At 50.4% G+C, this 57671-nt stretch carries 55 protein-coding genes and 1 pseudogene (1 of these 56 running past the window's edge); 7 read left to right on the top strand and 49 right to left on the bottom strand.

The window, feature by feature from the left end:
• The 3 genes from smc to HMPREF9443_RS04145 form a co-directional block, all read right to left on the bottom strand.
• Positions 1 to 1568, bottom strand: partial view of a chromosome segregation protein SMC gene (smc, locus tag HMPREF9443_RS04155; protein WP_009145265.1) — the start only. 2002 nt of this gene lie to the left of the window's left edge; the window shows 1568 of its 3570 coding nt (coding positions 1–1568); it begins with the start codon at positions 1566 to 1568; its stop codon lies off the left edge, out of view.
• 88 nt (positions 1569 to 1656) lie between these two features.
• Complete coding sequence (locus tag HMPREF9443_RS04150; RefSeq protein WP_040565022.1) at positions 1657 to 2154, bottom strand: DNA-deoxyinosine glycosylase; 498 nt, start codon at positions 2152 to 2154, stop codon at positions 1657 to 1659.
• The gene (locus tag HMPREF9443_RS04145; RefSeq protein WP_009145263.1) at positions 2124 to 3134 is read right to left on the bottom strand and encodes an elongator complex protein 3; all 1011 of its coding nucleotides are present in this window, start codon (positions 3132 to 3134) and stop codon (positions 2124 to 2126) included. The genes HMPREF9443_RS04150 and HMPREF9443_RS04145 overlap by 31 nt, the downstream gene beginning before the upstream one ends.
• 148 nt (positions 3135 to 3282) lie before the next feature.
• On the opposite strand from HMPREF9443_RS04145, the gene HMPREF9443_RS04140 reads away from it, so the two are divergent.
• Entirely contained in the window at positions 3283 to 4593 is a 1311-nt protein-coding gene (locus HMPREF9443_RS04140; RefSeq protein WP_071585652.1) for an MATE family efflux transporter, read from the top strand.
• A 40-nt stretch (positions 4594 to 4633) separates the two neighbouring features.
• Here HMPREF9443_RS04140 and HMPREF9443_RS04135 read toward each other — a convergent pair whose 3' ends face one another.
• The 3 genes from HMPREF9443_RS04135 to HMPREF9443_RS04125 form a co-directional block, all read right to left on the bottom strand.
• On the bottom strand, positions 4634 to 5005 hold the full coding sequence (locus HMPREF9443_RS04135) for a metal-sensing transcriptional repressor (RefSeq protein ID WP_009145261.1): 372 nt from the start codon (positions 5003 to 5005) through the stop codon (positions 4634 to 4636).
• A gap of 62 nt (positions 5006 to 5067) precedes the next feature.
• The gene (locus HMPREF9443_RS04130; protein WP_009145260.1) at positions 5068 to 5877 is read right to left on the bottom strand and encodes a Cof-type HAD-IIB family hydrolase; all 810 of its coding nucleotides are present in this window, start codon (positions 5875 to 5877) and stop codon (positions 5068 to 5070) included.
• Positions 5867 to 6274 carry a hypothetical protein gene (locus HMPREF9443_RS04125; protein WP_009145259.1) on the bottom strand — a complete coding sequence of 136 codons (408 nt, stop codon included), beginning with the start codon at positions 6272 to 6274 and terminating at the stop codon, positions 5867 to 5869. The genes HMPREF9443_RS04130 and HMPREF9443_RS04125 overlap by 11 nt, the downstream gene beginning before the upstream one ends.
• 181 nt (positions 6275 to 6455) lie before the next feature.
• Here HMPREF9443_RS04125 and HMPREF9443_RS04120 point away from each other — a divergent pair, with 181 nt between their 5' ends.
• The 3 genes from HMPREF9443_RS04120 (at position 6456) to msrB (ending at position 9675) form a co-directional block, all read left to right on the top strand.
• Positions 6456 to 6719 carry a YhdT family protein gene (locus tag HMPREF9443_RS04120; protein ID WP_009145258.1) on the top strand — a complete coding sequence of 88 codons (264 nt, stop codon included), beginning with the start codon at positions 6456 to 6458 and terminating at the stop codon, positions 6717 to 6719.
• Positions 6712 to 8214: a sodium/pantothenate symporter gene (panF, locus tag HMPREF9443_RS04115; protein ID WP_009145257.1), complete on the top strand. Its 1503-nt coding sequence runs from the start codon at positions 6712 to 6714 to the stop codon at positions 8212 to 8214. Before HMPREF9443_RS04120 ends, panF begins: the two co-directional genes overlap by 8 nt.
• Positions 8215 to 8703: 489 nt before the next feature.
• On the top strand, positions 8704 to 9675 hold the full coding sequence (msrB, locus tag HMPREF9443_RS04110; RefSeq protein ID WP_230197143.1) for a peptide-methionine (R)-S-oxide reductase MsrB: 972 nt from the start codon (positions 8704 to 8706) through the stop codon (positions 9673 to 9675).
• Between the two features lie 26 nt (positions 9676 to 9701).
• Here msrB and HMPREF9443_RS10505 read toward each other — a convergent pair.
• From HMPREF9443_RS10505 to HMPREF9443_RS04060, 11 genes and pseudogenes are all read right to left on the bottom strand, one after another.
• Positions 9702 to 9866 (bottom strand): annotated as a pseudogene (locus HMPREF9443_RS10505) (transposase); the annotation flags it as partial.
• Between the two features lie 220 nt (positions 9867 to 10086).
• On the bottom strand, positions 10087 to 10353 hold the full coding sequence (rpsO, locus tag HMPREF9443_RS04105) for a 30S ribosomal protein S15 (RefSeq protein WP_009145254.1): 267 nt from the start codon (positions 10351 to 10353) through the stop codon (positions 10087 to 10089).
• Positions 10354 to 10508: 155 nt separating this feature from the next.
• A complete protein-coding gene (locus HMPREF9443_RS04100; protein ID WP_009145253.1) occupies positions 10509 to 11432 on the bottom strand; it encodes a bifunctional riboflavin kinase/FAD synthetase in 924 nt (307 codons plus the stop codon).
• 2 nt (positions 11433 to 11434) lie between these two features.
• The gene (truB, locus tag HMPREF9443_RS04095) at positions 11435 to 12310 is read right to left on the bottom strand and encodes a tRNA pseudouridine(55) synthase TruB (RefSeq protein WP_009145252.1); all 876 of its coding nucleotides are present in this window, start codon (positions 12308 to 12310) and stop codon (positions 11435 to 11437) included.
• A 1-nt stretch (position 12311) separates the two neighbouring features.
• Entirely contained in the window at positions 12312 to 13262 is a 951-nt protein-coding gene (locus HMPREF9443_RS04090; RefSeq protein WP_009145251.1) for a DHH family phosphoesterase, read from the bottom strand.
• The gene (rbfA, locus tag HMPREF9443_RS04085; protein ID WP_009145250.1) at positions 13255 to 13632 is read right to left on the bottom strand and encodes a 30S ribosome-binding factor RbfA; all 378 of its coding nucleotides are present in this window, start codon (positions 13630 to 13632) and stop codon (positions 13255 to 13257) included. The genes HMPREF9443_RS04090 and rbfA overlap by 8 nt, the downstream gene beginning before the upstream one ends.
• Positions 13633 to 13737: 105 nt before the next feature.
• On the bottom strand, positions 13738 to 16290 hold the full coding sequence (infB, locus tag HMPREF9443_RS04080) for a translation initiation factor IF-2 (protein WP_009145249.1): 2553 nt from the start codon (positions 16288 to 16290) through the stop codon (positions 13738 to 13740).
• A gap of 84 nt (positions 16291 to 16374) precedes the next feature.
• On the bottom strand, positions 16375 to 16671 hold the full coding sequence (locus HMPREF9443_RS04075) for a L7Ae/L30e/S12e/Gadd45 family ribosomal protein (protein ID WP_009145248.1): 297 nt from the start codon (positions 16669 to 16671) through the stop codon (positions 16375 to 16377).
• The gene (rnpM, locus tag HMPREF9443_RS04070) at positions 16658 to 16930 is read right to left on the bottom strand and encodes an RNase P modulator RnpM (RefSeq protein WP_040565027.1); all 273 of its coding nucleotides are present in this window, start codon (positions 16928 to 16930) and stop codon (positions 16658 to 16660) included. The genes HMPREF9443_RS04075 and rnpM overlap by 14 nt, the downstream gene beginning before the upstream one ends.
• A complete protein-coding gene (nusA, locus tag HMPREF9443_RS04065; RefSeq protein WP_009145246.1) occupies positions 16930 to 18003 on the bottom strand; it encodes a transcription termination factor NusA in 1074 nt (357 codons plus the stop codon). The genes rnpM and nusA overlap by 1 nt, the downstream gene beginning before the upstream one ends.
• Before the next feature lie 24 nt (positions 18004 to 18027).
• The gene (locus tag HMPREF9443_RS04060; protein WP_230197141.1) at positions 18028 to 18507 is read right to left on the bottom strand and encodes a ribosome maturation factor RimP; all 480 of its coding nucleotides are present in this window, start codon (positions 18505 to 18507) and stop codon (positions 18028 to 18030) included.
• Positions 18508 to 18896: 389 nt separating this feature from the next.
• Between HMPREF9443_RS04060 and HMPREF9443_RS04055 the strand changes: the two genes are divergently transcribed.
• Positions 18897 to 20090: a pyridoxal phosphate-dependent aminotransferase gene (locus tag HMPREF9443_RS04055; RefSeq protein ID WP_009145243.1), complete on the top strand. Its 1194-nt coding sequence runs from the start codon at positions 18897 to 18899 to the stop codon at positions 20088 to 20090.
• Positions 20091 to 20384: 294 nt separating this feature from the next.
• Here the strand turns inward: HMPREF9443_RS04055 and HMPREF9443_RS04050 are convergent, their stop codons facing one another.
• The 18 genes from HMPREF9443_RS04050 to gltX form a co-directional block, all read right to left on the bottom strand.
• Complete coding sequence (locus HMPREF9443_RS04050; protein WP_009145242.1) at positions 20385 to 21074, bottom strand: energy transducer TonB; 690 nt, start codon at positions 21072 to 21074, stop codon at positions 20385 to 20387.
• Positions 21071 to 21484: an ExbD/TolR family protein gene (locus tag HMPREF9443_RS04045; RefSeq protein WP_040565019.1), complete on the bottom strand. Its 414-nt coding sequence runs from the start codon at positions 21482 to 21484 to the stop codon at positions 21071 to 21073. The genes HMPREF9443_RS04050 and HMPREF9443_RS04045 overlap by 4 nt, the downstream gene beginning before the upstream one ends.
• A 16-nt stretch (positions 21485 to 21500) precedes the next feature.
• Positions 21501 to 22127, bottom strand: coding sequence for a MotA/TolQ/ExbB proton channel family protein (locus HMPREF9443_RS04040; RefSeq protein ID WP_009145240.1), 627 nt, complete (start codon positions 22125 to 22127; stop codon positions 21501 to 21503).
• 246 nt (positions 22128 to 22373) lie between these two features.
• Entirely contained in the window at positions 22374 to 22718 is a 345-nt protein-coding gene (locus tag HMPREF9443_RS04035) for a winged helix-turn-helix domain-containing protein (RefSeq protein ID WP_009145239.1), read from the bottom strand.
• A 1-nt stretch (position 22719) separates the two neighbouring features.
• Positions 22720 to 23751: a molybdopterin-binding protein gene (locus HMPREF9443_RS04030; RefSeq protein WP_009145238.1), complete on the bottom strand. Its 1032-nt coding sequence runs from the start codon at positions 23749 to 23751 to the stop codon at positions 22720 to 22722.
• Positions 23752 to 23764: 13 nt separating this feature from the next.
• Entirely contained in the window at positions 23765 to 24556 is a 792-nt protein-coding gene (gene modA / locus HMPREF9443_RS04025) for a molybdate ABC transporter substrate-binding protein (protein ID WP_009145237.1), read from the bottom strand.
• A gap of 1 nt (position 24557) precedes the next feature.
• Positions 24558 to 25232: a molybdate ABC transporter permease subunit gene (gene modB, locus HMPREF9443_RS04020; protein WP_040565026.1), complete on the bottom strand. Its 675-nt coding sequence runs from the start codon at positions 25230 to 25232 to the stop codon at positions 24558 to 24560.
• Positions 25233 to 25237: 5 nt separating this feature from the next.
• Complete coding sequence (locus HMPREF9443_RS04015) at positions 25238 to 26188, bottom strand: MOSC domain-containing protein (protein WP_009145235.1); 951 nt, start codon at positions 26186 to 26188, stop codon at positions 25238 to 25240.
• A complete protein-coding gene (gene moaC / locus HMPREF9443_RS04010; protein ID WP_009145234.1) occupies positions 26164 to 26661 on the bottom strand; it encodes a cyclic pyranopterin monophosphate synthase MoaC in 498 nt (165 codons plus the stop codon). The genes HMPREF9443_RS04015 and moaC overlap by 25 nt, the downstream gene beginning before the upstream one ends.
• Before the next feature lie 24 nt (positions 26662 to 26685).
• Positions 26686 to 27642, bottom strand: coding sequence for a GTP 3',8-cyclase MoaA (gene moaA / locus HMPREF9443_RS04005; protein ID WP_009145233.1), 957 nt, complete (start codon positions 27640 to 27642; stop codon positions 26686 to 26688).
• Between the two features lie 567 nt (positions 27643 to 28209).
• Positions 28210 to 30489, bottom strand: a complete 2280-nt coding sequence (locus HMPREF9443_RS04000; RefSeq protein WP_009145232.1) for a xanthine dehydrogenase family protein molybdopterin-binding subunit — start codon at positions 30487 to 30489, stop codon at positions 28210 to 28212.
• 15 nt (positions 30490 to 30504) lie between these two features.
• Positions 30505 to 30972: a (2Fe-2S)-binding protein gene (locus HMPREF9443_RS03995; RefSeq protein WP_009145231.1), complete on the bottom strand. Its 468-nt coding sequence runs from the start codon at positions 30970 to 30972 to the stop codon at positions 30505 to 30507.
• The gene (locus HMPREF9443_RS03990) at positions 30972 to 31763 is read right to left on the bottom strand and encodes an FAD binding domain-containing protein (RefSeq protein WP_009145230.1); all 792 of its coding nucleotides are present in this window, start codon (positions 31761 to 31763) and stop codon (positions 30972 to 30974) included. The genes HMPREF9443_RS03995 and HMPREF9443_RS03990 overlap by 1 nt, the downstream gene beginning before the upstream one ends.
• A gap of 192 nt (positions 31764 to 31955) precedes the next feature.
• Positions 31956 to 33212 carry a DEAD/DEAH box helicase gene (locus HMPREF9443_RS03985; protein WP_009145229.1) on the bottom strand — a complete coding sequence of 419 codons (1257 nt, stop codon included), beginning with the start codon at positions 33210 to 33212 and terminating at the stop codon, positions 31956 to 31958.
• A 286-nt stretch (positions 33213 to 33498) separates the two neighbouring features.
• Positions 33499 to 35964, bottom strand: coding sequence for a DUF3656 domain-containing U32 family peptidase (locus tag HMPREF9443_RS03980; protein WP_009145227.1), 2466 nt, complete (start codon positions 35962 to 35964; stop codon positions 33499 to 33501).
• A gap of 7 nt (positions 35965 to 35971) precedes the next feature.
• Complete coding sequence (locus HMPREF9443_RS03975; RefSeq protein WP_009145226.1) at positions 35972 to 36424, bottom strand: cell division protein ZapA; 453 nt, start codon at positions 36422 to 36424, stop codon at positions 35972 to 35974.
• 16 nt (positions 36425 to 36440) lie between these two features.
• Entirely contained in the window at positions 36441 to 37283 is an 843-nt protein-coding gene (locus HMPREF9443_RS03970; protein ID WP_148495321.1) for a protease inhibitor I42 family protein, read from the bottom strand.
• 131 nt (positions 37284 to 37414) lie between these two features.
• A complete protein-coding gene (gltX, locus tag HMPREF9443_RS03965) occupies positions 37415 to 38884 on the bottom strand; it encodes a glutamate--tRNA ligase (RefSeq protein WP_009145224.1) in 1470 nt (489 codons plus the stop codon).
• A gap of 259 nt (positions 38885 to 39143) precedes the next feature.
• On the opposite strand from gltX, the gene HMPREF9443_RS03960 reads away from it, so the two are divergent.
• Positions 39144 to 39770 (top strand): DNA-3-methyladenine glycosylase family protein, encoded by a 627-nt coding sequence (locus tag HMPREF9443_RS03960; RefSeq protein ID WP_040565018.1) that lies wholly within the window; start codon positions 39144 to 39146, stop codon positions 39768 to 39770.
• A 112-nt stretch (positions 39771 to 39882) separates the two neighbouring features.
• Here the strand turns inward: HMPREF9443_RS03960 and rpe are convergent, their stop codons facing one another.
• The 10 genes from rpe to HMPREF9443_RS03910 form a co-directional block, all read right to left on the bottom strand.
• A complete protein-coding gene (gene rpe, locus HMPREF9443_RS03955) occupies positions 39883 to 40524 on the bottom strand; it encodes a ribulose-phosphate 3-epimerase (protein ID WP_040565025.1) in 642 nt (213 codons plus the stop codon).
• The gene (gene rsgA, locus HMPREF9443_RS03950; protein WP_009145221.1) at positions 40524 to 41423 is read right to left on the bottom strand and encodes a ribosome small subunit-dependent GTPase A; all 900 of its coding nucleotides are present in this window, start codon (positions 41421 to 41423) and stop codon (positions 40524 to 40526) included. Before rsgA ends, rpe begins: the two co-directional genes overlap by 1 nt.
• A gap of 2 nt (positions 41424 to 41425) precedes the next feature.
• Positions 41426 to 43390, bottom strand: coding sequence for a Stk1 family PASTA domain-containing Ser/Thr kinase (pknB, locus tag HMPREF9443_RS10305; RefSeq protein WP_009145220.1), 1965 nt, complete (start codon positions 43388 to 43390; stop codon positions 41426 to 41428).
• On the bottom strand, positions 43383 to 44129 hold the full coding sequence (locus tag HMPREF9443_RS03940) for a Stp1/IreP family PP2C-type Ser/Thr phosphatase (protein ID WP_009145219.1): 747 nt from the start codon (positions 44127 to 44129) through the stop codon (positions 43383 to 43385). Before HMPREF9443_RS03940 ends, pknB begins: the two co-directional genes overlap by 8 nt.
• The gene (gene rlmN, locus HMPREF9443_RS03935; RefSeq protein WP_009145218.1) at positions 44129 to 45184 is read right to left on the bottom strand and encodes a dual-specificity RNA methyltransferase RlmN; all 1056 of its coding nucleotides are present in this window, start codon (positions 45182 to 45184) and stop codon (positions 44129 to 44131) included. Before rlmN ends, HMPREF9443_RS03940 begins: the two co-directional genes overlap by 1 nt.
• Before the next feature lie 15 nt (positions 45185 to 45199).
• Positions 45200 to 46561: a 16S rRNA (cytosine(967)-C(5))-methyltransferase RsmB gene (gene rsmB, locus HMPREF9443_RS03930; protein ID WP_009145217.1), complete on the bottom strand. Its 1362-nt coding sequence runs from the start codon at positions 46559 to 46561 to the stop codon at positions 45200 to 45202.
• Complete coding sequence (locus HMPREF9443_RS03925; RefSeq protein WP_009145216.1) at positions 46530 to 47345, bottom strand: DUF116 domain-containing protein; 816 nt, start codon at positions 47343 to 47345, stop codon at positions 46530 to 46532. Before HMPREF9443_RS03925 ends, rsmB begins: the two co-directional genes overlap by 32 nt.
• 32 nt (positions 47346 to 47377) lie before the next feature.
• Complete coding sequence (gene fmt, locus HMPREF9443_RS03920) at positions 47378 to 48313, bottom strand: methionyl-tRNA formyltransferase (protein WP_009145215.1); 936 nt, start codon at positions 48311 to 48313, stop codon at positions 47378 to 47380.
• Between the two features lie 49 nt (positions 48314 to 48362).
• Positions 48363 to 48845: a peptide deformylase gene (gene def / locus HMPREF9443_RS03915; RefSeq protein ID WP_009145214.1), complete on the bottom strand. Its 483-nt coding sequence runs from the start codon at positions 48843 to 48845 to the stop codon at positions 48363 to 48365.
• A gap of 168 nt (positions 48846 to 49013) precedes the next feature.
• Positions 49014 to 50051, bottom strand: a complete 1038-nt coding sequence (locus HMPREF9443_RS03910) for a substrate-binding domain-containing protein (protein WP_009145213.1) — start codon at positions 50049 to 50051, stop codon at positions 49014 to 49016.
• A gap of 389 nt (positions 50052 to 50440) precedes the next feature.
• On the opposite strand from HMPREF9443_RS03910, the gene HMPREF9443_RS03905 reads away from it, so the two are divergent.
• Positions 50441 to 50851, top strand: a complete 411-nt coding sequence (locus HMPREF9443_RS03905) for an amino acid-binding protein (RefSeq protein WP_009145211.1) — start codon at positions 50441 to 50443, stop codon at positions 50849 to 50851.
• A gap of 99 nt (positions 50852 to 50950) precedes the next feature.
• Here the strand turns inward: HMPREF9443_RS03905 and HMPREF9443_RS03900 are convergent, their stop codons facing one another.
• The 4 genes from HMPREF9443_RS03900 to rlmD all read right to left on the bottom strand — a co-directional run bounded on the left by HMPREF9443_RS03900 (position 50951) and on the right by rlmD (position 57551).
• A complete protein-coding gene (locus HMPREF9443_RS03900) occupies positions 50951 to 51985 on the bottom strand; it encodes a 3-deoxy-7-phosphoheptulonate synthase (protein WP_009145209.1) in 1035 nt (344 codons plus the stop codon).
• A gap of 127 nt (positions 51986 to 52112) precedes the next feature.
• Entirely contained in the window at positions 52113 to 54389 is a 2277-nt protein-coding gene (priA, locus tag HMPREF9443_RS03895; RefSeq protein ID WP_009145208.1) for a primosomal protein N', read from the bottom strand.
• Positions 54390 to 54989: 600 nt separating this feature from the next.
• Complete coding sequence (locus HMPREF9443_RS03890) at positions 54990 to 56030, bottom strand: virulence RhuM family protein (protein WP_040565017.1); 1041 nt, start codon at positions 56028 to 56030, stop codon at positions 54990 to 54992.
• Between the two features lie 150 nt (positions 56031 to 56180).
• Positions 56181 to 57551, bottom strand: a complete 1371-nt coding sequence (gene rlmD / locus HMPREF9443_RS03885; protein ID WP_009145206.1) for a 23S rRNA (uracil(1939)-C(5))-methyltransferase RlmD — start codon at positions 57549 to 57551, stop codon at positions 56181 to 56183.
• Positions 57552 to 57671 lie beyond the last annotated feature (120 nt).

The raw sequence follows: 57671 nt of genomic DNA, 5'->3' as shown, positions 1-57671 counted from the left end.
TGCTCACGCCAAGGCTCCTGCGCCTTCAGCACCGCTTTGATGCCATAGCTGAAACCCTCGTAGCTCTGCTGCAGACGCTTTAAGCTCTGCTCGCGTGTTTCGGCCGCCGTCAGCCGACGCTGGCACTGCTGCTGACTGCTGCGTACAGCCTGCAGCTCCTTTTGACCTGCATCATAGGCACTGCGCAGCTCCTCGCCCTTTTTGCGCACCAGCTCCATACCGTGAGCGCACTGCGACTGCTGCTCCAACAGGCTGCTGTACTGCTCCTGTGCCTGACGGTCCGCCGCCTCGGCTTCTTCTATACTTTTCTTCAAAGCCTCGCGGCGACGTGCGCGCTGCTCCTGCTCCTGTTCCAGATTATGCAGCTCGTTGCGGAGCTTAATCAGCTCCTGCATGCCGCTGAAGAACTGTGACTGCGCCTGCTCATCATTGCGCTTCGCCTCTTCCAGCTTAGCGCTCTGCTCGTCACGCTGCGCCTGCAGATGCTTCACAGCGCCATCGGCCACAGCATGTCTTTTTTCGACAGCATCAAACTCTGTTGCCAGCTCCTGCATTCTCGCTTCCTGCTCGCGCACCTGCTGCTCCAAACGCTCATTGCGCTGCACTAAGCGTTCGCTGGCCTTTTCGTTCTGGCTGACACGTTCATCCAAAACCTTTTGGTCACCGCGCAGCTTTTCCAAAGCAGTTTCGCGGTTTTTGATATCATCCTGTAATTTATTATAAGCCTCGGCCAGCTTATCCAGCTCCTGCTGTACCTGTACGGCCTCGGCCTGCATGCTGCCGACCTTCGCTGCCTGCTCGGAATAAGCACTTGCCGCCGCTTCTTTTTTCGCCTGCAGCTCATTGCCTGTTTCCTCCAGCGCATCCAAACGACGCAAAAGCACGGATAAACGGCAACGGCGCAACGCCTCGCTCAGCTCGTTGAACTGCTGCGTTTTGGCTGCTGCCTGCGCCAAAGGCTCTACCTGCGCATCCACCTCACTGCGGATATCGTTGATACGCGTAAGGTTATTGGCCGTATCATCCAGCTTGCGCACCGCATCCTTTTTGCGCAGACGGTACTTGGCAATACCTGCCGCTTCTTCAAACAGACTGCGTCTGTCCTCGGGACGGCTGTTTAAAACCTCATCAATTTTATTCTGGCCGATAATGGACATGGAGCCCTTACCAAGACCGGTATCCGCCATCAGGTCGATTATATCCTTCAGGCGGCAGCTTTTCTTATTAATCGCATATTCGCTTTCGCCGCTGCGGAAAATGCGGCGCGTCAGGCTTACCTGCTCAAAATCGAGCGGCAGTGTTCTGTCGCTGTTATCAAAATCAACGGTGACCTCTGCTACGCCCAACGCTCTGCGCTTGCCGCTGCCGGAGAAGATAACATCCTCCATTTTGCTGCCACGCAGATACTTGGCGCTCTGCTCGCCCAACACCCAACGGATGGCATCCGAAATATTGCTCTTGCCCGAACCGTTCGGTCCGACAACAGCAGTAATTCCCTTGTCAAAGGTCAATTCAGTTTTATCAGCAAAGGATTTAAAGCCATAGGTTGAAAAGGACTTTAAACGCACTAGAAATCACCCATTTTCTCTAAGTCAGTTATTATATCTTTTTATTGTATCATAAAATGCTGTTTTTTTACACCATGAAGAACTTCTCTTATGTTAAAAATTGCAAAATAACCCGCCAGCGCTCAGCCAAACCTTCAAGACGCAGGCGCGCGTTGGCAGGACTTGTGGACGGCAAATAGAAAACCTGCACCCGCTCAGGCAGTTTTTTGGCAAAATATTTTTTAAAGGCTGCAGCCGCCTTGCCTCCGTTGCACACTACCGCCTGCAAATGCGGCAGCTCGCTTACAAGCTCGACAACAGCATTCGGCGCTTCGTTTTTGATGCTGCTGTCCAAGCTGCCGTCACGCTCGCAATAGCCCAGCGTATCCCACAGCGCCAAGTGATGCTTATGCAGCAAAGCCTGCTTAACCGCGTAATTTTGCGGCACATCCTCATTTAAAAGCAGTGCCAGCAATCGCCAGAAGCGGTTTTGCGGATGCGCGTAATATTCCTGCTGCTCCAATGATTTTATCCCCGGCATAGAGCCGAGAATCAATATTCTGCTTTGCTCGTCCGCTATCGGTGCGAAGGATTTACATGTGGACATACTCTTATCTCATCTGCCTTATCTTGAATTATCTGCAGCGCAAGACCCGGGAAGTATTCCTCCCAATAGCGCAGGTTACAGCTTTTTTGCCCACGCAGCTTCGATTCCAGGCGTGCAGGGCAATATATAGTAATAGCGCCGCAGTCAGCCAACTTTTCTAATTTTGACGTCACTTCGGTGCGCAGCACTCTGCTTTTTACCAGCTCACCCATCGCCGGGTGAAACGGTCCTGCAAGGATATTCCCCGGCGTGCACAGCTCATCGTCAGGCTGCAGGCCGATGCGGATAACATTCACGCCTGCTTCCGTCAGTTCGCGGTAAACCCAGGCTGCCTGCGTCACGGCCTCCTCCTGCGTCAGCGGTACAAAACGCCCCGCCGCGTAGTCCGCAGCCAGCGGCGTACCCTTGATTACTAATAAAGGATAGATGCGTGCCACGTCAGGCTGCATTGCTATCGCTTTGCGTACTGTTTCCTGCACGCTGTCAAAGCTTTGCTCGGGCATGCCCACCATCAGCTGCAGGCCGACTTGAAAGCCGAAGCGTTTTAAAAGCGCCACCGCCGGCGCCACCTGCGCCGCCGTGTGTCCGCGCTCCGCTGCCGCCAGCACCCTGTCATCAAGCGACTGCACGCCCAGCTCCACCAAGCGCACCCCATGACACTGCAAAAGCTGCAATCGTTCTTCATCTATATAGTCCGGGCGTGTGGAAAGGCGCACGCTACCGATAAAGCCTTCGGCCAGCAATGCGTCCGTCAGCGCCAAAAGCTCCTCCTGCAGCTCCAGGGGCAGCCCGGTAAAACTGCCGCCGTAAAACGCCGCCTCGTTGACCACGCTCGGACGCAGCCAGCTGCGCCAACGCGCAAGCTGCTCCTTGGCACCTGCGACAGCAGCCAGCTTCTGTCCGCTAATTGTCTTTTGGTTACAAAAAACGCATTGATGCGGACAGCCTGCATGCGGTATGAAAATCGGCAGAATAGACATAGATATCCCTTCTTTTGAACAAAAACACAGCTTTTATGTAAATTTTTCAGGAAAAAGCTAAATTAATGATAACTATTCCTATTGACATTATCCCCTATAGGGGGTTATTATAGTTTTGCAAGAAATTTAATAGGAATGTGGTGCAGCAATGAAATTATCTCATATGGAGTTTATAAAAACAAGTCTTCCCTTTACATTTTCTACAATGGCGGCCTCGCTTATGGGTGCTGTCGACACTGCAGTAGTCGGGCATTTGGGGAATTATACATACATTAACGCCGTTTCTTTAGGCGCAGTAATTTTCAGCACAGTCTATTGGCTTTTCGGCTTTCTGAAAATATCTACCAGCGGTTTTGCGGCACAAGCCTTAGGTCAGCATGATCGCAAGCTGCTTGCCGGTGCTTTTATCCGCGGAGTGCTTGCAGCCTTCGGCATCGGCCTGCTGCTCGTCATTTTGCAGGAGCCTATCTGGCGGACAGCTTTGCTGCTCTTCAATCCCGACGCAGCAACCAGGCCTATGTTAGAGCAATATTATCGCATGCTCATTTGGATTATGCCGCTGACGCTCGTTTTCCAGACTGCACAGGGATGGTTCGCCGGCACGCTGCATGTACGTATCGCTGTGCTCACCGCACTTGCCAGCAACATCATCAACCTGCTGCTGGACGTGCTTTTTGTCATTGTATTGCATTATGAGGTAACCGGCGTTGCTGCTGCCACCTGCATCGCCAATATTACCGGCTTTTTAGCTATTCTGTACTTTTATGCCAAGCATAAGCCCCTGCCGCTGACAGCAGTTCCGCTGCGAAAAATCTTTTCCGGTCCCACTTGCCGCCAGATGCTGCAATGCGGTTCGCATCTCACCGTGCGTATGTTCTGCATGATTATCATGGTCAACAGCTTTATGCATCAAAGCTCAGCCTTCGGCGGCGAGCTTTTGGCCGCTAATTCTATTCTTTTCCAGATCCAATTCATCATGGGTGATATTCTGACCGGCCTTTCGCAGGCAGGTGCCATCTATTCCGGCATTGCCTTCGGCGAGCATGACCGCTCCATGCTCAATGATACGCTGCGCATCAGCTTCATCTGGGCCATCGGCTTCGGCCTGCTGCAGACTGTCGGCTATTATTGCTGTCGTCACGCCATTCTTGGCTGCTTCACCAATCTGCACAGCGTCATTGCCACAGCGCAAAAGTACGATTTGTTCATAGCCTTCTTCCCGCTTATCAGCGCGCTTGGCATCGTCTACTACGGCGTCTTCAATGGTGCGCTCTACACCAGGCCTATCTGCATCTCCATGCTGCTGACCGCAGGCTGTTACCTTACCGCCTACTTTACGCTTATCCCGCTTTACGGCAACATCGGCCTGTGGCTGGCCTTCCTCATCTTCTATATTGCCCGCAGCAGCTTTTTACTGTTCTTCGTTCCCAAGCTGCAGCAAAGAGTAGCTTTGGTCTAATCTCAAACATGACTGCACGTTCTTAACGTGCAGTCTTTTTTTAGCGCAGATATTGGTCAATAGCCGCTTCAAAATCTTCCAGACTTTTGCTGCCCTCACCCTTTTCGATAGCGTGCAGAATGCAATGCTCCAGATGGTCCTTCAAAATAACCTTGGCCGTATTATCCAGCGCCTTGCGCACCGCAGCTATCTGAATCAGCACCTCAGAGCAATCCCTGTCGTTATCTACCATAGTCTTGATAGAACGCACATGGCCTTCAATGCGTGCCAGGCGGTTGACAACTTTCTTCTTATTAGGATGGTTGTGAGCGTGTGCATGAGCTTCCTGCAGAGCCTGCTGCTTTTTATCATCCTGCTGATTTAGCTCCGCCTGCCTGCGCACATATTCCAATAAAGATTTTTCCTCTGCCATTACTGTCACCAACCTTATCTCTACATTATTAAAAGGGAGCGCACTAAACACGCTCCCTCATTTTATTCCGCTGCCTGTGGCGTCAAAATGCTTTCGATTACCAAAGCAACACCGTCATCATTATTGGATGCCGTAATGATTTTTGCATTCTGCTTCACGCTGTCCTTAGCATTGGCAACAGCAACGCCGATACCGGCATTGGCAATCATCTTCACATCGTTATTAGAATCACCGATGCACATAATTTCCTGCGGTTGTACGCCGTAGCTTGCAGCTACGCTCTTAACCGCCTCCCATTTGTTGACACCGGGCTCCATCAGCTCCAGGAAATTGTCTTTGGAGCTGGTAACATCCAGCTTGCCGGCAAAATCCTCTTTGAACTGCTGCCATACATCGGCAAATTCCTCGCTCTTGGTCATTACCAGAATCTTGTACGGTTCTTCATCCGTATGATACAGTGCATCACCGATAGCAGTCGTCTGAATACCGCTGATTTTGGTATACATGCGGGAACAGTCATTCTCCTGCTTAATCAAAATACTGTCACCCACATAAAGCTGCAGGTAATAGCCCTTCTCGCGGCAGTACGCCAGTACCTCGTTGGCTGTAGGCAGCTTCATCTTGTGCTCGTAATAAACCTTACCGCTCAGGCTGCCCTTAACGAGAGCGCCGTTATAGGTAACCAGCGGCACATCAAGGCCCAGCTTTTGCGCATAGGGACGCACGGAAACGTACATTCTGCCCGTGGCAATCAAAAAAATCTTGCCTGCGTCCAGTGCCTTTCTGATAGCTGCCTCATTACGCGGAGAAATTTGGCAGTCCTTATTTAAAAGTGTATCATCCATATCGCTGGCAATCAACTTAATTTCCATGCTCAACCTGCTCCTTTAACATCAATTTATCCAACACAATAGCGGCTGCCGGATAAAGCAGCAAAAGAAAAATACCGTGCATAATGCCAAAGTTAAGGTCATAACCCGGCAGCATGCGGCAAACGGTTACGGCACCCTCCATGGAAAAGGCAGCCATCACCAGCATAGCCTTTATGCAATCATTTCTGCGCTGCGCAAGCTCCTGCAGCCTTGTCAGCAAAAACTGCTTGTCGACAATAACATGCATCAGCTTCAGGCCCAGGCACATAAAAGCGCCTTCGATAAAGGAACCTGCCACCAGACCGCCCAGGGTAACAACCTGCAGCATACCGGTTACATATTCACAAAGGAAAAAAATGACGCTCAGCGTCAGCCACATTGTAGCTAAATTATACATTGTTTTCTTCAAATTAATCACCAAGATACATTATAACACAGACAGCCGTCAAATTACACCAGGCGTCTGATATTTTATGATGCTCTTAAGCATATTTTGCAAGTATTTCTGCATATTTTGTGGTAAAATAAATTTATTAACGTAAGCAGACAGCATTGTCTGTACGAAAGGAGCAGTTTATATGAAGCGCAGTGATAAATTCCGCCAGGCTAACCGTGAAGCTCTGGCTACCGTTATCGCCACCATCGCCGTCATCATCTTCTGGTGCCTGACAGGCTTTGGACTCGCAGACAGCGATATTACCTTTTGGCATACACCTCTTTGGGTTTGGGGCGGCTGTGTCGGCACCTGGCTCTTTGCCATCGCTGTTACCGTTTTCCTGACTAAGAAGGTATTTGTCAACTTTGATTTGGATGACAGCACGGAGGATAAACAGCATGAGTAGTATTGTAAACATTTTACCCGCACTGGCCTTCCTGCTGATTCTGTTGAGCATCAGCGCCTATATCCAGCGCACGTCAAAAGAAAACAGGCAAAAGGATTTCGCCAAGGATTACTTCATCGGCGGCCGTACTCTCGGCGGCTTTGTGCTGGCTATGACCACCGCTGCCACCTACAGCAGCGTAAGCACCTTCGTCGGCGGTCCGGGCGTAGCCTGGGTTATCGGCTACGGCTGGCTGTACATGGCCATCGTACAGGTAGTCGTTATCTTCCTCGTCTTGGGCGTGTTCGGCAAAAAAATTGCCCTCATCGCGCGCGAAATTGACGCCGTAACCGTCATTGACGTACTGCGTGCCCGCTATCATTCAGACTTTCTGGCGAACATGGCCGCCGTTGTTATTGTCGCCTTCTTCTGCGCCACTATGGTGGCACAGTTCGTCGGCGCTGCCAAGCTCTTCGAAGCAGTAACCGGCTTTTCTTACCTCACCGGCCTCACGATGTTCGGCCTAATTGTTGTCATCTACACCACTATCGGCGGCTTTAAGGGCGTTGCCGTTACCGACGCCTGCTGCGCCATCGCCATGATCGTCGGCCTGTGCATCCTCATGGGCGGCATGATGCACACAGGCGGCGGCTTCAACAAAATCATGAGCTACATCAGCACGCAGCACCCCGATATGCTGGAGCCGCTTTCCCGCGGCAAAATGCCGATTTCTCTGTATATCAGCCAATGGCTGCTCGTCGGTATCTGTACGCTGTCGCTGCCGCAATCTGTTGTCCGCGGCATCAGCTACAAGGATACCAAGGCGTTGCACAATGCTATGATTATTGGCACCATTGTCATAGGCGCTATGACGCTTGTCGCAACCTGGATCGGTGTCATCAGCAAAGGTATTCTTACCGGACCTATTACAGCCTACGGCAACAGCGTTGATAACATCATGCCTATCGCCATCGTGCAAAGCCTCACTCCCTTCTGGGCCGGCGTCATTATCATCGGACCGATTGCAGCAACCATTTCCACCGTATCCTCGCTGCTGCTTTCCTCGTCCTCCTCTATCGTTAAGGACGTTTACATGAACATCAAGGGCAAGCGCGAAGAACAGCTCAGCAATAATCAGATTCGCCTCTACAGCCTGGGCGTGACAATTATTCTCGGCCTTTTGGTTTATGCCATTGCCATAAAACCGCCAAGCGTTATCTGGCAGATTAATATGTTTGCCTTCGGCGGCCTGGAAACAGCCTTCTTCTGGGTACTGATTTTCGGTCTTTTCTGGCCCAAGGCCAACAAATACGGCGCTATTGCAGCCATGGGCGGCGGCGTTATCATCTACTGCCTGGCTATGGTCTTCAAAATTAAGGTGCTCGATCTGCATCAGATTGTGCTTGGCATCGGTCTTTCCTTGCTGTGCTTCTTCATCGGCAACAGCTTCGGCAAGACAGCTGATGAAAAAACACTGCGCATTTTCTTCCCCGAAAAATTTGACGACGAAAAATAAATAAAGCCGCATATTATTCCAATATCCCAAAATCAAAATCTCTGCTTACGGTGTTTGCAAGCACCTTGGCAGAGATTTTTTATGCTCTGTTTTCTTTATAAAATTAAGTATCTGGCAATATTTACCTATGATCTTCTTGCATTTAACAGACGCTGCTGATTAATTTCCTCATAGATAAAATTTTCTCAATGCTGACACTCCTGTCATTGATATCCGCCTTATTCTTATTTACAAAAAGGACAAATAGTTTTCATTGAGTAATCATGATTATCCATTGACATAGAATATTATTTTCTGCTATCTTAAAGATATAAGCAGTTCTCAGCCACTCACCCCACGATACAGGAAGGAGCGTGCCGTCATGCTAAAAAAAAATCTGTCATTATTCTCGCAGGAATGTTGCTTTTAATTACCAGCTGCTTTGCCAACACACGTATACAACAATCTGCTAAACAACAACTAATCCCCAAGGTCAAGGAGGTCACAATTATGGATTTTTCCCAAGAAAAAGAAAACGTTATCTATCTTGCAGGAGACTGCTTCTGGGGGTTGGAAAAACTGATGCAATCCATACCTGGCGTAATCGATGCCCAAAGCGGTTATGCCAACGGCACAGGCAAAGCAGATGCCAAGTATCAGACAATCTTGGGCGGGAAAACCGGTTTTCGCGAAACCGTGCGTGTTGAATACGATCCGGCAAAGGTAAGTCTTGACCATCTGCTCTTGGCATATTTTTACGTTATTGACCCAACAGTCCTCAACAAACAGGGTAATGATACCGGAACACAGTATCAGACTGGCATCTACTATACCAATACACAAGTGCAGGCTGTCGTAGAACGTATCGTGGAACTGGAACGCGGTCGTCATAAGGTATTTGCAGTCGAAGTCGGACCACTGAAAAACTATTATCCGGCAGAAGAATATCATCAGAACTATCTTGATAAAAATCCGGGCGGATACTGCCACATATCGCCTGCCAAAATCAAACTGCTCAGCAGTTTGAAAATTGATGCCGGTGCCTACAAAAAACCTGCTGCCGAAACTATACGCGATAAGCTTACCGCAGAACAATTTCAGGTAACACAGCAAAACGGTACCGAACGACCGTTCCACAACGAATTCTGGGATAAATTTGCCAAAGGCATCTATGTTGATATCGTAACCGGCGAACCGCTCTTTTCTTCAACCGACAAATATCAGAGCAGCTGCTGCTGGCCCGCCTTTACCAAGCCTATTGAAGCACCTTTGCTAGTCGAACGCAAGGATACAAGCTATGGTATGGTACGCACCGAAGTGCGCAGCCGCAGCGGTGATTCGCATTTGGGCCATGTTTTCACCGGTGACCGCGAATCACCCAACGGTGTACGTTACTGCATCAACAGTGCTTCCCTGCGCTTTATCCCCTACGAACAGATGGAAGCCGAAGGCTATGGCTATCTCTTGTACCTTTTCAAATAATACTCTCTAATCAGGCATCATATGACTTCGATAATTTCTACACCCTTGTACGAACATAACCGTTTAAAAATTTCTATTAAATCCTCACGGTATTGATTATAAATGATTTTTCGTCTATACTTAGGTGTAAAGACTATATGATATTTGCATACCCATTTTGAATGCGATAATTCGTTAGTTTTATTTGCCATTAATACGTCATTCCTTTCTTTGCAATAGTGACTTGAACACTTACTATTGTATATCGGAATGACCTTTTTTTGTATAACAAGCAATGCGTACCCGCATAGCGGGTGGTTCTGTGTGAAGCACTCTCTCATTTCTTTGAAAAGAATCTCGATAGCGCTCCACGGACTAAAGCCACATAAAAAAAGTCCGTCCTTGCGGACGGACTTTTCAGCATAAACCGGATTATTTACGGATACCCAGTTTAGCAATGATTGCACGATAGCGCTCGATGTCTTTGCTAGCCAGGTAGTTCAGCAGGCCACGACGTTTACCTACCAGTTTCAGCAGGCCACGACGGGAATGATGATCTTTTTTGTGCTCTTTCAGATGCTCGGTCAAATATTTGATGCGTTCGGTCAGAACTGCGATTTGTACCTCAGAAGAACCGGTGTCACCTTCATGACGTGCGTTTGCCAGAATTACTGCTTGTTTAGCTTCGCTAGTTAACATTGTTTGTTTCCTCCTAAAATTTCAAATTGCCATAAGCGTAGCAGCCGTTGGAGAATCGAACTGCCAGGCCTTGGTTCAAATACTATGATAGTATACCATATCTTGCCACTGTATAGCAAGTATTTTGTAAAGATTTTTATACAAACAGCTTTAATTTACCGCAATGCCGCTTCGCAGTCATGCTTATCCTGTGCCAGCTGCTGCTTGAGCTGCTCAATGCCGGCAAATTTTACTTCACCGCGGATGCGCTGCTCAAAATGCACTGTGAGCTGCTTACCGTAAAGGTCACCGGTAAAATCAAAGATATTCGTTTCCAGACGCGGTTGGGCAACATCGCCAAAGGTCGGATTGTAACCAATATTGGCCATGCCGTGATAGTTTTTGCCGTTGACAATCACCCGCACAGCGTAAACTCCCCCCAGAGGAACCGCAACATGTGCATCCTCCAGCTCAATATTGGCCGTAGGATAACCAAGCAGTCTGCCACGCTCGTTGCCGTGCGCCACCGTGCCACTGATGCTGTAGCTGCGCCCCAGCATTGCTGCTGCCTCTGCTACCTCACCGGCAGCAATCAGATGACGGATAGCGGTGCTGCTGATAACGGTTGCACCCTCGCTTACCAGCTCGCGCACAATCAGCTCAAAGCCCATGGCATTGGCAGAAGCAGCCAGCGTATAGACAGTTCCCTGTCCGCGGCAGCCGTAGGTGAAGTTGGCACCGACTACCAGACAGCTGTAATCAAGCTGCTGCAGTCGCTGCAAAAACTCCTGCGGCGAAAGATCTGCTACCTGCTGATTAAAGGGAATGTCCACCAGCACATCCACGCCAAGCTGCTGCAAAAGCTCCTGCTTTTGCGCACCTGTTATCAGCGCCGACGGCACCATGCCCGGACGAATCCATTCAAAGGGATGGTTGCTGAAGGTAAATACCGCCAGCTGCGAATTACATTCACGCGCCTTCTCCCTTGCGGTTTCAATTACATCAAGATGACCGCGATGCAGGCCGTCAAAGGTACCCAATGCTACCACACAGGGAGCGGAAAATTTATGCAGTTGTTCTAAAGAAGTAATAATCTCCATGCTTATTCCTCTGGCATCGGGTAATGCTCTAAGATTTTTTCTGCCTGCAGGCGCTCCTGCTCACAGCGGACGATGCCTAAGAATTCATCCCCCGGCCCCAGCAGTACGTATCTGCCGTCGGCAGTCTGCGCCACCGTGGTGCGTACACCGTTAGTGATACGCGCCGCCTGACGCGCGTTCACCTTGAGCTTAGGCAGCTCGGCAACGGCAGTCAGCGGCTCTGCGGCACAGGCTTCGGGATTCTCCGCGATTTCCTGCAGCGTGCAGGCCTTGTCAATCGTGTAGGCTCCCACCTGCGTGCGCAGCAAAAAGCTCATCGTACCGCAGGTTCCCAGCGCCGTCGCCAGGTCCTCGCCCAGAACGCGGATATAGGTACCCTTGGAGCAGGCCACGCGCACAGTAAAGCTGTTTGCCGTATAATGCAGAAGCTCCAGCTTATAGATCTCAATCGGACGTGCGGTGCGTTCCACCTCTACGCCCTGACGTGCCAGCTGATACAGCTTTTTGCCGTTGATTTTGATTGCCGAATACATCGGCGGCAGCTGCAGCTGCTTGCCGGTAAATTGCGCCAGCACCGCTTCTAGCTCCTGTTTGCCGAATGCAGGCACAGGCATCGTTTTGACAACCTCACCGCTGTCATCGCCGGTAACTGTCTGCGCACCCAGCGTAAATTCGGCAATATATTCCTTGCGGCCTTCCACAGCGAACTCCAGCAAACGGGTCGCACTGCCCGCAAAAACAGGAAGAACTCCTGCCGCGTCAGGGTCAAGAGTTCCCCCATGTCCGATTTTCTTTGTGTTAAGCACGCGCCGCAAAAAGCCGATAACATCGTGCGATGTCATCTGTGGTGGTTTTAATACATTAAAAATTGCGTCCATATTAAACCAATTTGCCCAATGCTTCCAGCAGCTGAGTGCGAGCCTCCTCTACCGGTGCATAAATCGTACAGCCTGCTGCCCGCAGATGACCGCCGCCGCCGAAGGCTACAGCCACAGCGGATACGTCAACGCTCTTGGAGCGCATGCTCACGCGCGTTACCGCCGGCTCAACGGCCTTGAACATAATAGCTACGTCAACGCCCTCAATATAGCGCGGGTAGGACACAAAGCTGTCGGTCTGGACATCCTTGTCATATAAATCGTTGGTAATTGTGAGATAAGCAATTTTGCCTTCATAAGCGAAGGTCAGCGAAGGCAGTACCTTGGCCAGCATCTCTACCGTATCACGGGAACGCACGTCCAGTGCATCGCTGATTTCGTTAGGCTGCACGCCGTATTCCAGCAGCTTGGCAGCATTACGCATAGTTTTCGGCGTAGTGTTGGCATAGCGGAACGAACCGCAGTCTGTGCTGATTGCTGTATAAAAGCAGGTAGCAATTTCCTTATCAAAGGGCCATTGCATAGCCATGAACAAATCGCACATTACCTCGCCCACGGCTGCTGCCTTGGCATCCAAGTAGAGATATTCGGCAAAGCGTTCGTTGGAAATATGGTGGTCGATGTTCAGCAGTATTTTTGCTTCTACAACCTCGGACACCAGACCAATACGGTCAAAGGAGCTGGCATCAATAACTACCAGCAAATCCGTCTGCAGCTTGCTGCCCTCTACCGGGCGTTCACACAATTCAATACCGGGAATAAAGCTAAAGCTTTTATTGATAACGTCATCACAGAAAACAGTAACCTGCTTGCCCTGTGCCAGCAAAAAGCGTGCCAGTCCCAAAGTGGAGCCCAAGGTGTCACCATCCGGGCTTACATGGGTGCACAGCACTATTTTTTCTGCCGCCAGCAGCATAGCGCCTGTTTCCTGCAGACTAAGCTCCTTACTCATGCTCTGCTTCCTCGGCTGCAGGCTTTTCTTCCTGCTTAATCTTATCTAAGATGCTCTGAATATGCGCACTGTATTCTGCGGAGGTATCCTTCTGCAGAATCAGGGTCGGTGCAAAGCGCAGGCGGATACGTTTGGCGATTTCCGTACGCATAAAGCCTAATGCCTTGTTCAGAGCCTTCCAGGTTTCATCCTGTTTATCCTTGGGACCATACATGCTGATGAAAATCTTGGCATAGCTCATATCATCTGTCAGCTCCACGCCGGTTACGCTAACAAACTGAATACGCGGATCCTTGACATCATGCAGCAGCATTTTGCTGATTTCGTGCTTGATGGCCTCCTGTACTTTTTCTACTCTAAGTCTTGCCATTTTCTTTTCCTCTATATATAGATACAGACTGACGTACAGGCAGCAGCTGCGGGGAATGCGGCTTTTGCGGCCGGCATTCCTGCGCAATGTGCCTTATACGGCAGACTATTCTACTGCGATTTCTTCCATGTCGTATACTTCAAAGATATCGCCCTCTTTAAGGTCGCTGAATTTCTCTAAAGTGATACCACATTCAAAGCCTTGGGCAACTTCCTTCACATCGTCCTTGAAGCGGCGCAGAGATTCGATAACGCCTTCGTGAACTACGATGCCGTCACGGACAACACGAACCTTGGAGCTGTTGGTAACCTTGCCTTCAACTACATAGCAGCCGGCAATCTTCAGCTTGGAAATAGTAATCAGCTGACGGATTTCTACGCGGCCTTGAATAACCTCTTTGAATTTAGGAGCAAGCATACCCTTGATAGCAGCCTCAACGTCGTTGAGTGCGTCGTAAATTACACGGTAGGTGCGTACGTCAACCTTCTCGGTTTCGGCAGCCTTACGCGCGTTAGCGTCAGGACGAACGTTAAAGCCGATAATCAGTGCGTTGGCAGCGGATGCCAGCATTACGTCGGACTCGGTGATAGCGCCTACGCCTGCATGGACAACGGCAACCTTAACCTCATCGTTTTTGATTTTCTCAAGGGATGCCTTCAATGCTTCGATGGTACCCTGAACGTCAGCCTTAACAACGATGTTCAGCTCTTTGATTTCGCCTTCTTTAATGCGTTGGAACAGGTCATCCAGAGAAACCTTGGAGTTCAGCTTGATTTCCTCTTCCTTCTTCTTAGCGATACGTTTTTCGGCAACGCCGCGGGCAGTCTTTTCATCGGTGCTGTCCAGAATATCGCCGGCAGCCGGTACATCGTTCAGGCCCAGTACCTCTACAGGGGTAGAAGGCAGAGCCTTCTTAACTTTTTCGCCACGGTCATTAATCATTGCACGAACCTTACCATAGGAGGTGCCGGCAATAATGGTATCACCGATATGCAGAGTACCGCGTTGTACCAGGACAGTAGCAACCGGGCCACGGCCTTTATCCAGCTGTGCCTCGATGATGGTGCCGTGAGCAGGCAGATTCGGGTTAGCCTTCAATTCCTGCATTTCAGCAACCAGCAGAATCATTTCGAGCAGGTCGCTGATGCCGGTTTTCTGATGTGCGGACACCGGTACCATGATGGTGTCGCCGCCCCAATCCTCAGGAATGAGCTCATGCTCTGCCAGCTGTTGTTTAACGTGATCCGGATTTGCGCCCGGACGGTCGATTTTATTGATAGCTACAATGATAGGTACCTTTGCGGCCTTAGCATGGTTGATAGCCTCGATGGTCTGCGGCATTACACCGTCATCTGCTGCTACAACCAGAATTGCAACGTCGGTTACCTGTGCGCCGCGGGCACGCATAGCTGTGAAAGCTTCATGGCCCGGGGTATCCAGGAATACAATCTGCTTGCCCTGGTAGTTTACCTTATAAGCACCGATGTGCTGGGTAATACCGCCGGCCTCGCGGGAAGTAACGTTGGTTTTGCGGATAGCGTCCAGCAAGGAGGTTTTACCATGGTCAACGTGGCCCATAACGGTAATAACCGGCGGACGCGGAACGCGTTTTTCAGGCGGATCGTCAACCTCGGGAATCTCTGTCGGATCCTCTTCCGGAGCCTTCTGGCCAACTTCTACGCCGAAGTTGTCGCCGATAAGCTGTGCGGTATCGAAATCGATATCCTGGTTGATGGTAACCATTACGCCCAGCATAAACAGAGCCTTGATTACTTCATTAACCTCACGCTTAATGAGCTTGGAAAATTCCTGTACATTGATGGATTCGCCGATTTCAACGTAGGTCGGACGAACGATTTCTACCGGAGCCTGTTGTTGCTTCGGTGCGGGCTTCTTGCCGCCGCGGTTTATCGGCATCTGATGGCCGGCGCTGCGGTTCGGACGGCTTTCGCGGGTAGCGTAGCTGCCCTTAATCTGCAGCTTGTTGTCCTTACGGCTCTTGCCTGCGTTGCGACCGCCCTGACGGTTATCGCGACCGCCTTCGCTGCGACCGCTACTGCGGCCTTCGCTGCGGCCACCGCTAACCTGTGCACGGCTTTCGCCATGTACGCTCGGGCCCTGCTGGCTCTTAGGACCTACAAAGATACCGCCCTGGCGTTGTTGGCCGTTGCGGTTACCCTGACGGTTGCCCTGACCGCCCTGCTGACCGTTGCGGTTTTGCGGACGGCCTTCGTTACGGCCGCCTTGGCGGTTGCCCTGCTGGCCACCGCGGTTTTGCTGCGGACGGCCTTCGTTGCGGCCACCCTGACGATTTTCGTTACGCCCTTGTTGAGCGTTGTTGTTATTGCGTTGATTTTGTTGCTGATTTTGTTGCATATTCCTCTGTCCGTTATTCCTATTCATATTGTTATCGTTTCTTTTAGCTGTATCCTGCGGACGCGCAGGAGCAGCCGGTTTGCTGACATCACGTTTTTCCGTCTTCGCCGGTTTGGGCGGTTCTGTTTTTTTATCGTATGCTTTACGGATAACAGACATAGCCTTGTCATCAGCTGCACTAAAATTAGTTTTTTCGATATTATTTTTCTTCAACAGGTCAATGACCTCATTTACCGGTTTGCCATAATCCTTGGCAACCTCATATATTCTTTTATTACCCATTCATCCACCTCCAGACCAGATAATAAGAAGCAGATTCATCTGCGAAGCTCGCGCAAGCTGCGCAGACAACTGTGATTTAAATCATTATTTTTTCAGCAGCATGTTGGCAAAATTCGCATCGGTAATAGCCACAGCTATTCTAGGTCCTTTGCCGATCGCATAGCCCAGCTCATTGCGCGTCAACAGCTCAATGACCTGCACGCCTGCCATCTCTGCCAGGAAATAAATTTCCTTTTTTGAATTAGGGGCAGCATCTTGTGCCAAAACAAGTACCTTGACCTTGCCGCTTTTTAAGGCAGCACGCACAGCTACATCACCGGAAGCGGTTTTGCCGGCTTTTTGCGCCAACCCTAAAGCAAAAGCAACATTATTGCCTGCCATGCTCGAAATCCTCCAGCAGCTGCTTGAGTACATCCTCGCCGATAGGTCTCTCCAAAGCGCGCTCCAGACGTTTCTCCTTTACGGCCTTGGTAATGCATTCCTTATCGGGGCAGACATATGCGCCGCGTCCGTTCTTCTTGCCGGTGAGGTCAAGGCTGACCTCGCCCTCAGGTGAACGTACAACGCGCAGCAGAGCCTTTTTATCCTTCATTTCATTGCAGCCTAAGCATTTACGCTGCGGAACTTTTTTAACCTTCATCATGCTTCTTCCACGGGAGCAGGCTCAACAGCAGCCTCTTCGGCAGCCTGAGTTTCGCTCTTAATATCAATTTTCCAGCCGGTCAGCTTAGCAGCCAGGCGGGCATTTTGGCCTTCCTTGCCGATAGCCAGGGACAGCTGGTAATCAGGTACGACAACGCGGCAGATTTTGTCTGCTTCGTTAACGTTTGTCTTGACAACCTTTGCCGGGCTCAGAGCATTGGCAACATATTGTGCCGGATCTTCACTGTATTTTACAATATCAATCTTTTCACCGCGCAGCTCGTTAACGATAGTCTGTACGCGCATGCCCTTGTGGCCTACGCAGGCACCTACCGGATCAACATTGCTGTCAGCGGTATATACGGAAATCTTGGAGCGCATACCGGGCTCGCGGGCAACGGATTTGATTTCAACAACGCCGTCATGGATTTCCGGAACCTCCAGCTCAAACAGGCGCTTCAGCAGGCCGGGATGAGTACGGGAAACCATAATCTGCGGTCCCTTGTTGGTGCGCTTAACCTCAACAATATAGGTTTTCATACGCTCATGGTATTGGTAGATTTCACCGGGAATCTGCTCGTTCGGAGTCAGCACGGCTTCAACCTTGCCCAAATCGATATAAACGTTTTGGTTTTCCATGCGCTCGATAATACCGGTAACGATATCATTGGCACGGCTTTGGAAGCGTTCATATACCTGTCCGCGCTCTGCCTCACGGATACGCTGTACAACAAACTGCTTAGCGTTTTGGGCAGCAATACGGCCGAAGTTTTTCGGAGTAACCTCAACCTCTACGATATCGCCTGCAAGATACTGCGGGTTGATTGCCTGAGCATCCTCCAGAGTCATTTCGTTAATGCCGTCAGCCTCGCCTTCAACTACAGTGCGCTGAGCATATACATGGATTTCACCGGTTTCTTTATTCATTTCAACACGGACATTCTGGTTTGTGCCGGTGTTCTTCTTGTAAGCAGCAACCAAAGCGTCATCAACAGCCTGGAACAAAAGCTCGGGGTCAATACCCTTTTCCTTTCCTAATTCCTGGATTGCTGAGATAAAATCTGCGTTCACTTAATAAGCCTCCTATTTCTTAAATTAAAAGTCTATATGCGGTCTGATATTCGCAATCAGCCTACGTTCAATGCGGTCAGGATTTTTGAATTCCTTGCCTTTAATAATCTTTTTAACCTGTACAGCTTCGTCATCATGTGCTACCAGAATACCGGTCAGATTTTTCATTCCCTCCCACGGAGTATAGAACATAATGTCAACCTTGGTGCCGTAGGCAGCTTCAAAGTCCTTGTCCTTCTTCAGCGGACGGTCAATGCCCGGAGAAGAAACCTCCAAAAAGTATTTGTCGGGAATAGGATCCTCTGCATCCAGAATCTCCGTCAGCTTTTCGCTCACCATCTGGCAGTCATCAATTTCAACTCCACCAGGCTTATCGAGAAAAATCCGTAGGTACCAGTCCTTTTCACGCACATATTCTACATCAACCAGAGTAAGTCCGGTATCCTGCAGAAGGGGGTCTACCATTGCGGTAATCAGTGCTTCAACTTCTTTTGCCTGCATCATTTTCACCTCCATATTAAGTTTTTCTTTCTGTATTAACCTTGCGGCCAACACCTGCCTCTGCCGCAAATGCGTCAGAAACATCATAATAAGCGGAAAGAGCGGGCTTTAAACCCACTCTTTCACAAGTCATACTTATTTTGGCTATTCTTATTATAGCATCTGTTGACAAGTCTTGCAAGTAGCTTACGCTATATCTAGTTATTATATGTTAAATTTTATACAGAAAAATGCTAAATCTGCCACGTAAAATGTATACACTATGCTTTCCCTTGTCAGTGGCAAAAATATCTGCTACAGTAATATAGTAAACAGATAGAGATTGTGGAAAAAGTGTCAGTTTGGACAAGGGCGCTTTATCGACAAGCTTTTTATGAAAGGTGGTATTTTTTATGTCCTATAATTTTGATGCTGCTGTTTCTCCCTTTATTAAAGCACTGCCTCCCTCCGGTCTGGCAAAGTTTCTTGATATTATGGCCGCTAACCCCAACATCGTGCCTCTCAGTGTAGGCGAACCCGATTTTGATATTCCGCAGGCTGTCAAGGATGCCGAAATCAACAGCATCTGCGAAGGCAAAAGCTGCTACACTCCTACGCTCGGCCTTTTGGAGCTGCGCGAGGCAATTGCGGATGATATCCATAAAAACTACGGCGTTAAATACGATCCTAAAACCGAAATCATGGTAACCGTCGGTGTCAGCGAAGCACTGTACACCACTATTACTACCATTATGCATCCCGGTGACGAAATTATTCTTCCCGAGCCCTGTTACGTTGCCAACAAGGTCTGCGTTATTCTGGCAGGCGGCAAGCCCGTTTCCGTAGAAACTTATCAGGAAAACGGCTTTGTGCCCACCATTGAAGATCTGGAAAAGGCTGTTACGCCCAAGACCAAAGCTATTATGCTTGGTTATCCCAATAACCCGACCGGCGCTATTATGAGCAAGGAGCAGATTAAGGCTATCGGTGATTGGGCTGTAAAGCATGACCTGATTGTCATCAGCGACGAGCTTTATGCTCATCTTACCTATGGTGGCAAAACGCACACCATGTTCACCTCCTTCCCAGAATTCCGCGACCGCACCATCATTTTCAACGGCTTCTCCAAAGCCTACGCTATGACAGGCCTACGTCTTGGCTATATCATGGCACCGGCAGCAATCATCAACGCTATGAACATCCTGCATCAGTATGTTGTGCTCTGCCCCAACGTTACAGCACAGTACGGCGCGATTGCGGCACTGAAATACTGCCGTCAGGACGTTGACAATATGGTTGCCGAATACAGCCGCCGCCGTCAGATTATGATTGACGGCTTCCACAAGATGGGTTTGCCGCTGTATGAGCCCGAAGGCGCCTTCTATGTTTTCCCCTGCATCAAGGAAACCGGCCTTTCCAGCATGGAATTTGTTGAAAAGCTGCTGGAGGAGCAGGAAGTTCTCGTAATCCCCGGCAACATCTTCGGTGCCGGCGGCGAAGGCTATATCCGCTGCTCCTATGCTTACAGCGAAGAAATCCTGCATAAGGCGCTGGAGCGCATCGCCCTCTTCGTAACGAAATACAGAAATCTGAACAAAGCGAAATAACTGTTATGCTGGCTCCTTATTAGACAAGCTGATTTGCTGAGGAGTATAATATAAACAGCTAATAAAATATTAGCCGATGATTTTGGTATTTATCTAATCCCTTCCACTTCGTCTCACTCCTTCCGTGAGACACAAGGCAGAAAAAAACACGGTGCATAATGCCCGTGTTTTTTTCTTTTGCATCGGTATAATCATCTTCTTAAACTCGATATTTCTCCCGGAAAATTAAAGCTGCCAGCCCCGGCCTAAACCGGAGACGGCAGCTTTTTGCATAAAAGCATCTGCGTATAATTTTTATCTTAAGTTAAAGCTTACCGCACGCGTAACGCGACAGCGTGCGTTCTGACCGTACTTATCTTTGGCAGGACTGAAACGCCATTTGTTGACCGCAGTTACAACGCTGCTATCCATAGCGCTGTTGCCGGAGGAACCGACTACCGTTACATCCTCTACACTGCCGTCGGCACCTACCAGAATACGTACCGTTACCACACCGGTAGCACCGCTGTTGCGTGCGGACGCAGGATATACAGGCGCAACCTCGCGCAGCAGGCGTGGCGGTTTTACCGGCACACCGCGGCCTTCGCCGCTGCCGCTACCATTACCACTGCCGCTGCCACTGCCTGTTCCGCTGTCCGTACCTGTGCCTGTACCGTTACCGGTAGGATTACCGGCAGTAGCCTTCGGTCCGGGGGCTGCAGTCGCCTTTTTCCTGACAACTTTCTTTTGCGGTTTAGGCTTCAGCTTTTGGTCAATAATATCCTCCAGACTTTGGATGACAGGCTCTTCCTGCTGCTCCTCCTGTTCGATTTCTTCCTCCTGAGCTTCAGCGCCGCCACCGCCGCTCTCCAGCGAAACCTCCAAAATTTCCGGAGGCGTATGCACAAAGCGGTAGCCGAAAATGCCAAGGCCGGCGGCAAGAACAAGATGCACAGCCAGAGCTACGGCAAAGCCCTTGCCAAATCGCTTTTGTTCATCCTTCATTTGCTCTCACCTGTATCCGTAGCCAAACCGAAGCGTGTGACACCTGCTCCCTTCATTTTATCCATCAGCTGGATAATAGTTTTATAGGGAGCTTCGTCCTCCGCTCTGATAATAACCGAGAAGGAGGAATCATGCTTGCTTTCAATCGCAGCATTCTGAACCAGCATATCCATCTCGATTTTATTTTCATCAAGATAAAGGCTGCCGTCCTTTTTGATTGTTACATTAAAGTTACTCTTGCTGACATTCTCCGAATGCTTAGCAATCGGCAGGCGGATAGGAATCGTCTTGACCTCGCTCATATACATAGTGCTGACAATGAAAAATACCAGCAACAGGAAAATCATGTCAATCATCGGACTGAGCATTATCGACGGTGGAGTAAGCTCTCTTTTACGACGTCTGCGCATTTTTCAACACCGCCCCTCATTTGCTCTGCTCGTTAGCTTTGAAAATATCAACCAGTGTATCCGCTACTTCGTTGATATTCAGAGTTTCGGTTTTGATTTTACTTGTAAGATAAGCATGGATACACATACCCATAATAGCAATGCACAGGCCGAAAACGGTAGTAATCAGCGCTTCGCCGATACCTGCGGTAACAGCCATCGGGTTCTGAGTTCTTTCGTTCAAAGCATTAAAAGAAGAAATCATACCGGTAATCGTACCGAGCAGACCGAGCATCGGTGAAAGGCCGATAACAACGCTCAGATAGTTGATATTCTTTTCCAGGCTGTCGATGATGCGGTCAGCTTTGGTATAGACAATAGTTTCCAGACGCTGTCCGAGGTCACCCTTAATATCCAGAATCTCCTTAGCCATGGCAGCAGCCTCGCCCTTGCTCTGCTCTGCCAGCTCACTGGCGCCAACCAGATTAAAGTCATTCATCATGCGGCAGAAGCTGCTCGCGAACTTTTCTCCGGAAATAGCCTTCTTATAGAAAAGATATCGTTCCACACCAATAGCAATAGCGGCAAAGGAACACATCAGCAGCGGCCACATGCAGGGACCACCCTTAACAAAATAATCAACAGCTCCGGCAAAAATACTCATACTTAAACCTTCTTTCAAAAAAATAACGCTGCAATTTTTTTGCGGCAAATCGCAAGCTCATCATCCGCCTATACACAGCGGAAGGAAGTTGGCAAAGCCTCCATATCTGATACTTGTTGCTATTTACTAGATGTTTATATTATAGCCTCTTTACTAATCTGCGTCAAGAAAATACAAACTATATAAACAAAGGCAGTACAAGGAAAATTCCCCGTACTGCCACAAGGTACTGCCACAAGCTTTATGTTATTTGAAATACTTGGCGAAGGCCTGCGCCGCCGCCAACTGCACCTCTGCATTGAAGGCTGTATACCGCTCAAGCAGCAGGCGTCCCTCCGGCGTCAGCACACTGCTGCCACCGCTTTTACCGCCTGCCGTGCTGCTGACCAGCGCAAAGCCCAGGTCTGCCTCCGCACGCCGCAGAATCTTCCACGCCTTGCTGGCCGACATACCCATAGCCTTGTAGGCAGCACTCAGCGAACCGGTGGCCTCAATGCGCTGCAAAAGCTCCGCTACGCCCTTGCCGAAATCAATGCTTTCGTTATACACGCGCACCTTCACATGATAATGCTGCGGCTCTGCATAGGTCATTTTACCACCCCTTGCCAAAACCGCAGGCAGGATAGGTGCACACAGCGCAGTTCAGGCACAAACCGCCTTCGCCCAAGGCCGCCAGCTCGTCGGCAGTGACAAGGTCACAGGCCAGCACGCGCGGAAGCACCAGGTCGAAAATCGTGCGCTTAGCGTACATTACGCAGCCCGGCAAGCCCATAACAGGCACCTGCTTTTCACCGTAGTAGGATAGCAAAAACATGGCGCCCGGAAGCACCGGTGCGCCATAGGAAACAATGCGTGCGCCGGTATTTTTGATTGCGAGCGGTGTGCGGTCATCCGGGTCAACGCTCATGCCGCCGGTGCAAAGCACCATTTCCGCGCCCTTTTCCTCAATCGCAGTTTTAATCGCAGCGGCAATCTGCTCCGGTTTGTCATCCAGCACCTGCTTATAAACTAACTCCACATTGAACTCAGCCAGTTTTTCCTCCAGCACGGGGGTAAAGGTATCCTTAATGCGTCCGTGGAAAACCTCACTGCCGGTCGCCAGCACGGCAGCCTTTTTGATTTTATACGGCAAAAGCTGCAGCAGCGGTTCATCACCGCACAGCTCACGCACACGCTGCATCTTTTCCTTTTCGATAACCAGCGGAATAATGCGCGTACCGCAGAGCTTGTCGCCCTTCTTCACCGGCGTATTGCCGTGACGCGTCGCAATCATCATCTGTCCGAAGCTGTTCACCAGGCGCAGACGCGCGCCGTCTACCTTGAACAGACCGTCAGCAGCGGCGGCAAGCTCAATCTTGCCCTCTTTCACAGGCGATTCATCCATCATAGTGTTTTTACAGATGTCGCACAAAATGCGTGCGGCATCATTTTCATGCAGCATGTTTTCGTCGGCTTCCCACACATATAAATGCTCCTTACCGATGGAAAGCAGCACCGGAATATCCTCTGGCTGCACCACATGCCCCTTGCGGAATACGGCATCCTTCGTAACGCCCTTGATAATCTGTGTCAGGTCATGGCAGAGAACACTGCCGACCGCATCTTCAGTACGAATTAATTTCATGCTTATCTACCTCTTATTTAGCCTGCGCAAAGCCGTAGGCGGCAAAAATCTTCATAGCTTCTTCTGTCTGCAGGAAGGCCGCAAAATCCTTAGCAGCCTCAGCCTGCGGAGCCTTCGCCAACACGCCGATAGGATAAATTACCGGCTTCTTTAAGGAGCCTGCCGGAGCTTCGGCAACAACAGTAACCTTATCCTTCATGAGTGCTGCATCAGTAGCGTAAACAAGGCCTGCATCGGCACTGCCTTCGGCAACCCAGTTCAGCACTTGTGTTACGTTAGTACCAAGGCTTACTTTGGACTGAATCGCATCCCACTGGTCCAGCTTGGACAGTGCTTCTTTAGCATATTGGCCTGCAGGAACGCTGGCAGGATCGCCGATTGCAGGATGCTTAGCCTTGCTGAAATCATTAAAGCCTTTGATTTCGCTGCCGCTTTTAGGCACAATCAGCACCAGCCTGTTTTCCAGCAGCGGCTTCACCGTGCTCTTATCCATATAGCCCTTGTCGCTCAGTGCGTTCATCTGCTTGTTGGCCGCAGAAATAAATACGTCAGCTGCCAGGCCGCTTTCAATTTGTGCCTGCAGCTTGCCGCTGGCATCATATACGCCCTCGATTTTGATTTCCGGATGTTTTTGCTGATACAACGGAATAAGCTTTTGCGTAAAGACCTTTTCCATGCTGGCAGCAGCTACCAGACGCAGTGTTTTGCCTGCCTGCGGAGCAGCAGCCTGCTTATCACCGCCGCCGCAGCCTGCAGCCATAACAGCTAACATCAAAGAAAATACTAAGCATAAGAGTTTTTTCATTTTACTCCCCCTGTTGTTGTTTTGTTTTATATAAGTAGACATTAAGACCGATAACTACCAAAAGGCAGATGCCCACAATTACGGCCACATACCAGCCTGCGGCATCCCAATCGCCTGCCGCTACGGCAGAATAAACTGCCAGCGGCAGTGTGCGTGTACGTCCTGCGATATTGCCGGCAATCATCGCCGTGGCACCGAACTCGCCCAGACCGCGGGCAAAGGCAAGCAGACCACCTGCGATAATACCGGGCAGCGCATTAGGCAGATGAATACGCCAAAAGATACGCCATTCCGTCATGCCAAGCGAACGCGCCGCCTCCAGCATGCCCTTGTCAACCTGCGACAAGGCACCGCGCGCACTGCGGTACATGAGCGGCAGCGAAATTACCGCTGCTGCCAGCACTGTTGCCAACCAGCTGAAGGCTATTTTTATACCTGTCATCTGATAAATAAGCTGGCCCAAAAAGCGGTTGTTGCCAAAAAAATACAGTAAAAAGAAGCCTGCTACCGTAGGTGGCAGCACCATCGGCAGTGTTATTACAGCGTCGGCAAAAATCTTCAGGCTTTGGCTCTGCAGCCGTTCCACCCACCAGGCAATAATTACGCCGATAAAGAAAACTATGACGATTGTTGCTGCCGCAGTGCGCAGCGAAATCCACAGCGGTGACCAGTCTATTGCGCTCATTTTCTTGCACAGTCATGGGCGCTGCCCTTCAGGATACGCAGTCCATGCTCCAGCTGCGGCAAAACGATTGCCAGCGCTTCCTCCACCGCTTTGGTGCTTCCGGGAAGATTCACAATCAGCGTCTGTCCGCGCACTACGCTCACGCCGCGGCTCAGCATTGCCCGCCGCGTAATCTTCAGCGATTCCGCACGGATGGTCTCCGCGATACCGGGCACATTGCGTGTAGCCACCGCCATTGTTGCCTCCGGTGTAACATCGCGCAGTGAGAGGCCCGTGCCGCCTGTGGTGATAATCAGATCCACCTGTCTGCTGTCCGCAAGACGCATCAGCTCACGTTCTATTTTCTTCTGCGCATCGGGAAGCAAAACCTGCTCTACAATTTCGTAGCCTGCTTCCGCCAATAGCTCTGCTGCCCTAGGCCCGCTGGTATCAACACGCTCACCCGCGGCACCCTTATCTGAAAGTGTCATTACCGCCGCACGCAAGGGTGCGTCGGCTGCTGGCAGCGTCACTTCCAGCTCCATGCCACTGCGCAGAACGCCGCCATGCTCTACCGTAGCAAAAACGCCCTCACGTGGCATAATGCAGTCGCCCACACGTGCAAAAATCGTGCAATGGCTGTGGCATTCCTTGCCAATCTGCGTCAGCTTCATCACTACTTCACCGCTGCGCATGATGCTGCCTACCAGCAGCTTTTTGAAGTCGATGCCGCTTACCAAAATATTTTCACCGAAGGCACCGATAGCGGCATCACCGCCGCGCGCATTGAATTCATCCACCTTTTCCGCACTCAGCAAACTCACCTGACGATGCCATTTGCCGGCGTGAGCATCACCCTCGATGCCGAAATTTTCTTTGAGGACAATCTCATTCACAGGATGCTTTTCCGTACCCTTCTTTTCGCTGATACACACAGCCTTGATTATGCCTCTGATGCTTGCTTCCATACAAAATCACCACTCTTTCCGCCTGCTTTGCTCAGCAGATGCACATCTGTAATCACCATCGCCTTATCCACGGCCTTGCACATATCGTAAATCGTCAGCAAGGCAATCTGCACGCCTGTCAGCGCCTCCATCTCCACGCCTGTCTTGCCCGTAGTCTTGACCAGGCACTGTGTCTGTACAGCGTAGCTGCCGTTTTCCGCCAACAGCTCAAAATCTACCGTGCACTTCGTCAGCTGCAGCAGATGGCACAGCGGAATTAGCTCACTGGTGCGCTTGGCTGCCATAATTCCGGCAACACGTGCTACGCCCAGCACATCACCCTTATCCATACTGCCGGCAACAATCTTTTCATATATTTCTCTGCTTACGCAGATTTTCCCCTGCGCCACTGCAACCCTCGCGGTGTCAGCCTTGTCGCTGACATCCACCATCAGAGCATTGCCCGCAGCATCAAAATGTGTAAATTCACTCATTGTCTGCTCCTTCAAAGCCTGTATTTATCCGCCAATCTGGCTCATATTAAAGCGCGCTGCTTTTACATCAAAGCTGTGTCCCGCAGGCTTGGCGTAAATAATCTCCTGCATAGCCTGCAGCAAATCCGCATCACTTGCGCCGTCACGCAGCAAGTGCTTCAGGTTCATGCCCGCGTCACTGTAAAGACAGGGCTTCAGCATGCCTACGGATGTAAGACGCACCCTGTTACAGACAGCGCAGAATTTATTGTGCAGCGGTTCGATAAAGCCCACCGGCATTGCATAACCGCTAATGCGCCAGTAGCTTGCAGGACCGTTGCCGTAGCGCTGCGCATCGGGCTGCAGCTGTAAACCTGCCTGCTCCAGCAGACTGCGGATTTCGTTGCCGCTCACTCCTCGCAGATTAGCGTTGCAGTCCAGCGGCATCAGCTCAATAAAGCGCAGTGGTGCGTTATACCTGTGCGCCAGCTTTAGCAACTGCATAATATCGGCCGGACCGTTTTCTGCAAGGGGCACACAGTTCAGCTTGAACGGTATCCCTGCAGACTGCAGCTCCTGCAATGCCTGCAGAACGCTGTCCAGGCTGCCGCCGGTAAGCTCTGTATAATACGCTGCATCCAGCGTGTCCAGGCTCACGTTGATGCTGTCCACACCTGCCGCGATAAGCGCAGGCAGCTGATTTGACAGCAACGTGCCGTTCGTTGTCAGCGTCACCTGCTCCGCGCCCTCCAGCTGCTTCAGGTTGGCAATAAAATCACTGCAGCCCTTGCGCAGCAAAGGCTCGCCGCCGGTGATTTTGAATTTGCGGATGCCAAGCTGCAGCGCAGCGCGGCAAATGCGCAAAAGCTCTTCGTAGCGCAATATTTCATTATGCGTCACATGCTCACTCACCTCCGGCTGACAATAGCGGCAATGCAGGTTGCAGCGGTCGGTAAGGGATATGCGCAGATAATCTATTTTACGGTTGTATTGGTCGTGCATGATTGTAGTCCTTTTTTACGTGAATTGAAATTAGTAAAAAGCTGTTAGTTTCTCGCCTGCCCCTTGGAGAAGGTGCTGAACACAGTGAGGTGAAAGGTGGTTATGTGCGTCGCAATTAAATATCATTTCGCTCAGAAAAAATTTTCCTGTGCCATAGGGCACAACGCAAATTTCGTGTGGAAACAGGACGAAGTGCCGCAAAACTCGCGCTATGCAAATAAATTATACTAAAGTAGTTGGCTTAGCGCTCAAACAGTTGCGACACTTCTATGGTGCCAGACACTCATTTGCTAAAATTTTTATTCGCTACACGATATATTAATTGCTCGTTAAGGCTTTGAGCTAACCTGTTTGTGTTCTGCTGTCCTTCTTGCCTGCCCCTTGCACTCTTCGAGTATAACACGACCAGCATTTTTCATTTTATGAAAAATTGGTCTTAGTATAGGGAAGGTGCCGAACGCAGTGAGACGGAAGGGGGCTGTCCCCAGCGTCATTCTCACCCGAGAATAACGCTTGCCAAAACAAATGTGGTTTTGCAACCACATTTGTTTTCAGCTTATTAAAATCTTATTCTTCGTCAACGCCCATAGCAATTTTTTCCGGGGTAATCGGCAAAGTCATAAAGCGTTTGCCGGTTGCCTGATAAATTGCGTCGGCAATCGCCGGAGCAGGTGTATTGATTACCAGCTCGCCAACGGATTTGGCACCGAAGGGACCGCTTTCCTCATAGCTGCTGACAAAGTCAACATAGATATGACCGATATCCTCACGGCAGGGAACCTTGTACTGCATGAAAGAGTTTTCGTAAATACGACCTTTAGGACTGTAGGTTACGTTTTCCATCAGCGCCATGCCGATACCCTGCAGAATGCCGCCTTCGGTCTGCACCTTCGCCAGATGCGGATTAACCGGAGTACCGCAGTCAACAGATGCGTAGAAATTCACTACCTGCGCTTCGCCTGTCAGCAGGTCGGTTTCAACCTCAGCCACACCGGCCATAAACGGCGGCGGGGACAGCACACTGTTCTGCTCCACGGTTTCTTCCAGAGCGATATCGTTATTCACCATAGAAGCAGTGGCGATATCAAAGAGGCTTACAGCCTTGTCGCTGACAGTATCACGCACCTCGCGTCCGTCAAAAACAACCTGGTCCGTGCCGCATTCCAGCAGGCGTGCGCCCAGCTGGCAAATCTTACCGCGCAAACGTTGTGCGCAGATTTCTACGGCCTTACCTGTAATATATGTTGTACTTGATGCGTAGGAACCGGAGTCATAGGGAGAAGCATCGGTATCCGCACCGAATACGGTAATGTTATCGTAATCACATTCCAGAACCTCTGCTGCCATCTGTGCCAGAACGGTATCGCAGCCGGTGCCCATATCGGCAGCACCGATCAGCAGTGTGTAATGTCCCTCGTCGTTAATTTTGAGGGTAGCACCGCCGACGTCGCAGTAAGGAATGGAGCTGCCCTGCATCGCAATAGCCACGCCCATTGTGCGTACCTTGCCGTCAGGCAGCTGCTGCAGCGGGAACTTCTGCTCCCAGCCGCTCATCTCGCGTACCTGCTCCAGGCAGCGGTCCAACGCGCAGCTTGTGTTGGGCGCACCGTAATAAGCAGGCATAATATCGCCCTCACGCGTAATATTCATCTCACGCAGCTTAATCGGGTCCATCTTCAGGCGTGCTGCCAGCTCGTTCACAGCGGATTCTACGGCAAAGATGCCCTGAGGAGCACCGTACCCGCGGTATGCGCCTGCAGCCTGCAGGTTGGTGTAAACTACGTCAAAGCCGAAGCGGAAGGCCTCGGTACGGTACAGAGGAATAGACTTGTGACCGGAAAGGCCGACGGTCGTAGGACCGTGCTCGCCGTAAGCACCGGTATTGGAAAGAGTATATAAATCAATCGCGCGGATTTTGCCTTCTTTGGTAGCGCCCAGACGCACGCGCACCTCCATCTCATGGCGCGGGCTGGAAGCTATATGACATTCGTAACGCGAGAAAATCATCTTACTAGGCTTTTTTGTTTTCCAGGTAACAAAAGCCGGATACATTTCGCTGACACAGCTCTGCTTAGCGCCGAAGCCGCCACCTACACGCGGTTTAACTACGCGTACCATAGTTTTGGGGATATGCAACGCGTTGGCAATAATGCGGCGGCAGTGGAAAACTATCTGCGTAGAGCTAAGGACATTCAAACGGCCGTAGGTATCAATGGAGCAATAGGTTACGAAAGGCTCCATCATATCCTGCTGCACAGCCTTGGTATGAGTTGTCTGGTCGATAACAACATCGCATTCCGCCAGAATCTTATCAACCTCGCCATCCTCGATAACCTCATGGGCACACAGGTTGCGCTTATTATCGGCGCCAACCGGGCAGTGAGCCTTCCAGGTATCCTCGGGATGCACGAGCACAGGGTTATCCAGCGCAGTACGGAAGTCAAGCACTGCGTCCAGCAGCTGATATTTTACTTTAATCAAAGACAGCGCCTTATCGACAGCCTTTTCCGTTTTGCCGGCAACAATCGCCACAATGTCACCCACAAAGCGTACATGACGGTCGAGCAGCAGACGGTCATAAGGACTCGGTTCGGGATAGGTCTGGCCTGCATAGGTGCAGCGCTCGCCGTCCTGGTCCACGTCCTCCCAGGTATAAATTGCTTCGATGTCAGGCACCTTGGCTGCAATCGCGGTGTTGATGCTTTCAATAATAGCATTCGCATGCGGAGAACGCAGCACCTTGACAAGCAGGCAGTCGTTCGGCACCAGGTCATCGGTGTAGACAGGCTGGCCTGTCACCAGCTGCATAGCATCCTTTTTGCGGTAGGATTGGTTAACTATTTTCATCTGCAGCTCCCCTCCTTATGCCTGCGCCTGAGCTTTTTTCCAGGCGATGAAATTCTGAATTCCGCGCAGCTGTCCCTCATAGCCGGAACAACGGCACAGGTTGCCTGCCAAAAATTCCTTGATTTCTTCTTCCGTAGGCTCGCTGTTTTCACGCAGCAGCGCGATAGCGTTCATAATCATGCCGGGGTTGCAGAAGCCGCACTGCTCCGCGCCCTGGTCGGCAATAAAGGCACCGAATTCCGCTGCCTCCTGCTGCATTCCTTCCATAGTCACAATGCTGTGGCCTGCGGCACGCGCTGCCAGGATAGCACAGGAAAGCACCGGCTTATTATCCATAAATACAGTGCACAAACCACAGTTGGTAGTGTCACAGCCGCGCTTCACGCTGTAGCAGCCTTCCTTGCGCAGAAAATCGAGTAAAACTGTATCAGCCTCCACCATACGGGTCAGCTTTTTGCCATTTAAGGTTAAGGTTATCTCCATCAGGCCTTACCTCCCAGTTCTGTTAAACATCTTGCTGTCAGCACCTTAATCAGGTGTGTACGATACGCAGCACTGCCGCGCGGATTGGTTTCCGTCGGCAGTAAGCCTGCAGCATATTCCGCAAAGGCCTGCGCCTTCTCGGCAGTCATAGGCAGAGTTGCGAGCTGCTCTGCATCCTTCACCAGTGCAGCCTTCGCCGGACGTGCGCCCACTGCAGCCTGCACGCCTTCCTGCGTCAACGCCGCCGCGCAGGTCAGCACCGGAAAGTCGGTTTTGCTGATGCGCACGGATTTATAGCTGTAATGCGCTGCTGTCTTTTTAACAATAACGCGCACCAGAATATCTCTGTCATACGGCATATTCACAAAATCTGCCACCGGCACAATACCGCCCTTGTATAATTCCACATAGCTGTCCATCACCAAAAGCAAGGTCAGCACATCCGAAAATCCGAAGCGTCCGAACACACTGCCGCCGACGGTAGCAAGATTGCGGAACTGCACACCTACAATATGGCGCAGCGCCTCCTTATTTGCTCCCTCACTGTAGGCAGTAAAGCCTTCATGCAGCTCCAGTTGGCGCAAGCTCACCATCGCACCGATGCGGAATTCCGTTTCTGTTTCCTCTATTGTATCCAGGCCTAAAGCCGACAAATCAATAGCTGTCTGCACATTGCTCTTGCTCAGGCGCATCCACAGCATACCGCCAAGCAAGCGGTTAGGGCGCTTCTGGTTCAGCTGCCACGCCTCCTCCAGAGTTGTTGCCTGCTTATATTCACGAATTGTCAACATATACTGCCCTCCTGTTCTTTTTTTATTGCATACTTATTCCATTATATTTTACCATATTTTTTCTATACTTGAAAAGAGAAAAAATGCACATTGGCTCATAAGTTACATTCTTCTACGGCATAAGAAAAAATGGATGCCTCTCTGTAAAGCAAGAGAAGCATCCATAATTATTATTAAAAATTCTAAGCAGGCTTATTTGCCTTTTTTAGCACCCTGACGGCGGTTACTGCCGGTTTTGGGAGCCTTGCGCTTATCAACAACGGAATTGCGTCCGCGCTTAGGTCCTGCGGACTTTTTCTTTTTGGCAGCCACAGCGACGCGGCGTGCCACAACACCACCCTCCAGATTTTGGCGTTCCATCAAAATACCCAGCTTGGTTTCGATATTACGCAGCCATTTAACCTCGTCGGCAGTATAAAGCGTAATTGCTTCGCCCTCATTGCCTGCACGGCCTGTACGGCCGATGCGGTGAACATACCAGTCGACATCATGCGGAATATCGTAGTTTACAACATGGGTTACACCCTCAACGTCCAAACCGCGGGCAGCCAGGTCGCTGGCAACCAGAATCTGAATCTTAGCATCACGGAAGGCCTTCATAACAGTTTTGCGCTTTGCAGGAGACATTTCGCCATGCAGCACATCAACGTTATAGCCCTGCATGCCCAGCCAGTCGCCCAACTCCTTAGTGCGCTCCTTGCTCATGCAGAAAACAATCATCAGATACGGGTTCAGGCGGTCAATGAGCGCTGCCACAGCCTTATTCTTGTATTCATCGGTTGTTTTCAGGCAAACCTGTTTAATTTTCTCAACTGTAGCCTGATCCGGGTTGATATCAATGAGCGCGCAGTTTTTCGTCAGCTTGCGTCCCAGCTTGCGCACTTCTTCCGACAGAGTTGCGGAGCAAAGCATCGTCTGATGCTCCGGCGCGGTCATAGCAATCAGCTCCAGCGCTTCATCCATAAAGCCCTGCTGCAGCATTTCGTCAACCTCGTCCAGTACCAGATAGCGCACACCGCCAAGGTCGGTGTTGCCCTTGCGGATGTGGTCCAAAAGACGGCCGGGAGTACCGATCAGCACATGGCTGCGTCCCTCCAGCTTATATTTTTGCGTTTCGAAATCGCGTCCGCCGGTAACAGCCAGCACTTTGATATCGCTTTCGCCCAGGATTTTTTTCATTTCGGTGGCAATCTGCTGCGCCAGCTCGCGCGTAGGCGTAATTACCAAAGCCTGCACATAGCTTTTGGCAGTATCGATTTTTTCTGCCAGCGGCACTAAGAACGCCAGTGTTTTGCCAGTGCCTGTCTGCGCACGGGCGATTACATCACGTCCGGCAAACAGCGCCGGTATAGCCTGCTCCTGTACCGGCATCGGCTTTTTAATGCCCATTTTCTGAAGCTGCTCTACGGTGTGGGCACAAACCTTTAAGGCTGCAAATCCATTTGTCATTTCACATTCCTCTTTTCCTCTAAAATTTATCTTCTGACCATAAGGTCTTTTTTCTCTATAACTTTAGTATTATATCATAGATTGGGCAGGAACGGAAAGATGCAGGCAAATTTTTCTGTTGCATATGATTGCTATAGCCTGAAAACTATCTCTGATTTTTATAATTAAGCATATAAAATTGCTTGGCCAAACAAATTGTACATGCGACAAAAAGCCCCTGCCGGCGATTTCCGACAGGGGCCTTAGCTTATTCAATTTATTCAGCTTCGCAAGCTGACATTTGCTTTTACATTACGCCTCTGAAATAGTGGCCTCTTGTAGTACCCGGCAGATTTTCCGGTGCCTCCACCGCACCGCCGAGAATCTTGCGGTACAGCGCCACAAGTTCGCCCAGACGTGCCGCATCGTAATCACGGCCGTCAATTCTCAGCGCCGCTACGCCTGCTTCCGCCATGTGCTGCACATTGGCAGTCATCGAAAGCTCATGCGCATTCAGAATATGCATGCGGCAGAACTGGTCCGTAACAATCGGGAAGCGTGCATCCTTGCGGTCACCCAAGAACAAAGGCTCTGCACAGTTAAACTTGCAGGCACCCTTATCCAGCGCACCCAGGAAGCTGCCGCCTACACAGTATTCGGAAACCATCATTTCCAAACGTCCCTGAATCATGCACTCCAACGGCAACGGGCTGACGCTCACAAGATGCTCTACCTGCGCCATGGTCAGCTCGGGGCTGAGCACTGCACCTGCAGCGCCCTGTTCCTGCCAGAACTGCAGTGTCTGGCTGTTGAAGATGTTCAAAGACATATCTGCTACCAAATTAAGCGCAGCATGCTTCTTCGCCAAAGGCCACAAGCCGTTGTTGTTGATATAAACAAAATCAGGCTGCATCTCCTCCCACAGGGTAAAGAGCTTGTCGAAATATGCCAGCTGTGCTTCCTTGATGATACGCGGTGTAGCAAAGGCCAGCTGACGGCCTGCCTTGCGCACCAGCTTGGCAGCCTTGGCATAATCCGCCTCGGACGGCAGCTGATGGTTAAAGCAGTCACCGCCGAAGAGAATGCGTTCAGCACCTGCCTGCAGCGCAGCATTGACCTTCTCAACGCTGTCGCAATGCACTACCAGAACGGATTCATGCTGCTTGGCCTTATGTGCCTGCGGCACTAATTGCTCGCTGAAGCTGTGCACCGCTGTGCGCGCCGGTGCGAAGGCATTCAGACGCGCTGCATCCAGTGCCTCGCATGCCATACGGCGTGCTTCGTTCATTTCGCTCATCGGCACCATGACATTTTCGTCATGCTCAAAGCACAGGCTGTTCAGGAAATATTCGGTCGTACCGAGGCGGTCCAGCTGCTTGCGCACACCGGCCTCATCCAGCGCACGCTTGCGTGCTGCCTCTACGATAAAATCGGTTTCGCCGTAGCCGACGTTGCCTTCATCATCCGTCAGCGTAACGGTCATAGGCTCGCCCAGACGTGCAGTAACTACGGCATCTACCGGAATACGTTTTTTTGCGTCCGGTCCGAAGAACTGCTGCGCATAGCTCATCAGTCTGCTGTCGAGAGTACGGAAAACACGGTCATTCAAGCGTACACCGTTAGGCACGTCAATCGTTACCTGCCGGCCAGGGGCCGCGCTCTGCACGCTATTGCCGCCGCACAGCATATCCGTAACGGTTGTGCCTACACGTCCGCCTACGCTTACCCAGAATTCCAGTCCGTCACCCAGATGCAGCTCCTTATCCAGCTTGATAACTGCCTTATTGCGGTTTTTATCCAGCTTAGCTACACGGCCGATAAGCACACCGCGGTTGTTGGGACGGCGGTCGCTCATCATTGTGCGACCGGGACGACGCTCCAAATAAGCGGTGGTAAAGTCACGATTGAAGATTTGCTCGATATTCGCCAAATCTTCTTCCGGCACGTTATAGTCACCGGCAAGATAGCTGTCAATCGCCCGGCGGTAAGCATCTACTACTACCGCAACATATTCCGGGCGCTTCATGCGTCCTTCGATTTTGTAGGACACAACGCCTGCGTCAATCAGCTGCGGCAGAATGCTCAAGGTATTCATATCCTTCGGGCTCAGCAGATACTGGCCTGCATCCTTGCCCTGCAGCATATCTTCATCCTTCGCGTTGAGCAGCTTATACGGTAAACGGCAAGGCTGGGCACAGCGTCCGCGGTTACCGCTGCGGCCGCCGATAAGACTGCTCATCAGGCATTGTCCGCTGTAGCATACGCACAGAGCACCGTGAATAAAGGTTTCGATTTCACTGCCGCGGCTGCAGGCTGCACCGATTTCCTTCAGGCTCAGCTCGCGCGCCAATACGCTGCGCTCCATGCCTGCGCCCATAGCAAAGTCTACACCGCTGCTGTTGGTAATGCTCATCTGCGTGCTGGCATGAAGCGGCAGCTCCGGCACAATTTTCTGCGCCAGACGTATAACGCCCAAGTCCTGCACAATAAGTCCGTCTACGCCTACGTTATTCAAAAACAGCAGGTAAGCGGATAAAGCCTCCAGCTCGCTGTCATCAACCAACGTATTGACGGTAATATACAGGCGCACATGGTGCATATGCGCAAAATACACCGCCTTAGCCATTTCCTCTTCATCAAAATTGCTGGCATAGGCACGTGCGCCAAAGGCTTTACCGCCCATATATACAGCATCGGCGCCGGCGTTTACCGCTGCCTCCAATGCTTCCCAGCTGCCTGCGGGAGCAAGCAGTTCTATTGTTTTCTTTTCCATATGTTATCTACCTTTCACGCACTGCTGCCAGCAGTCTGTCGTATCTGGCCTGCAGGCTTTGCAGCTCTTCTACCAGCACAGCATTTCTTTGCTGCATTTCCTGCTCGAGCGCAGCATATTTTTCCTGTATTTTCTGCTCCGCTGCTGCGCACTTTTGCTGCAGCTCCTGCTCCATCGCAGCGCATTTTTCCTGCATTTTCTGCTCCGCCGCCACAGATTGCTGCTGCATTTCCTGCTGCAGCGCAGCGTATTTTTCCTGCAGCTCCAGTCTGTCTGCAGCCAGGTCGAGCGCCGTCCAGATGGCTATTTTATCTGTCTGCAGCAGCTTTTTGCTTTCTGCCAGCTCCTGCATTCTTCTGTCTACCTCTGCTGCTATTTTCAGCACCTGTTCTTCGGAAGCAGAGGTCGTTAATGCATAGGTACTATTATATATTTTTACAGAAACTGATGCTTTTTCCATAAACACATCCTCTAGCTTATTCTGCGATAACGATAAAGTTAAAGCTTTGCAGGCTCATTTTTTCCCAAGAGCGCTTGTAATCCATGCGGATATTGTAGGTACCGGGCTTAGTAACCGCCAGCACCAGAATTTCAACGCCGGGCGCACCCATTCTTTCCTCATCAGCGCGCGGAATGGTAAACGAGCTGCCTACCTTGCTTACTGCCGGTGAGCTGCAGCTGAATTGCCAGCCGTAGCCGGTGGAAGGATTGCTGTCCAGCTTCAACGCCATAAGTCCGCTTGCAGGCAGACGCAGTGTTTTGCCTGCAGCCTTATCGGTAATTTTCGCCAGCTGCAGCAGGCGTCCCGCTTCGCCGATGCGCAGGGAGGTAACTACATCCCTGTAGGGTACAAAGCTACTGTAGGCAGCATTTTTCTTGCTGCGCACAAACAAGCCCTCTTCGCCGAAAAGCACGTTATCATAATTGCCCAAAGCATTTTTTACGTTATCGTTATCTACAAAGAAATACGTAACCTCGAACTCCTTGCCGGTTGTCAGATCAAGATTCAGTCCGGTGTACGCCTTGCGTCCGCCGTTGTCTGCCTCCAGCAGCAGGCTTACCAGGCTAGGACGGTTCAGCATCACCTTATAGGTTACACTTCCCTGACCGCCTACCTCCTTGACCAGCTTAGCTGCAGCGTCGCGTACCAAAGCGTTGGCCTGTTTTTCCAGCTCTGCGGAATTACTGCCGTCGATGTAGGGCAGCATTGCCGTTGCCTTGCCGACAGAGGTCTGTTCGGTAAGCACCGTAGTCTGCTGGTCTGCCAGAACCGGCAGAGATAAGCATAAGCATAATAATGTTGTCAACAGGATTTTCATAGCCTGCAGCTCCTTTCCAAAAACAATGTTCCAAGCCTTGAATCTCTTGGTAAAAATTAAGCAGGAAGAAAAGCCCTCCTGCTTAATTAAAGCAATCGCGCTAAAACTAGCCGCCAATCGCTATTTTACAATCATAAACTTTTAATGAACTCAACAGCCTTTTCCAGACGTGCCAAAGTTCTTTCCTTGCCCAGCAGAACCATAACGTCAAACATACCGGGGCTTACGGTGCGTCCGGTCAGAGCCAGACGAGTCGGATGGATAACCTTGCCCAGAGCCAGACCGTTGTCGGCAGCAATCTTATTGTATGCTGCTTCGGTAGAAGCCAGGTCATATACATCATCAGCCTTAATTGCTGCAATGCACTGCTCCAGTACAGGAATATTTTCTGCCTTGAAGTGCTTAGCTACACCCTTTTCATCATATTCTTCAACATCCTTGAAGAAGTATGTTGAAGCATCGGCAACCTCCTGCAGAGTTTTAACGCGTACACGTACAACGTCTACGAGCTTTTCAAAGTATGCTTCGTTGGCAGCATCGTTGAACCATTCTTCGGTTACCAGGCCGTCTTTAACGAAGAAGGGCTTAGCATCCGGCAGAATTTTTTCCAGCGGCAGCTCGGACAGATATTGGCCGTTCATCCAGGTGAGCTTTTTGGTGTCATAAATAGCAGCCTTTTTGCTCATCTGCTCCAGCTCAAACAGCTTAACGGTTTCTTCCAGAGTGAAGATTTCGCGTTCATCGCCGGGGCCCCAACCAAGCAGAGTCAGATAGTTGATGATAGCTTCCGGCAGATAGCCTTGGCTGCGGAATTCTTCAACAGAGGTTGCACCATGACGTTTACTCAGCTTGGAACGATCCATAGCCAGAATCATCGGCATATGACCGAACTTAGGCGGTTCCCAGCCCAGTGCTTCGTAAACCAGCAGCTGCTTCGGAGTGTTGGAAAGATGCTCCTCAGCGCGCAGTACGTGAGTCATGCCCATCAGATGGTCATCGACACAAACAGCGAAGTTATAGGTAGGAATACCGTTGGATTTTACAATTACGAAATCATCAAACTGGTCCATGTTAAAGGTAACTTCGCCATGAATCAGATCATGCACGGTGATACTGCCTTCGGCAGGAATCTTGATACGGATGGAATACGGTTCGCCTGCAGCGATGCGTGCTTTAGCCTCCTCTGCCGGAATATCACGGCAGGTACGTGCATAGCGGAACGGTTGCTTAGCAGCGCGTTGTTTTTCACGTTGTGCAGCCAGATCCTCGGTAGTGCAGAAGCAGTAGTATGCTTTGCCTTCGTCCAGCAGCTGCTGAGCATATTTTTTGTAAATATCAAAGCGCTCGGACTGATAGTAAGGACCGTATTCGCCGCCGGCCTCCGGGCCTTCATCCCAATTGATGCCCAACCATTTCAGGCTGGTAAGGATTTGGCTTACGGAATCCTCTTTCAGGCGTTCAATATCGGTATCCTCGATACGCAGAATCAGCTTGCCGCCCATTTTGCGGGCAAACAGCCAGTTAAACAGCGCAGTACGCGCACCACCAATATGTAAATACCCAGTAGGACTGGGAGCAAATCTTACTCTGACTTCAGACATTTCATCGTCTCCTTACATTTTAATTACAAATATAGATTGTCAATCAGATTAATTATACAGCTTTGAAGAAAAAAGTGCAAATATTAATCTGCGTTGCCGCCGTTTTTTATTTTTCTTCATGATTTAAAGAAAAAGCAAATCCAAACGACTTCGTTCATAGAAAACTGCTTTTATTGCTATTATTTAGCATTTTTTCGTTTGTCTAACCGCCGTTTTCGTATTATAATATTGTAATGAAGTAAATAAAAGGAGGATGCTTATGTGCCAAACCCCAGATTGGTCCGTCGGTGACCGCTATCTGCGTGAAAACGTTCCAGAGCTCGCCCCGTTAGTTGACCGTTATTCGCCCTGTCCGTTAAAACCAAAATCTAAAGAGGTTTATTTTACTATATTACTGACCGGTATTATTGCCCAACAGCTGCCGCCTGATGTCAGCCAACAGCTGATGAAAAAGCTCGAAGGCCTCACCGGCAATCCTATTACGCCGCAGGCAGTACTTGCTGCTTCCGCCGAGGACCTGCTCAGTATCGGTCTTGTTAAGCAAAAGATAGATTACCTGCGCAGCTTTGCCGAAGCAGTGATCAACGGCAGCGTAACTATGGATAAGTTCGACGATATGACCGACGGCCAGATTACCAAGCAGCTGATGCAAATCCGCGGCCTCGGCCAATGGACTATCGAAATGTTTCTGCTGCTGGCTCTGTGCCGCACGGACGTTGTACCCAGTTCCGACTTTATCTTCAAGAAAGAGCTGCAAAAAATGCTTAATCTGAGCGAAATTCCCAAACGCGGCAAAATCAATACGCTTACGGAAACCTGGCGCCCCTGGCGCTCACTCGCAGTATGGTATATCTGGCAAAAAGCCAACGATAGCGAAAAAAAATAACACCCAAAGCAAAACAAAACCGTCCTTCCCAGTCTGCAATTTTGCAGATAACAGGAAAGGACGGTTTTTCTTATTTTCCGAACACTATTTACTGTTCACTAATCACTGAATACTATTTCAGGCTGGCAATAGCGGCAGCGGTATCTTCAGCACCGTAAACATAGGAGCCTGCTACCAATACGTTGGCACCGGCAGCCTTCACCAGCTTTGAGGTTTCGGCATTAACGCCGCCGTCAACCTGAATATCCACATTCAGACCGCGCTCGGTAATCATCGCATGCAGGCGCTCAATCTTCGGAACTACGCCTTCAATAAAGCTCTGGCCGCCGAAGCCGGGGTTAACGGTCATCAGCAGTACCATATCAACGTAAGGCAGAATTTCTTCTACCGTACCCAGGCTGGTAGCGGGATTCAGCGCAACGCCGGCCTTCATGCCCTCAGCCTTAATCTGCTGGATGCAGCGGTGCAGATGCTTGGTGGTTTCTACATGCACAACAATCTGGTCGGCACCGGCAGCCTTGAAATCGGCAATGTATTTTTCCGGATTTTCTACCATCAGATGGCAGTCGAAAAACAGGTCGGTTACCTTACGGATTTTTTTCACTACAGGAGCACCGAAGGTCAGGTTAGGTACAAACTGGCCGTCCATAACATCGATGTGTACCCAGTCGGCACCGGCAGCTTCAATTTTTTTGATTTCGTCCGCCAGATATGCAAAATCGGCAGATAAAATTGATGGAGCAACTTTAATCATCATTTTCTTCCCTCTTTCTCTTGCAGGAGTTTTACCTCTGCTAACATTGTCAAATATGATTCATAACGGCTGGCAGAAATCTTTCCTGCAGCCACAGCATCCTTTACACCGCAGACAGGCTCATGCGTATGCGTGCAGGGACAGAACCTGCAGCCTGCCTCATAATCGGCAAACTCACGGAAGGAGGCCAGCACCATTTCGGCTGTCAGGCCCTCCAGCAGCAGATTGCCGAAGCCCGGCGTGTCCGCAATATAGCCTTCGTCAAACGGCAGCAGCTGTGCATAGCGTGTAGTATGCTTGCCACGGCCGATTTTTTCGCTAACCTCGCCCGTGCGCAGGTCAACGCTGCTGTCGATAGCGTTGATGGTAGACGATTTGCCTACGCCCGAAGGTCCGCCAAAAGCGCAGATTTTACCACGCAGACGCTCACGCAGAGCCTCCACGCCGGTGCCGTTCTGTGCCGACAGAGTATAAACCTCGTAACCGATAGGCTCATAAACAGCCTTCACCTGCTCAATCAGGCCCGCAGGAGCATTATCCTCCTTGTTGAGCACCAAAATTGCAGGAATTTTCGCCAGCTCTGCCAACGCCAGCAGCTTATCTGCCAGCAGAAAGCTGAAATCCGGCGCAGCACAGGCAAAGGCTGCCACAAACAAATCCAGGTTAGCCAGCGTAGGGCGTGGCAGAAAGTTTCTACGCGGCAGCACGCCGGTAATCATCCCCTCGCGTTTTTCGCTGCTGCTTACCTCAAAGCCGGCGATATCGCCTGTTGCCAGCGAAAAACGGTTTTTCTTCATTTTCCCCTTTACCTTACAGGTATAGAGCTCGCTTTCGCCCTCAACCTTCAGGTAATAATAGCCGTTATAATTTTTCAGGACTCTGCCCTGCAGCTCTGCCATGTTTACAGGTTCCTTTCGGAAATGAGCTTGCCGTCACAGATGAACTGTACCTTGGCATTGCCTGCATATTCCACCTTCTGACGCAGACGCACGCTGCCGTTTTGTGTACCGCTGTACAGCGTTGCCGTGCCGTTGTCATCCGTCAGCACAATGCGTACGTTGGCAGGTTTACCGCTCGGTACGACAAAGTCAACGTAGGCGCTCTTCTTATCGCCGCCGGCAGCTACGGTAATCGCTACAGCCGCGCCGTCGTTAAGGTTACTGCCTACACCAGGGTTGCAGGCTAGAACTATATTCTTCTTGGCGCTGGCATCCTGAACCTTTTTGATTTCACCCAGCTTCAGACCTGCCTGCTCCAGCATGCCCTTAGCTTCGTCAATGGATTTGCCGATAATATTCGGAACCGGCTTGTCGCCTTCGTTGATTACCAAATCGATGGCAGTTCCTTTGGGAGCCTTGTCCAGGCCCTTCGGCGACTGGCTGAGAACAGCGCCGATTTTACCGCCGTCCATATGCTTGCGCGTCACCTTACCGACCTTAAAGCCTGCATCCGCCAGCTGCTGCTCCGCCTTCGACAGCGACATGCCTGTAACATCAGGCACAGCCTTCAGCTCCGCGCCCTTACAGATGGTCAGGATAATAAGGCTGCCCTGCTTACGTTTTTCGCCGGCCTTCGGGGACTGCTCCATAACAGTACCGGGCTTAAACTTATCAGGATCGCCGTATTTTTCCTCCAGCTCTACCTTAAACTGCTTTTCCTCCAGCAGCTTCTGTGCTTCTACTACCGTCATATTGGTAACATTAGGCACTGCAATTTCCGCCAGATTGCGGTTGAAGATAAAGTGCGCTACCAGCGAAATTGCTACTACAGCAGCAGTAATCATTACTATCAGTTTGGTATAATTCAGCTTTTTCTTAACCACTGGTTTTTCATCCCCTGTTTTTCCGGAAGGCATTGCTTCCTGCTTTTCCTGAATTTTTTCCGGCTCTTGTGTTACAGCCGGAGTTACCTGCTTCGGCGGCAGCTCACTGCGCACCGGCTTCATAATTACCGTAGCACCGTCATCACGGTTATCGACAACATTGCCGTTAGGCTTCACCGCGCCCAGCTCCTGATGATAGTCCTCGCTGCTGAACGGGAAGAGCTTCATCTTCAGGTTCAGCAAATCGTGTCGCATCTGTCCGGCGTTAGCATATCTGTCCTCACAACGCTTTGCCAACGCCTTGTCCATAATCTCCTGCATGCCCTCGGGAACATTTTCCATATAGTCCTTCAGCTGCGGCACAGGCTTTTCTACATGCATCATAGCAACCGAAACCGCCGTTGTGCCGACGTAGGGAACCTCACCCGTAAGCATTTCGAAGAGCACTATACCCAAAGAATAGACATCGCTGCTGGCAGTAATCTTACCGCCGCAGGCCTGCTCCGGAGAAATATAATGCACAGAACCCATCACTGATTTGGAATAAACCATCGTCTGGTTCGTGACCATTTTGGCAATGCCGAAATCAGCGATTTTCGGATTCATATTTTTGTCAATTAAAATATTCTGCGGCTTGATGTCACAGTGAATAATGTTATGGCTGTGAGCATGCTGCAGTGCATCGGCAAGTCGCACAGCGATTTCCAGCACAGTATTCAGGCTCAGCTTATGCTCCTGCATATACTCCTTCAGAGTAACACCGTCAACATATTCCATAACTATATACTGATTGCTGCCTTCCGATACAACATCATAGATATTGATAATATACGGATGCACCAGACGCGCCGCGGATTTTGCTTCTCTGCGGAACTGCTCCAGCAGCTCATTGTCCCCCAGGAACTGGTCGCGCAGCATTTTCACGGCTACATTACGGTCCAAAAGCTGGTCGTGGGCCAAAAAGACTTCGGCCATACCGCCATAGCCAATCGGACGAATAATCTCATAGCGTCCGTTCAAGATGGTCTTGCCATTTTTATCCATTACAGCTTTCCTCCCCCTGCGTAGTTAAATCAATCAGAATCAGAGACACATTATCGCGTCCGCCGTTGTCCAGGCTCTGCTCCAGCAGTTTGTCAGCAGCCTGCTCCGGATCGGCACAGCCGATAATCCGGCTGATTTCGGCTGCACGCAGCATGTCGGACAGACCATCGCTGCACAGCAGCAGCCTGTCACCCTCCTGCAGACGGAGGCTGAAGAAATCAGCATTGACTGTTTCCTCGACACCCAGGGCTTGCAGCAAAATATTACGCTGCGGATGTACAAAGGCTTCCTCGTCCGTAATTTTTCCCTGTTCCTTTAAATCCGCTACCAGTGTATGGTCATGCGTCAGCTGCTCCAGCTTGTCGTTGCGGAACAGATACAATCTGCTGTCGCCTACATGGCAGCAGTAGCCGTGCCCATCCCCCGGCAGATAAAGCGCCGTCATCGTCGTTCCCATGCCGGAATAGCTTTCATTGCTCACCGCCATTTTAAAAACGTGCGTATTAGCCTTGTCAAAGGCCTCCAGCATAACCTTACGGATATTCTGTTCCTTCTGCTCATGGCGCAGGCTATGTGTTGCAGCCTCAAAGGCTTTAATAGTAGACCTGCTGGCAATTTCTCCTGCCGCATAGCCTCCCATGCCGTCGGCAACGGCAAAAAGAGAGGGCTCACGCACCAGCAGCGCATCTTCATTATTCTCTCTGACCAGGCCCACATGGGTTCTGCTGATTACCTGCATTATTTTTGCTCCTGTTCCTTGGCAAATTTAGCCCGCAGCTGACCGCAGGCCGCATCAATATCCTTGCCCATCTCCTTACGAACGGTAGCGTTAATCCTGTTTTTCTGCAGGATGCGCAAAAAGCGTTCTACTGCCGCTTTGGACGGGCGCTCAAAGCCCTGCTCCGGTACCGGGTTGGCCGGTATCAGATTAACGGATGCCTGCTTATAGCGCAGGTAATTGCTCAAAAGCTCCGCGTCCTGCGGACTGTCATTTTTTCCCTTCAACAGAATATATTCATATGTTATCTGCCTGCCGCTGGCTTTGCTGTAGCTTTCGGCAGCTGTCAGCACATCCACGAAGGGATAACCCTTGTTGACAGGCATCAGCGCCGTACGCAGCTCGTTTTTGACTGCGTGCAGTGAAATTGCCAGATTTATCGGATTGCCCTGCTCCTCCAGGCGTTTAATACCCGGAATGATGCCGCAGGTGGAAATCGTCATATTACGGTAGCTCATGTTGCAGGTGTCCTCGCGATGCAGAAAATCCAGCGCCTGCAAAACGCTGTCAAAATTCAGCATCGGTTCACCGCTGCCCATGACCACCACTCTGCTCACCATTGCTCCCTGCTCACGCAGACGCTCGTTGAACAGGTAAACCTGCGCCACGATTTCTGCCGCCGTCAGGTTGCGTACAGCACCCTTCAGGCCGCTGGCACAGAAAGCGCAGTGCATATCGCAGCCGACCTGGCTGGAAACGCACACGCTGTAGCCGTAATCATGGTGCATCAGAACCGTTTCTACCGAATTGCCGTCCGGCAAGCCCAAAAGCAGCTTACTCGTCATGCCGTCGGAGGAATTCTGCTCACGCAAAATTTCCAGACTGTGCGGCAACACGGTGAATTTTTCCTGCAGCACGGCAATATCGGCCTTGCTCAGGTTGTGCATAGCGGTAAAATCAAAGACCGACTTTTGGTACAGCCATTGAAATACCTGCTTGGCACGGAACTTTTTCAGTCCTGCTGCCACAAACAAATCCTGTAATTCTTCTATTGGTAAAGCAAAAATATCTTGCATTCTCTTACCTCTATATTACTGCTTTTTCATCAGCTTACAGATATAAAAGCCGTCGATGCCGTCATTCTGCGGCAGAAGCTGCAGCTCCTGTACCTGCTCACCCGTCAGCGGATGTGTGAATTCCACGCGCTGCCATTCGGGATGCTGCGTTAAAAACTCTTCCACCAGATAATGGTTTTCGCTCTGCTCAATCGTGCAGGTGCTGTAAACCATCGTGCCGCCGTCCTTCACATACTGTGCGGCATTCTTTAAAATTGCCAGCTGCAACGGCGGGAACAGCTTCAGATCCTTGCGTTGCTTGCGCCAGCGTGCTTCCGCACGGCGACGCAGCACACCCAGACCGGAGCAGGGTGCATCAACCAAAACTCTGTCAAACACGCCCAGCCATTCGCTGCGCAGCTGCAGAGCATCGTTCTGCAGTGTTTTGACGCTCTTCATGCCCAGACGGGCAGCGTTTTCGGCAATCAGCTCCAGCTTATGCTCGTGGATGTCGCAGGCGATAACCTCGCCCTTATCCTGCATAAGCTGTGCCACGTGCGTTGCCTTGCCGCCGGGAGCGCTGCACATATCCAGCACGCGCATTCCGGGCTGCGGCGCCAGCACCGGCGCTACCAGCATAGAGCTTTCATCCTGAATATAAAAATGCTGGGGCAGTGCTGCCAGAAGCGTATGCAGCGACGGCAGATGCTCTGCCACAATGCCGTAGGGACTCCATTCGGAAGCATGCACCTGCGCACCCATTTCCGTCAGATCCGCCAACAGCTTGTCGCGCGTAGTCACCAGCGTATTAACACGCAGGCACACCGGCGCAGCCGTATTATCAAACGCCAGCAGGCGTTCGGTACCGCCGCGTCCCCACGGTCCCAGCCAGCGCTTCACCAGCCAGCGCGGATGGTAATACTGCAGCGACAGATAATCGGCATCCTGCTTTTCGGTATCAGGCAGGACGAATGCTCCTGCTTCCTGCTTACGCAGCAGACCGCGCAGAACGCCGTTGACGAACTTAGCGCTGCCCTCATGGCTCACGGAGCGCGCCAGCTTCACAGCCTCGTTTACTGCCGCCGACGCAGGAATGCGCGTCATATACAGCAGCTGGTAGGTGCTGATGCGCAGTATCGCCAGAATATCACCGGCCACCTTGTCCAGCGGACGGCTGACACACTGCGCCAGATACCAGTCAAGCGTACCGCTGGCCTTTACCGTGCCGTATACCAGCTCCGTTGCCAGCCTTCTGTCAAGATCGCTCAGTCTGCTGCCGCGCAGATACTGGTTCAGCGCGATATTCGTATAAGCGCCGTCCTCCAGCACCATACGCACCAAAAGCGCCGCTGCTCCGCGGGCACTCTCAGGATAATTTGCTTTTTGTTCCTTCCGCATGCTTTGTTTCTTCCTCATCATCTTCCATAAATGCTAAAATTGCTGCTTCCAGCTTATTGATATCTACCCGTGTATTAAAGCAGGGACCGAAGGGACGCTCGTTTAAAACGCCCAGCACCGGCAGCGGAAATACATCCTGAATGCCGCTGGTCAGGTCACGCTCACAGGCCACGGCCACAATAGCTTTCGGCCTTGCCTGCTTAACCATCTGCCTTGCCAGCGTACCACCGGTGGCCACAGCAAAATGGCAACCGTACTTGTGCGCCAGCCCCAGCATAGCACCTACGCTGCAGCGTCCGCACTGACGGCAGTTCTCTACATTACGGGTTATCTTATGTACGCAGGTATCCAGCTGGATACAATGCGGTGTTAAAATCATAATTCGGTTGGCAGGCACCTTCACCTTATGCTGCAGCACCAGATTGTTGCTTACCTCGATAAAGGACTGCTCAATGCGGACGCGGGGAATATTGAACAAGCGTCCCAGTACTACCGCAAAGGGGAAGAGAATATTAATCGCCTTCCACGCCCAAAAATACAAAATTTTGAGCACCGGTATTCCCAATAGCGCCATGACAATTCCCAGCACGCCGCTGAGCATTGCCAGCACGATCAGTACGCCGAAAAAGCCGAAAATTATCGGCAGGAAACGGCTGATTTCATAAAGCCCCGGAAAGGTTACCTTCCAGACCACATAAAACATCAGCGCACCTAATACGGCACTAATGGAGGTCAAGGCCATAAATATACGTTTTTTGGGCTTAAATACACTATCTTCGTTCATTAAAAGATTACTCCTTCAATTTACAGCCTGCTTCAGGCAAGCAGATCGCCCTCCTGTACACCGCGGCCGTTCAGGAAAACCTGCGCCGGCATACGTTTTTTGGATTCGGGCTGTACCTCGGTGATTTCCAGTACGCCCTCACCGCAAGCTACAAAGAAGCTGTGCTTGCCGGTTTCGATAACGGTACCGGCAGCAGCAGCGCTGTTTTTGTCAGTCATTTTACTGCCCCATATTTTCAGGCCCTTGCCGTTCGGCAGCTTGGTAAAGGTGCTGGGTGCAGGATTAAAGCCGCGGATAAGGTTGTGTACCTCCTGTGCTGTTTTGCTCCAGTCGATATGCTCCATGCTGCGGTCGAGAAGTGTTGCATAGGTAGCCTGTTCGTTATCCTGCGGTTCCGCAACGGCAGTACCTGCCGCAATCTTGTCGATAACTTGCAGCAGCAGCGCCGCACCCTGCTCACGCAGAGCATAATGCAGCTCGCCCATCGTGGTATTTTCTTCGATAGGCACTACTACCTTATCCAGCATTGCGCCGGTATCCATGCCGATATCCATCTGCATAATCGTTACGCCCGATTCCTTTTCGCCCTTGATGATGGCATACTGAATCGGCGCCGCACCGCGATACTTCGGCAGCAGGGAAGCGTGTACGTTAATGCAGCCGTATTTCGGCAGCTCCAGAATTTCCTTGCTCAAGAACTGGCCGAAAGCAGCTACAACAATCAGCTCCGGCTGCAGCTCGTGCAGCAGCTCAACAAATTCGGGAGTTTTTACCTTTTGCGGCTGGTAAACAGTCAGGCCCTGCGCCAGCGCATATTCTTTAACCGGTGTTTGCAGCAGCTTGTTGCCGCGTCCCTTCGGACGATCCGGCTGAGTTACTACCGCAAGAATTTCATGCTTGCCGCTTTCACACAGCGCCTGCAGACTGCCTACTGCGAAATCCGGCGTTCCCATAAATACTATACGCATTTGTTTTCCTCCGTATATCTTTCTATTTTTTTCGTATCCCGGTCAGGATTTATCTTAAAGCATCCTCGGGATTTTCCTTCTGCTTAGGCGAAATGGTTTTAGCCTTGTCGATGAACAGAATGCCGTCCAGATGGTCCAGCTCATGCTGAATGCAAATAGCCAGCAGACCGCTTGCGGAAAGCAACATGCGTTGGCCGGTTTTGTCGGTGAATTCGCATTCCACATATTCGGAGCGTTCTACCTCGCCTTCGTAATCAGGCACGGAAAGACAGCCTTCGCTGCCCAGCACCTTGCCCTCGCGTTTAACAATCTCAGGGTTAATCAGCTCGTACAGGCCTTCGCCTACGTCGATAACTACTACGCGCTTGCTTACACCCACCTGCGGTGCTGCCAGGCCTACGCCGTCGGCCGAATACATTGTTTCTGCCATATCACGCAGCAGACGCTGCAATTTTTTATCTATACGCTCTACCGGTTGAGCCACCTCACGCAGCACCGGAGCGCCGGCAATCACTATTTTTAACTTAGCCATTTTTGTTCCTCCTTATATCTATTCCAATAGTTCATTATAACACATTACTACAGGAAAAAACAAATTCTCTGCACAAGCTTCCTCATATATTTAAGTAAAGACTAAAAAGCCTTCTGCATCAGGCGAATTTCGCGTCAGAAGCAGAAGGCTCTTAAGCTTTTTTGTTATTTATTTTTTATAATTGTTTTTATCTGCCATACGGATACCGGTATTTACCAGCTTCTGTGCAGGCTTGCTGCCATCTTTTGCTGCAGCAGCGGCAGCCATCACAGCCTCGTAGCCCATTTTGTACTGATTCTGTACGGCAACGGCGATACTATAGTTCTTGTCCTCCAGGCCAAGCAAAGTCTTTTTACCAAGGTCAAAACCGGTAACGACAATATCCTTGCGGCCTGCAGCCATTACAGCCTCCACGGTTGCATTGGTGGAGCCGTTGTTGCAGGCAATAATGCCTTTAACATTATGAGTGTTTTTGATTTTTTCGGTAACCAGCTTAAATGCGCCCGCTTCATCACCATAGTTGATAATATAATCATGTTCGATTTTCCAGCTTGCAGAAGCAAATTTACCCCAGTTTGCCATAATGCTGTTCAGACGGTCGGAAATCGTAGTGCTGGCCAAGGTGCTGACATGTACCAGAACCGTTGCCTCCTCGGATTCCTTCACGCCGCTAGCCTTCATCTGCTCTACCATTTGCTGGCAAACCTCGGCACCAGCTTCCAAGTTATCGGTAAGGAAGGCTGCATCATAATCATTGCTGCTGAGTGCAGTATCAACCAAAAATACCGGCAACTTCTGCTCGCGCAGTGTTTTCGCACTTGCCGTCATATTGGAGCTGTCCGCCGGAGCAAGAATCACTGCATCTGCTTTTTTGCTGGGAAGCTCCTTGACCATATCGCGTTGCAGCTCCCAATCGCCGTCCTTCATAACGCCGCCGACATAAACGTTAACGTCAGCCTTAGCTGCGCCGTCCTTAATGCCGCGGATAACTTCTTCCCAATAGTTACCCTTCATAACCTTAAGTACGGCATAGACGTTTTTGCGTCCTTCCTTTACTTCCGTCACAGGCTCAAAATCCTGCTTGGATTTGGCGTTCATAACCTTTTGTGTTACCGCGCCCTGTTGCGCATTGTTGCCGCCGCAGCCTGCAACGCCTACAAGCAGTAAAGCCGAGAATAAAACTGCTAATAATTTCTTCATACCCATACTATCAACCTCCGCTTATTTATATGAGTAACATTTCAAAACTTGCTCATATGTTATCAACAATATTATAACACTTTTACAAGAAAAATCGAGCAATTTGTAATTTTTGTTTGTTTTAACCTAAACTCAATAACCACGTAAACATTAAAGAATAATAGACTCAGCAAGCATTGTATTTATCACAAATCAAAGCTGTTTTTCTGCGTTCAAATCAAAGCTAAATATTATTTTTGTCCTCTTTCACTTCACAATAGCTTGCGTCAGGTAAAGATAACTTTACAAAAGCCTCTTTCTTCTCATCAAAGTTTGTGCTATAATCTTTTATTAAGCAAGCAAAAACTGACAACAGTACAGCCCGCTTTATGATAATTTAGGGAGGATTTTTACATATGCTGAACCAGATTTCTTTATTCACCGAAAACAACGAGGGTGGTTTGTTCAAAATCACCACCATTCTTGCTAAAGCCAACATCAATATTTACACCATGCTGGCCAACGACAGTGCGGAATTCGGCATCGTGCGCCTGATTGTGGACAAGGCAGAAACTGCTATCGAAGTACTGAAGGCAGAAGGCTACCAATGCCGTCAGGACAAGGTTATTGCTGTAGAGATGAACGATACTCCGGGTTACCTGGACGGCATTCTTTCCGCTATCCACGGTGCCAACATCGACATTTCTTACCTTTACATTTCCTTTAACCGCGACAATGTTAAGCCGGTAGTAGTTTTCAAAACCAACGAGCCGGAAACTGCCACCTTCCTCATCGGACGTGGCTACAAGCTGCTGGAAACATTTTAATAGCTGAAATATTTTAAAGGCCGCCCGCTGAAGCAGGCGGTCTTTTTGCATGCAAAAAAGCTGCCGCAGCCTTCGCTACAGCAGCTCATACTTATCAGTTTACAGTTCTTCCGCCAGGTCAAGCAACAGTCTTTCCGTCTTTTCCCAACCCAGGCAGGGGTCGGTAATAGATTTGCCGTAGACGCCATCATGCACGCCCTGAGCACCGTCCTCGATATAGCTTTCAATCATCAGGCCCTTGACGATTCTGTTGATATCAGCATTCAGCTTGCGGGAATGCACAATATCCTTGGCAATGCGGATTTGCTCCAGATATTTTTTGCCGGAATTGGCGTGGTTGGTATCCACAATAATCGCCGGGTTCTGCAGCTGACGCTCCGCATACATATCAATAACGATTTTCAGCACCTCATAATGGTAGTTGGGGAAACTGTTGCCGATGGGGTCTACATAACCACGCAAAATGGAATGCGCCAGCGGGTTGCCCTTGGTGCGTACCTCCCAGCCACGGAACAAAAATTCCTGCTCATGCTGCGCTGCCGCCACACTGTTGAGCATAACGGACAAATCGCCGCTAGTAGGATTCTTCATGCCAACGGGAATGCCTACGCCGCTGGCAATCATACGGTGGAGCTGGTCCTCGCTGGAGCGCGCGCCAACTGCGGCATAGCTCAGCAAATCGGACAGATAGCGGAAAACCTCGGGATAGAGAATTTCCTCTGCACCGGTCAGGCCGGTTTCTTCTACCACGCGCACGTTCATTTTACGGATAGCGATAATACCACCCAGCATATCCTCTTCACCCTCGGGAGAAGGCTGGTGCAGCATACCCTTATAGCCTACGCCGATAGTACGCGGCTTGTTGGTGTACAGACGCGGTACGATAAAAATTTTATCCTGTACCTTTTCCTGCAGCTTGGCCAGACGATAAACATAGTCCAGCACAGCGTCCTCGTTATCGCTGGAACATGGACCGATGACCAGCAAAAAGCGGTCATCCTTGCCTGTAAAAATATTCTTTATAGCCTCGTCACGCTGCAGCTTCAGCAGCTTAGAAGCCTTACTTACCGGATAATCCTCCATTAAGGCCTGCGGCGACGGCAGCACCTTGATAAATTCCATCTGCATGCTCATAAACAATTACTCCCATTAATCAATTTGCTGACACCGGCAGATTTTTTGCAACATTCTACCGGCATTAGCAGTGTTAAATCTTCTATATTGTAACACAAACTCCGTTTTTATACAATCATTTATCACTTTAAATTACACTTACAGGGTCAACATTAAAGTATAAATTTGCTTTTTCCTTAAATTCACTGTTCAGCAGCGCTTCCTTTGTTTCCTTCAAATCCTGCGCCTTCAGCAGCACGTTGAAGCGGTACAGATCATAGGCTTTCGCCACCAGCGAGGGAAATGGTCCTGCAATCAGCAAATCCTCCAGCTTACCTTGCAGCTTCAGGCTCTGCAGATAAAAAACAACCTGCTGCGCCAACACCAGACCAGCGCCCTCATCCTTATCCACCACCTGCAGCTTGAGCATCTGGGCGAACGGCGGATAAAAATAGTTCTTGCGCTCCTGCAGCTCACGCTTGGCAAAGGTGTCGTAATCCTGCGTCACCGCCAGCTGCAGAATCGGGTTATCCGGATCATAGGTCTGGAAGATTACATGTCCCGGCCTGTCACCGCGTCCCGCACGCCCCGCTGCCTGCGTCAGCAACGAAAAGGCGCGCTCCGACGCTCGGTAATCCGGCAGATGCAGCGTACTGTCCGCCGCCAGTACTCCCACCAGCGTTACATTGGGAATATCATGTCCCTTCGCCACCATCTGCGTACCAATCAGCACATTGGCCGCACCGTCGGCAAAGCGCCGCAGGATATCGGCATGCGCAAACTTCGCCACAGTCGAATCCTGGTCCATGCGCAACACACGCACCTCCGGCAGCTGCTGCAGCTGTTCCTCGGCCTTCTGCGTACCGCTGCCGAAATATTTGATGCGGCGGCTATGACAGTTGGGGCACTCCTGCGGCAGCGGCATCGTGTTACCGCAGTAATGGCAACGCAAATCCTCGTTCTTCTTGTGGTAAACCATTGCTACGGCGCAATGCGGACAGGTAATCGTCTGGCCGCAGTCGCGGCACATCACAAAGGTAGAATAGCCACGGCGGTTTAGGAGGACAATCGCCTGCTCCCCCGCCGCCGCCGTCATCACTAACGCCTGCTGCAGCGCGCGCGACAGCACGCTGAAATTGCGCGCCTCCAGTTCCTTGCGCATATCCACGATCTCAACCTTTGGCAAAGCAGCACCATTAGGACGTGACGTAAGATGCAAATGTGTACATTCGCCCTGCAGTGCCTTATAATAAGTGCATAAATCCGGCGTCGCACTGCCAAGCACCAAAGCTGCGCCGGTCAGGCGGCAGCGGGTGCGGGCAACATCACGTGCATTATAATGCGGACGGTGGTCCTCCTCCTTGTAGCTTCCCTCATGCTCCTCGTCGACAATCACCAAGCCAAGCTTTTCAAACGGAGCGAACACAGCACTGCGCACGCCAATCAGCACCCTTGCCTTGCCTGTGCGCATGCGGTACCACACGTCGCCTCTTTCGTTCTGCGATAGCTTACTGTGCGCCACGGCAATCTCGCTGCCGAACCATGCCTGAAAGCGCTTCACCAGCTGCGCTGTCAGCGCAATTTCCGGCACCAGCATCAGCACCTGCCAGCCTGCATCCACAGCATGAGCCGCCGCACGCAGGTAAACCTCCGTCTTGCCGCTGCCCGTAATGCCCTGCAGCAAAAAGGACTGCGCACGCTGCGCATCTATCGCCTGATTAATCTTTACTGCGGCATCCTGCTGCTCTGCCGTCAGCTGCAGGCTTTCGCCACGCTCCTGCTCTGTGTTATAGCTGTTGCGCAGCACACGCTTCTGCACTGCGTCCGCCAAACCGTTCTGCGCTAAAGCGCGCGCTACCGCGGAGCTCACACCCTGCTGCGCCAACTCGCTCACGCTCAGTGCTCCTGCAGCCTGTGCCAGTACGCCCAGGGCAGCATGCTGCCCCTTGGCACGTTTGGCAAGCGTTCCTTCAGCCAACGCCTGCCTTCCTGCAGCATTGATACGATAAGCCAACACAGTTTTTTCCTGCAAACGCTCATTATAAACATAATAAAGCAAACGTCCCTGCGCATCACGCACGGCACGCCGCTTAATGCTCGATTTTCCCGGCACAAAAAGGCGCATCGCCTCTGCCAGCGAACACATATAATAATCTGCCATCCATTTGGCAGTAGCCAGCATTTCCTTATCAAACCAAGGAGTATCGCCCAAGGCTGCCTCCACCGGCTTCAGCTTACTTTTCAGCACTTCATCACTAGGCAGCGACACACGCTCCACCACAAAGCCTTCCACCTTCTGGCCGCTGAAGGGAATAACTACACGCCAGCCGCTGTCTATAAACTGCAGTGCTTCCGGCACACTGTAGGTAAACTGACGGAATAAATTTTTTACCGGTAAATTTATCGCAACATTAACAGCAAACATGGCAACCTCCTGCAAACATACTTGTAGTTTATTATAGCATAAATCAGGGAGAATGCGGAGAGCGTTTATATAAAAAGCGTTCTACCGCAGTCATGTAGAACGCCTTTTGCAGCTTTATGCTATTTTACTGTTATGCTGTCAATTTGGAAGCAAGCTCACGTACTTCTGCTTCTACCGAAGTTTTATCTTTCATAACCGCTAAGGTTTGCCTTTAATCTTTATGTTTACTTATTTCGTCCCCGAAAGAAGTAACAAGAAAGGGGCGCGCTTTACCAAAGCGCGGGAAACAGTCGCTTTTTTGCTCGCACAAAAAGCTTAGCAAAAAATGCTTTACCATATTCTCTTTGGTTCGTAGTAAACTAACGACTACTGAAACACATTAACGATTATGGAAGTATTTTTTGAGGTTTAGACTAACGCAAAGTTTAATCCCCTGATACAAGTCTTAGACAAACCACAAAGCACTTCATGGGTTACGAAGAACTTTTGCAAGAATTCGAACAAGCGCTAGTAACAGTAAAGCGGCCCTATTCAAACTGTTTGCATAGATCAAAATCACTGTTTCAGCACTTCGTCATATTTCATAATCTCGCAATGAGACTAGCCATTATTTTTTGCTTTCTCTTCCAGTTCCAACATGTACTTATCAAAATCAGACATAAATAATCTGTCTTGAATGACACGATATTTTTCAAATTCAGTTTCGGCATGCAGCTTTGCAATTGCTGCTGACACCTTCCCTGCATCCTGTAAAACACCATATTCAAACATTTCAATGAAACTGTTAAGTCTCTTCTCCCAATCCTCCATAGTAAGAGGAATATGCCTTAATGTCATGTTCTCTGCGAAATCCAAGTATGCGGTAACCATACGGTTTAATTGCTGCAATTCATTTTCGCTCAGATAATTTTTTGCAATCGTCACATCACTTTTCTTAATCTTGCCGTCTGGAGCATCTGCCCATGTAGTAAGTCCCATATGTTCCTTTTGATGGTCGGCGCGTTCTACAATCAATTCAGCTGCAGTGTGACCGTGAATTGCATAGTGCATTTTGTTCTGAATAGTTGCGTAAAACCGTTTCGTTGTTGCAGAGGTTTTGTCATAATCTATCGCAGTAGCATAAATATCTGTGATTTTCTGATAAAACTTCCTTTCGCTTGCGCGAATTTCTCTGATACGTTCAAGCTGTTCATCAAAGTATTTATCCGTCAGATAAGTGCCTTGTTTCAGGCGTTCATCATCCATTACCCAGCCTTTAATGGTGTAGTCCTTGGCAATCTTATTTACCCATTTACGGAACTGCACTGCACGCTCAGAATTGACTTTAAATCCTACTGCAATAATCATCTCCAAAGAATAGTGATTTGTGCTATAGCTTTTTCCATCAGCAGCAGTTATTCGATATTTTCGAATAACTGAACCCTCCTGTAATTCACTATCCTCGAATATCTTTTTAATATGATAATTTATGGTGTTTACACCTACATCATACAAAGTTGCCATCATTTTCTGTGTCAGCCATATATTCTCATCTTCGTAGCGCATCTCAATGCTGTCCTGCTGGTCCCCCACAGAGGCAACATAAGTCAGATATTCCGCTGCGCTGGAACGGATGGTTATTTCGGCTTTGTTTTTTACCAATATCCCCACCACTTTCTCTCAAATCAAATTTATCAGCACAGTTTAACAGTACCACAGTTTCAGCGGTTCGCCGTCTCCAATCATGCTTCGCTCTCGCTCGCATTCTTGGACGGCTATCACATGGTGCGCACCAGCTGCTCACCGCGTCGCTCAGCTCCTAGTGAGCAGGGTGACGCACTCAACATGGCTAGTCATCGGGAACATATCCACCGGCTGCGCTACAATCGCCTTATACCCATGCTGCTCCATAAACGCCAAATCACGTGCCAAGGACGCAGGATTGCAGGACACATAAACAACGCGCTCAGGCTGCACCTCGGCAATCGCTGCCAGCACCTTCTGCTCGCAGCCCGCACGCGGAGGATCCACTACCACAACGTCCGGACGCACGCCGCCTGCAAGCAGCTTCGGCAGCTCCACAGCAGCATCACCGCAGATAAATTCCGCATTAGCACATTTATTTTCTTCTGCATTTTTCTTGGCGTTTTCAATCGCAGGCGCTACAATCTCGATACCATAAACCTGTTTGGCGTGACGTGCAAGATACAGAGAAATCGTACCTGTACCGCAGTAAACGTCCACCACGGTTTCCTTGCCGCTCAGCGCCGCAAACTCCAGCGCTTTGTTATACAGCTTTTCTGCCTGCTCGCTGTTCACCTGGAAGAAGGCCTGCGCGGAAATATGGAAGCTCAGGCTGCCCAGACTGTCCTTAATCGATTCCGGTCCGTACAGCACGCGCGTCTTGCTGCCCATGACCACGTTCGTCTGTTTTTTGTTGATGTTCTGCACTACGCTCACAAGTCCCGGAACATGGCGTTTCAGCCATTCAATAAGCACGCCGCGGTGCGGAATGTCATAGCCAGAGGTAATAATAACCGCCATCACTTCGCCGCTGTGTACGCCCACGCGTCCCATAATATGGCGCACAAGTCCTTTGCCTGTCTTTTCGTCATAGGCGCTGATGTTATAATGCTGCATCCAGGTGCGCACTGTTTTCATAATTGCATTGTTCGCCTCTTTGGAAATCATGCAGGCATCCGTATCTACGACGCTGTGTGTTGCCGTCGCATAACAGCCTATCTGCAGCACACCTTCAGCATCCGCTGCCGCGGGGAACTGCATTTTGTTGCGGTAGCTCCACGGCTCCGCCGCCCCCAACACCGGCAATGCCTCTAAATTAAGATGTCCGATTCTAGTGAGCGCATCCTGCACCTGCTGACGCTTGCACTCCAGCTGTCCCTTGTAGCTCAAATGCTGCAGCTGACAGCCGCCGCATTCCTTATACACCGGACACGCAGGCTCCACACGCTCGGCAGATGCTTTGACAATCTCCTCCAGCGCACCAACTGCATAGCTTTTCTTCACCAGCGTAATAGTTACGCGCACCTCTTCCTCCGGCAGCGCGCCTTTGACAAAGACTGTAAATCCTTCATACTTGCCAACGCCCTCGCCGCTGCTGCCAAGACCATTGACAGTTAACGTAATATTATCCCCCTGTTTTACAGGAATTATCTGCTTCATATATTTCCACCTGACTTTTTCGATTTTATTGTATATATATCTAATTATATCACAAAAACAGCCTGCAAAGAAACAGCAGCACGCTAAGATGGCCGCGTCAGTTTACTGTAGGAATCAAAA

Source organism: Phascolarctobacterium succinatutens YIT 12067 (assembly GCF_000188175.1).
Taxonomy (GTDB): domain Bacteria; phylum Bacillota; class Negativicutes; order Acidaminococcales; family Acidaminococcaceae; genus Phascolarctobacterium_A; species Phascolarctobacterium_A succinatutens.
Note: the sequence above shows the minus strand (reverse complement) of the source record. Positions and strands in the feature narration are given on the sequence as shown.

Coding starts and splice junctions, on each gene's coding strand:
- HMPREF9443_RS04150 (WP_040565022.1), bottom strand. CDS start 2,154: ATGTCCACATGTAAATCCTTCGCACCGATAGCGGACGAGCAAAGCAGA.
- HMPREF9443_RS04145 (WP_009145263.1), bottom strand. CDS start 3,134: ATGTCTATTCTGCCGATTTTCATACCGCATGCAGGCTGTCCGCATCAA.
- HMPREF9443_RS04140 (WP_071585652.1), top strand. CDS start 3,283: ATGAAATTATCTCATATGGAGTTTATAAAAACAAGTCTTCCCTTTACA.
- HMPREF9443_RS04135 (WP_009145261.1), bottom strand. CDS start 5,005: ATGGCAGAGGAAAAATCTTTATTGGAATATGTGCGCAGGCAGGCGGAG.
- HMPREF9443_RS04130 (WP_009145260.1), bottom strand. CDS start 5,877: ATGGAAATTAAGTTGATTGCCAGCGATATGGATGATACACTTTTAAAT.
- HMPREF9443_RS04125 (WP_009145259.1), bottom strand. CDS start 6,274: ATGTATAATTTAGCTACAATGTGGCTGACGCTGAGCGTCATTTTTTTC.
- HMPREF9443_RS04120 (WP_009145258.1), top strand. CDS start 6,456: ATGAAGCGCAGTGATAAATTCCGCCAGGCTAACCGTGAAGCTCTGGCT.
- panF (WP_009145257.1), top strand. CDS start 6,712: ATGAGTAGTATTGTAAACATTTTACCCGCACTGGCCTTCCTGCTGATT.
- msrB (WP_230197143.1), top strand. CDS start 8,704: ATGGATTTTTCCCAAGAAAAAGAAAACGTTATCTATCTTGCAGGAGAC.
- rpsO (WP_009145254.1), bottom strand. CDS start 10,353: ATGTTAACTAGCGAAGCTAAACAAGCAGTAATTCTGGCAAACGCACGT.
- HMPREF9443_RS04100 (WP_009145253.1), bottom strand. CDS start 11,432: ATGGAGATTATTACTTCTTTAGAACAACTGCATAAATTTTCCGCTCCC.
- truB (WP_009145252.1), bottom strand. CDS start 12,310: ATGGACGCAATTTTTAATGTATTAAAACCACCACAGATGACATCGCAC.
- HMPREF9443_RS04090 (WP_009145251.1), bottom strand. CDS start 13,262: ATGAGTAAGGAGCTTAGTCTGCAGGAAACAGGCGCTATGCTGCTGGCG.
- rbfA (WP_009145250.1), bottom strand. CDS start 13,632: ATGGCAAGACTTAGAGTAGAAAAAGTACAGGAGGCCATCAAGCACGAA.
- infB (WP_009145249.1), bottom strand. CDS start 16,290: ATGGGTAATAAAAGAATATATGAGGTTGCCAAGGATTATGGCAAACCG.
- HMPREF9443_RS04075 (WP_009145248.1), bottom strand. CDS start 16,671: ATGGCAGGCAATAATGTTGCTTTTGCTTTAGGGTTGGCGCAAAAAGCC.
- rnpM (WP_040565027.1), bottom strand. CDS start 16,930: ATGAAGGTTAAAAAAGTTCCGCAGCGTAAATGCTTAGGCTGCAATGAA.
- HMPREF9443_RS04060 (WP_230197141.1), bottom strand. CDS start 18,507: ATGATGCAGGCAAAAGAAGTTGAAGCACTGATTACCGCAATGGTAGAC.
- HMPREF9443_RS04055 (WP_009145243.1), top strand. CDS start 18,897: ATGTCCTATAATTTTGATGCTGCTGTTTCTCCCTTTATTAAAGCACTG.
- HMPREF9443_RS04050 (WP_009145242.1), bottom strand. CDS start 21,074: ATGAAGGATGAACAAAAGCGATTTGGCAAGGGCTTTGCCGTAGCTCTG.
- HMPREF9443_RS04045 (WP_040565019.1), bottom strand. CDS start 21,484: ATGCGCAGACGTCGTAAAAGAGAGCTTACTCCACCGTCGATAATGCTC.
- HMPREF9443_RS04040 (WP_009145240.1), bottom strand. CDS start 22,127: ATGAGTATTTTTGCCGGAGCTGTTGATTATTTTGTTAAGGGTGGTCCC.
- HMPREF9443_RS04035 (WP_009145239.1), bottom strand. CDS start 22,718: ATGACCTATGCAGAGCCGCAGCATTATCATGTGAAGGTGCGCGTGTAT.
- HMPREF9443_RS04030 (WP_009145238.1), bottom strand. CDS start 23,751: ATGAAATTAATTCGTACTGAAGATGCGGTCGGCAGTGTTCTCTGCCAT.
- modA (WP_009145237.1), bottom strand. CDS start 24,556: ATGAAAAAACTCTTATGCTTAGTATTTTCTTTGATGTTAGCTGTTATG.
- HMPREF9443_RS04015 (WP_009145235.1), bottom strand. CDS start 26,188: ATGGAAGCAAGCATCAGAGGCATAATCAAGGCTGTGTGTATCAGCGAA.
- moaC (WP_009145234.1), bottom strand. CDS start 26,661: ATGAGTGAATTTACACATTTTGATGCTGCGGGCAATGCTCTGATGGTG.
- moaA (WP_009145233.1), bottom strand. CDS start 27,642: ATGCACGACCAATACAACCGTAAAATAGATTATCTGCGCATATCCCTT.
- HMPREF9443_RS04000 (WP_009145232.1), bottom strand. CDS start 30,489: ATGAAAATAGTTAACCAATCCTACCGCAAAAAGGATGCTATGCAGCTG.
- HMPREF9443_RS03995 (WP_009145231.1), bottom strand. CDS start 30,972: ATGGAGATAACCTTAACCTTAAATGGCAAAAAGCTGACCCGTATGGTG.
- HMPREF9443_RS03990 (WP_009145230.1), bottom strand. CDS start 31,763: ATGTTGACAATTCGTGAATATAAGCAGGCAACAACTCTGGAGGAGGCG.
- HMPREF9443_RS03985 (WP_009145229.1), bottom strand. CDS start 33,212: ATGACAAATGGATTTGCAGCCTTAAAGGTTTGTGCCCACACCGTAGAG.
- HMPREF9443_RS03980 (WP_009145227.1), bottom strand. CDS start 35,964: ATGGAAAAGAAAACAATAGAACTGCTTGCTCCCGCAGGCAGCTGGGAA.
- HMPREF9443_RS03975 (WP_009145226.1), bottom strand. CDS start 36,424: ATGGAAAAAGCATCAGTTTCTGTAAAAATATATAATAGTACCTATGCA.
- HMPREF9443_RS03970 (WP_148495321.1), bottom strand. CDS start 37,283: ATGAAAATCCTGTTGACAACATTATTATGCTTATGCTTATCTCTGCCG.
- gltX (WP_009145224.1), bottom strand. CDS start 38,884: ATGTCTGAAGTCAGAGTAAGATTTGCTCCCAGTCCTACTGGGTATTTA.
- HMPREF9443_RS03960 (WP_040565018.1), top strand. CDS start 39,144: ATGTGCCAAACCCCAGATTGGTCCGTCGGTGACCGCTATCTGCGTGAA.
- rpe (WP_040565025.1), bottom strand. CDS start 40,524: ATGATTAAAGTTGCTCCATCAATTTTATCTGCCGATTTTGCATATCTG.
- rsgA (WP_009145221.1), bottom strand. CDS start 41,423: ATGGCAGAGCTGCAGGGCAGAGTCCTGAAAAATTATAACGGCTATTAT.
- pknB (WP_009145220.1), bottom strand. CDS start 43,390: ATGGATAAAAATGGCAAGACCATCTTGAACGGACGCTATGAGATTATT.
- HMPREF9443_RS03940 (WP_009145219.1), bottom strand. CDS start 44,129: ATGCAGGTAATCAGCAGAACCCATGTGGGCCTGGTCAGAGAGAATAAT.
- rlmN (WP_009145218.1), bottom strand. CDS start 45,184: ATGCAAGATATTTTTGCTTTACCAATAGAAGAATTACAGGATTTGTTT.
- rsmB (WP_009145217.1), bottom strand. CDS start 46,561: ATGCGGAAGGAACAAAAAGCAAATTATCCTGAGAGTGCCCGCGGAGCA.
- HMPREF9443_RS03925 (WP_009145216.1), bottom strand. CDS start 47,345: ATGAACGAAGATAGTGTATTTAAGCCCAAAAAACGTATATTTATGGCC.
- fmt (WP_009145215.1), bottom strand. CDS start 48,313: ATGCGTATAGTATTTATGGGAACGCCGGATTTCGCAGTAGGCAGTCTG.
- def (WP_009145214.1), bottom strand. CDS start 48,845: ATGGCTAAGTTAAAAATAGTGATTGCCGGCGCTCCGGTGCTGCGTGAG.
- HMPREF9443_RS03910 (WP_009145213.1), bottom strand. CDS start 50,051: ATGGGTATGAAGAAATTATTAGCAGTTTTATTCTCGGCTTTACTGCTT.
- HMPREF9443_RS03905 (WP_009145211.1), top strand. CDS start 50,441: ATGCTGAACCAGATTTCTTTATTCACCGAAAACAACGAGGGTGGTTTG.
- HMPREF9443_RS03900 (WP_009145209.1), bottom strand. CDS start 51,985: ATGAGCATGCAGATGGAATTTATCAAGGTGCTGCCGTCGCCGCAGGCC.
- priA (WP_009145208.1), bottom strand. CDS start 54,389: ATGTTTGCTGTTAATGTTGCGATAAATTTACCGGTAAAAAATTTATTC.
- rlmD (WP_009145206.1), bottom strand. CDS start 57,551: ATGAAGCAGATAATTCCTGTAAAACAGGGGGATAATATTACGTTAACT.